We start from the raw sequence: 57505 nt of genomic DNA on the forward strand, positions 1-57505 counted from the left end.
CCGCACACCCCGGCGGTGACGGCGCCGGGGCCGTCGGGCGGGGAGGGGCGGGCGGTGCGGGGAGGTGCTGCTGCGTGCTGCTGCGTGCGGTGTGCGGCCGTGTGCAGAGGAAGACGGAAGGGGCCCGGCCTGTGCGGGAACAAGGCCGGGCCCCTTCGTGGCCGGTGACCGGCCCCCGGCTAGAGCGACGGGTAGAGCGGGAACTTCGCGGCGAGCGCGGAGACGCGCGCCTTCAGGGCCTCGCTGTCGTACGCGGGCTTCAGGGCCTGCGCGATGATCTCGGCGACCTCGGTGAAGGCCTCGGCGTCGAAACCGCGGGTGGCCAGGGCCGGCGTACCGATCCGCAGACCCGAGGTGACCATCGGCGGCCGCGGGTCGTTCGGGATGGCGTTGCGGTTGACCGTGATGCCGACCTCGTGGAGGCGGTCCTCGGCCTGCTGACCGTCCAGCTCGGAGTTGCGCAGGTCGACCAGGACCAGGTGCACGTCGGTGCCACCGGTGAGGACGTCCACGCCCACGGCCTTGACGTCGTCCTGGACCAGGCGGGCGGCGAGGATCTTCGCACCCTCCAGGGTGCGCTCCTGGCGCTCCTTGAACTCGGGCGAGGCCGCGACCAGGAAGGAGACGGCCTTGGCCGCGATCACGTGCTCCAGCGGGCCGCCCTGCTGACCCGGGAAGACCGCGGAGTTGATCTTCTTGGCCAGCTCCTGCGTCGACAGGATGACACCGCCGCGCGGACCGCCGAGGGTCTTGTGCGTGGTGGTGGTGACGACGTGGGCGTGCGGCACCGGGTTCGGGTGCAGACCCGCGGCGACCAGGCCGGCGAAGTGCGCCATGTCGACCATCAGGTACGCGCCGACCTCGTCCGCGATGCGGCGGAAGGCGGCGAAGTCCAGCTGGCGCGGGTAGGCGGACCAGCCGGCGACGATCAGCTGCGGCTTGGACTCCTTGGCGAGGCGCTCGACCTCGGCCATGTCCACCTCACCGGTCTCGTCGACGTGGTACGGGACCACGTTGTAGAGCTTGCCGGAGAAGTTGATCTTCATGCCGTGGGTCAGGTGACCGCCGTGGGCCAGGTTCAGGCCCATGATCGTGTCGCCCGGCTTCAGCAGCGCGAACATCGCGGCGGCGTTGGCCTGCGCACCGGAGTGCGGCTGGACGTTCGCGGCCTCGGCGCCGAACAGCGCCTTGATGCGGTCGATCGCGATCTGCTCGACCACGTCGACGTGCTCGCAGCCGCCGTAGTAACGGCGGCCCGGGTAGCCCTCGGCGTACTTGTTGGTCAGGACCGAACCCTGGGCCTCCATGACGGCGACCGGAGCGAAGTTCTCCGACGCGATCATTTCCAGGGTGGACTGCTGGCGTACGAGCTCGGCGTCGACGGCGGCGGCGACGTCCGGGTCGAGCTCGTGGAGCGGGGTGTTCAGTACAGACATCAGGATCCCCTGGGGTGTCAGTTACCGGCGGTGAGCTTGGCGTACTCCTCGAAGGAGAGCGTGTCCTTCGGCTCCTCCGAGAGGCGGACCTTGAAGAGCCAGCCACCCTCGAACGGGGCGGTGTTCACGAGCGCCGGGTCTTCCACGACGTCCTGGTTGGCCTCGACGATCTCACCGGTGACCGGGGAGTACAGGTCGCTGACCGACTTCGTCGACTCCAGCTCGCCGCAGGTCTCGCCCTCGGTCACGGTGTCGCCGACCTCGGGGAGCTGGGCGTAGACGACGTCACCGAGCGCGTTGGCCGCGAACTCCGTGATGCCGACCGTCGCGACGCCGTCCACGGCGTCCGACAGCCACTCGTGCTCCTTGGTGTAACGCAGCTTCTCGGGGTTGCTCATGACCTGATTCTCCTGGATGCGGGGGAGTGGATACGAACTGTGGTCTTGGGTACTGAGACGGCGCCGTACGGGTTCCCGTACGGCGGACGTGGTGCGTGGGGTTACTTCTGCCGCTTGTAGAACGGCAGCGCCACGACCTCGTACGGCTCATGCGTACCGCGAATGTCGACGCCTACGCCGGAGGTACCGGGCGCGGCGTGCGCCGCGTCCACGTACGCCATCGCGATCGGCTTGCCCAGCGTCGGGGACGGGGCGCCGGAGGTGACCTCGCCGATGACCTGACCGTCGGCGACGACCGGGAACCCGGCGCGCGGAACGCGGCGGCCCTCGGCGATCAGACCGACCAGCTTGCGCGGCGGGTTGGTGGCGGCACGCTCGGCGGCGGCCTCCAGCGCGGCGCGGCCGACGAAGTCCCCCTCCTTCTCGAACTTCACGACCCGGCCCAGGCCCGCGTCGAACGGGGTGAGGGAGGTGGTCAGCTCGTGCCCGTACAGCGGCATGCCCGCTTCCAGGCGCAGGGTGTCGCGGCAGGACAGGCCGGCCGGCACCAGGCCGACGCCCTCGCCGGCCTTGGTCAGCGCCTGCCACAGCTCGACGGCGTGCTCGGGGGAGACGAACAGCTCGAAGCCGTCCTCGCCCGTGTAGCCCGTACGCGCGATCAGCGCGGGCACGCCCGCGACGGTGCCCGGCAGGCCGGCGTAGTACTTGAGGCCGTCCAGGTCGGCGTCGGTCAGGGAGGCCAGAATCCCGGGGGACTCCGGACCCTGCACCGCGAGCAGCGCGTACGCGTCGCGGTCGTCTCGGACCTCGGTGTCGAAGCCGGCGGCACGCTCGGTCAGGGCGTCCAGGACGACCTGGGCGTTGGAGGCGTTGGCGACGACCATGTACTCGGTCTCGCCGAGGCGGTAGACGATCAGGTCGTCGACGATCCCGCCGTCCTCCTGACAGATGTGCGTGTAGCGGGCGCGGCCGACACCGACGGTGGAGATGTTGCCGACCAGCGCGTGGTCCAGGGCCTTGACGGCCTCCGGGCCGGTCAGCGTGATCTCGCCCATGTGGGACAGGTCGAAGAGACCGGCCTTCGTACGGACGGCGTTGTGCTCGTCGCGCTCGCTGGCGTACCGCAGCGGCATGTCCCAGCCCGCGAAGTCGGTCATGGTCGCACCGAGCGAGCGGTGCAGCGCATCGAGGGCGGTCAGGCGGGGGGCAGTGCTCATGGGTGTGGCTCCCGGGTCCCAGGGCATCGACATGACATGACGAGGACGTTCCTCCCCATCTGTCATCGGAACCTGAGAGGTTCGCCGAGAGTTCCGCCGATCAGCAGATCGCCGGGTCTCCTCGACTTGCACCTTGGGTGGAGCTGCGCAGCAGCTCGCTTTTCAGATCTGCCTCATCCACGCGGTACGGGGCCTGAGAGATTCAAGGGAGGTTCTTGCTCCTTCGGCGCCCGCGCACGGCCTTGCGGCGTGCCGGGACTCTCCCGCGCGGATTCAAGCGGCCTGTATGCAGTTGGTCCAGATGGCGCACATCATTGCACGCCGTGCCCGGCATCGGGCGGCGGGGGCCGAAAGTTCGTACGGCTCTCCGAAGGGTCCGACCGGAACCGGGGCCGCCGGATTACCGTCTCTTTACACTCAGTGGGCAAGGGTCCTGGTGACCCGATTCGGGGGAGGCGAACACTGTGCGGAGATTCGGAGTGGTGACGACGACGGGAACCGTGGAAGCGGTGCCGGCGCAGCGGGGCGCGCAGGGCCGCAGGAGGGCGGCCGACGCCGGCCTCGGCCTCGTGCGCGACCTGCGCGGCCCCGCCGTGCGCACCCCCCAGCCGCTCGGCTTCGCGGCCGGGGACATCGTCGTGGTGTCCGGCCTGCCCGGCGGCGGGAAGAGCACCCTGATCAAGCGGGCGGCCGCCGAGGGCGGGGCCGTCGACTCCCAGGACACCCGCGAGCGCTGGGAGCAGAGCATGCCCGCCGCGCTCCCGTACGCGGTGTACCGGCCGCTGGTGCGCGCCGCGCACTACTGGGGGCTCTGGCGGATCCTGCGGTCCGGGGCCTCCGTGGTCGTCCACGACTGCGGTACGCAGAGCTGGGTACGGGGGCTGCTCGCGGCCGCCGCGCGGCGCCGGGGCCGGGCGCTGCACCTGCTCCTGCTGGACAGCAGCCCCGAGGAGGCCCTCTCCGGGCAGGCCGCGCGCGGCCGCCGGGTGTCCGCGTACGCCTTCGCCCGCCACCGCGGTGCGGTGGGCCGCCTGCTCCGCGAGGCCGAAGCGGGGCGCCCGCCCGCGGGCTGCGCATCGGCGACCCTGCTGGACCGCCGCTCGGCCGCCGCCGTGACCGGGATCCACTTCCACGGCTGAGCCGCCGGCGGGCCCCCGGCAACGCTGCGGCACACGGGCCGGTACCCTGCGGGGCGACACGCGGCGGGATCACGGAGGCACGGGACATGCAGGGCAGCGGCTGGCCGGGGAATGAGCTGGAGCAGGTGCTCGGGGCGGCGCTCGGGCAGCCGGACGCCGGCGGGCGGATCCTCGAGGTCCTCGGGCGCAGCCAGGTGTGGGTGCCCCTGCCGGGCGGCGTCACGCAGCCGACGGGCGGTCTCGACCTGCCCACCATGGACATCGGCGGGGCGGCGTACGTGCCCGTCTACAGCTCCGAGGCCCAGTTCCTGGCCTGCGTCGGCCCCGGCATGGACTTCGCGGTGGCGCCGGCCGTCGAGTTCGCCCGCGGCCTGCCCCCGCAGCTCGGCATCGCCCTCAACCCCGAGGGCGCCGTCGGCGTACCGCTCCCGCCGCCCGCCGTCGCCGAGCTCTGCCGCACCGGGCGGACCCCGCTCGACGGCCCCGCCACCGGCGGCCGCGTCCGGCTCTACGAGCCCGACTGGCAGGACGATCCGGTGGACTTCCTGGCCGCCGCCACCGAGGAGTTCCGCGCCACCGGGGTGGTCGCCGCCGCGCACCGCTGCCTCGCCAGCGTCGAGGGCGGGGCGCCCCAGCTGTTCATCGGTGTCCGCCTGGTGGGATGGGAACCGGAGATGCAGGAGGCGCCGATGGAGGCCCTCGGGCGGGCCCTGACGCGCGTCCCGCCGCCGTGGCCCGTGCAGTTGATTCTGCTGGACGCCGTCCAGGACCCGGTCACGGACTGGATTCGTGAGCGCGTACGCCCCTTCTACCTCCCATAGGGCCGCTTAAGCTGGTTACATCTCCTGGCCGCACGCGTGATGCCGGTTCGGAGGGCACGCGTGGAGCGACGGGCGGACGAAGAGGGGTTCCGGGTGAGTGCGTCAGGCACGGCCGCGGCCGGGCAGGTCGAGCACATGATGCGCCAGGTGACTCCCGGGCGCTACGAGAGTTACGAGTCACTCCTGCATGCCCTCTCGGAGGGCCGGCTGTGGATGCTGCTCTGGCAGGGGCAGCCGGGCTCCCCGGACGCCCAGTACGGCGGCATGGAGGTCGAGAGCCTCGGCTACGCGCCCTGCGTCACCTCCCCCCAGGAATTGGCCGCCAGCGGCTGGAACCGGGGCTACGAGGTGGTCACCGGGCGGGACATCGCCCGCGCGCTGTACCCGGACCGCTGGGGCCTGTGGCTCAACCCGCACGCCCAGGGGGGCGGCCTCGGCGTGCCCTGGGCCGACCTGCGCCGGATCGCCACCGGCCTGGACCGGATGCCGGCCGGCCCGCTGCGCCTCTCCGAGCCCGCGATCGAGCTGCCGCAGTTCTACGGGCTGCTGACCCAGCACGCGCACCGCACCCCGGCCGTCCGGTCGCTGCGCCGCGCCTGGGTGCAGCCCGCGCTGGGCTCCCCGTACCTCGCGGTCGGGCTCGACCTGTACGACGCCTCCGCGCCCGCGCTGGAATCCGTACGGGAGATGATGCGCCAGTCCGTCGGGGTGGTCCCCGAGGGGGTCCCGGTGTGCACGGTCGCGCTCGCGGACGAGCACGACCCCGTGGCCATGTGGCTGCGCGCGCAGACCCGACCCTTCTACGACCGCGAGGGCCAGGCGCCGGCGTACTGACCCGGCATTGCGCGATATCCGCATATTGAGACATCTGTCTCGAAGGCCGCACCGGTCCCACTGGTGCGGCCTTCGGCATATCCGGTGAATCCGCACAAGATCCATGCCTGAAGAGGCAGTTGGGCCGAATGTCCGTTCCGTGCCGAACGGGCGGTGTTTCACCGCTCAACAGATCCCGGGGTTCGGATAACGGAAGGTGTAGGCGTAGATCACGGTTGCGCATCACATCCCCGGCAGGTCTGGCGGGCGCTCGAGAGGGCGTTGAAGACTCCACCCCACCGAAGGCCGGTCCATCTCGCAAGCGCCAGCTCTTCACGTGCACTTCAGGCACATTTCTCGCCAATCGCACCACCAGCGACGCCGATTGAACCAAGCCGCCACAGCGGCGGGCATGGGCCGGCCACCGTCGGCCGAGAGGGGTCCCCACCACGATGACGGCACCACTGCACGACACCAGCGCGGCCGAGCCCGCGGCCGTGGCCACCCCCGAGGTTCCGCAGAAGGCGATCGAGGGCCGCTCCCCGTGGCAGATCGCCTGGCTGCGACTGAAGCGCGACAAGGTCGCGCTGGCCGGCGGCGTCATCGTGCTGCTGCTGATCCTCGTCGCGATCTTCGCGCCGCTGATCGTCAAGGCCTTCGGGCACCCGCCGGAGGAGCTGCACGAGGACCTCCTCGACCCGCTGCTCGGCCTGCCGGTCGGCGACTGGGGCGGCATGAGCGGCGACTTCCTGCTCGGCATCGAGCCGGTCAACGGCCGCGACGTCTTCAGCCGGATCGTCTACGGCGCGCGGATCTCGCTGCTCGTGGCCTTCCTGTCCGCCTTCGTGGCGGTTTCGCTGGGAACCTTCTTCGGCATCGTCGCCGGCTACTTCGGCGGCTGGGTCGATGCGGCCATCAGCCGGGTCATGGACCTGCTGCTGGCCTTCCCGCAGCTGCTCTTCATCATCGCGCTGATCTCCGTCATCCCCAACAAGCTGTGGGGCTTCGAGGGATCGGGCCTGCGCATCGCCGTGCTGGTGCTGGTCATCGGGTTCTTCGGCTGGCCCTACATCGGCCGGATCGTCCGCGGCCAGACCCTGTCGCTGCGTGAGCGCGAGTACGTCGAGGCCGCCCGCAGCCTCGGCGCCGGCCGCTTCTACATCCTCTTCCGCGAACTGCTCCCGAACCTGGTGGCACCCATCACCGTCTACGCGACGCTGATGATCCCCACCAACGTGCTGACCGAGGCGGCCCTCAGCTTCCTCGGAGTCGGCGTCAAGCCGCCCACGCCGTCCTGGGGAGAAACCCTCTCCACGGCCGTGCGTACCTACGAGGACGATCCGCTCTTCATGATCTTCCCCGGCGTGGCGATCTTCATCACCGTGCTGGCCTTCAACCTCTTCGGCGACGGCGTCCGTGACGCCCTCGACCCGAAGGGCTCCCGCTAGCCGACGCAGGGCCAACCAGGAACCGGCCTCGTGCCGTACGTACACCGGAACTACAACGGAGGGTTGCGAGCATCGTGACTACCCATCGCACGTCGAAGCGCAGACTTGCTGCCGGCACGGCCGTCGTGCTCGCGGTCATGCTGACCGCGACCGCCTGTGGCGGAGACGGCAAGAAGGACGAGAAGGCGGCTGCCGGCGGCGGCGCCTTCAACGCCGGCATCGACAAGGTCTCCAACGCCTCGGACAAGAAGGGCGGCGAACTCAAGTTCGTCGGTACCCAGGACGCCGACTCGTGGGACCCGCAGCGCGGCTACTACGGCTTCATGTGGGACTTCTCCCGCTACTACACGCGCCAGCTGGTCAGCTTCAAGCCCGCCCCCGGTCAGCAGAGCACCGAGCTCGTCCCGGACCTCGCCACCGCCAAGGCCGAGATCAGCGACGGCGGCAAGACCTACAAGTACACCCTCAAGGACAACGTGACCTGGGAGGACGGCTCGCCCGTCACCGCCCAGGAGATCAAGTACGGCATCGAGCGCACCTGGGCGCAGGACGTCATCTCCGGCGGCCCGGTCTACATCCAGCAGGTCCTGGACCCGAAGGCCGAGTACCCCGGCCCGTACAAGGACACCGCTCCTGACAAGCTCGGCCTGAAGGCGATCGAGACCCCGGACGCGAAGACCATCATCTTCAAGCTCCCCATCCCCAACGGTGACTTCGAGCAGATGCTGGCCATGCCGGCGGCGAGCCCGGTCAAGCCGGACAAGGACACCGCGGCCAAGTACGGCCTGAAGCCCTTCTCCAACGGCCCGTACAAGATCGACTCGTACGAGCCCAACAAGGGCATGAAGCTCTCGCGCAACGAGAACTTCAAGGCCGAGTCGGACACCATCCGCAAGGCGCTCCCGGACACCATCTCGGTCACGTTCATGGCGAACGCGGACGACATGGACAAGCGCCTGATCAACGGCGAGTTCGACGTCGACATCAACGCGACCGGCATCGGCCAGGCGGCCCGCGCCACCGCGCTGAAGGAGCACAAGGGCAACCTCGACAACGGTCAGACGGGCTTCATCCGGTACGCGGTGATGCCGCAGACCGTCGCCCCGTTCGACAACATCGAGTGCCGCAAGGCCGTCATCTACGCGGCCGACAAGAAGTCCCTGCAGACCGCCCGCGGCGGCCCGCAGGCCGGTGGCGACATCGCCCCCAACATGCTCCCGCTGGGCATCAAGGGCTCCGACGCCAAGTACGACCCGTTCGAGGTCCTGCAGAACGACGGCAAGCCGAACCTGGAGAAGGCCAAGGCCGCGCTGAAGGCCTGCGGCAAGGAGACCGGCTTCAAGACGACCATCGCGGTCCGCAACAACAAGCCGGTCGAGGTCGCGACCGCCGTCTCGCTGCAGAACGCCCTCAAGCAGGTCGGCATCGAGGCCGACGTCGACCAGTTCGACGGCGCCCAGCACTCCGGGATCATCGGTTCGCCGAAGGTCGTCAAGGAGAAGAACTACGGCATCATCATCATGGGCTGGGGCGCCGACTTCCCGACCGGTCAGGGCTTCTCCCAGCCGCTGGTCGACGGTCGCTTCATCCTGCAGAGCGGCAACAACAACTACTCCGAGCTCAACGACCCGGCGATCAACAAGCTGTTCGACGACGCCATCGCGGAGACCGACCCGACCAAGGCCGGCGAGATCTACAAGCAGATGAACCAGAAGGTCTCCGAGGCCGCGGTCTACCTGCCCTTCGTCTTCGACAAGACGATCACCTGGCGCAGCACCCGGCTGACGAACGCCTACACCACCGACGCCTACAACGGCCGCTACGACTACGCCTCGCTCGGTGTCGTGAAGTAACCGTCCGTCCGTCCAGTTCAGTGTTCCAGTGCCACACCCGCTAGGCACGAAGGGCAGGTGATGGCCGCGGTTACGGCTTGGGGGCGCTCTCCGGAAGGGGGCGCCCCCGGGCCGCAGCCAGGCCGAGCGCAGTGCTTGCATATTTCATCCGACGGATCTTCTCCGTCATCGTCATGCTGCTGGTCATCTCGTTGGTGACCTTCGGAATCTTCTTCCTCTTCCCGAAGATGATCGGGACGGATCCGGCGCTCTACTTCGTCGGTAAGCAGTCCGACCCCATCGCCATCGAGGGCATCCGGCAGAAGATGGGTCTCGACGACCCGATCCTCGTCCAGTTCGGCAAGTTCGTCGTCGGGCTGGTGGCGGGTCGCACGTACGCCAACGGCCCCGATGTCACGCAATGCGCCGCGCCCTGCTTCGGCTACTCCTTCAAGACCGAGCAGGAGGTCTGGCCGCTGCTGCTGGACTGGCTCCCGGTCACCCTGTCCCTCGCCCTCGGAGCCGTCGTCCTCTGGGTGATCGGCGGTGTCGCCACCGGCGTCATCTCCGCCCTCAAGCGCGGCACCGTACTGGACCGCTCGGCCATGGGCATCGCCCTCGCCGGCGTCTCCCTCCCCATCTACTTCACGGGCATGCTCGTCATCGCCGTCTTCTCCGACCAGCTCGGCTGGTTCGGCCGGCCCGACGCGACCTTCGCGGAGGACCCGGGCAGATGGTTCAACGGCATGATCCTGCCGTGGGTCTCGCTCGCCTTCCTCTACGCGGCGATGTACGCGCGGCTCACCCGGGCGACGATGCTCGAAGTCCTCAACGAGGACTACATCCGCACCGCCCGCGCCAAGGGCCTGACGGAACCCGTGGTCATCGGCAAGCACGCCATGCGCTCGACGATGACGCCGATCCTGACCGTCCTGGGTCTGGACCTCGGAGCCCTGATGGGCGGCGCGGTCCTGACCGAGTACACCTTCTCGCTGCACGGCCTCGGCTACAGCGCCGTACGCGCCATCAGCGAGCACGACCTCCCGGTCATCCTGGGCATCACCCTGATCTCCGCCTTCTTCGTCGTCGCGGCGAACCTCATCGTTGACCTCATGTACGCGGTGATCGACCCCCGAGTGAGGCTGTCATGACCGAATCGACCAAGACCGGAGCGCTCAACCAGCCCTTCACCGGCACCTCCTCCGCGCCCTCCACGGCCTTCCTCGAGGTCCGCGACCTCAAGGTGCACTTCCCGACCGAGGACGGTCTGGTCAAGTCGGTCGACGGACTCTCCTTCACGCTGGAGAAGGGCAAGACCCTCGGCATCGTGGGCGAGTCCGGATCCGGCAAGTCGGTCACCTCGCTCGGCATCATGGGCCTGCACCGCGTGGGCCAGTACGGCCGCCAGCGGGCCCGGCTCTCCGGCGAGATCTGGCTGGACGGCAAGGAGCTGCTCTCCGCGGACGAGGACGAGGTGCGCAGGCTGCGCGGCCGGGAGATCGCGATGATCTTCCAGGACCCGCTGTCCGCGATGCACCCGTACTTCACCGTCGGCAAGCAGATCGCCGAGGCGTACCGGGTCCACAACAAGGTCGACAAGAAGACCGCCCGCAAGCGGGCCGTCGAGCTCCTCGACCGCGTGGGCATCCCCGAGCCGCACAAGCGGGTCGACAGCTACCCGCACGAGTTCTCCGGCGGCATGCGCCAGCGCGCGATGATCGCGATGGCGCTGGTCAACAACCCCGAACTGCTCATCGCGGACGAGCCGACCACGGCCCTGGACGTCACCGTCCAGGCCCAGATCCTCGACCTGATCCGGGACCTGCAGAAGGAGTTCGGCTCCGCGGTCATCATGATCACGCACGACCTCGGCGTGGTCGCCGAGATGGCCGACGAACTCCTCGTGATGTACGGCGGCCGGTGTGTGGAGCGGGGCACCGCGGAGAAGGTCTTCTACGAGCCCCGGCACCCCTACACCTGGGGGCTGCTCGGCTCGATGCCGCGCATCGACCGCGAGCAGACCGAGCGACTGATCCCGGTCAAGGGCTCGCCGCCCAGCCTCATCAACATCCCCAGCGGCTGTGCCTTCAACCCGCGCTGCCCGTACGCCGACGTACCCAAGGGCAACGTGACCCGCACGGTACGGCCCGAGCTCACGGCGCCGGACGACGCGGGGCAGGACGGCAGCCGACACTGGTCCGCCTGCCACATGTCGCAGGAGGAGCGGACCCGGATCTGGACCGAAGAGATTGCGCCGAAGCTGTGACCGACATCAAGAAGACGGATACGGCCGCCGGCATTCCGGCGCAGGCCACGGACTCTCCCGAGCCGCTGCTCAAGGTCACCGGCCTGACCAAGCACTTCCCCATCACCAAGGGGCTGCTGCGGCGTCAGGTGGGCGCGGTCAAGGCCGTCGACGGCATCGACTTCGACGTCCGGCGCGGTGAGACCCTCGGCATCGTCGGCGAGTCCGGCTGCGGGAAGTCGACCATGGGCCGGCTGATCACGCGGCTGCTGGAGCCGACCGGCGGCACCATCGAGTTCGAGGGCAAGGACATCACGCGCCTGGGGGTGGCGGGCATGCGCCCGCTGCGCCGCGATGTGCAGATGATCTTCCAGGACCCGTACGGCTCGCTGAACCCCCGCCACACCGTGGGCACCATCGTCAGCGCACCCTTCAAGCTCCAGGACGTCACCCCGGAGGGCGGGCTCAAGGCGGAGGTCCAGCGGCTGCTGTCGCTCGTGGGCCTCAACCCCGAGCACTACAACCGCTACCCGCACGAGTTCTCGGGCGGCCAGCGCCAGCGCATCGGCATCGCGCGGGCCCTGGCGCTCAAGCCGAAGCTGGTGGTCGCGGACGAGCCCGTCTCGGCGCTGGACGTGTCGATCCAGGCCCAGGTGGTCAACCTGATGGACGACCTCCAGGAGGAGCTCGGCCTCACCTACGTGATCATCGCGCACGACCTGTCGGTCATCCGGCACGTCTCGGACCGCATCGCGGTGATGTACCTCGGCAAGATCGTCGAGCTGGCCGACAACAAGTCGCTGTACGGGGAGCCCATGCACCCGTACACCACGGCCCTGATGTCGGCCGTGCCGGTGCCCGACCCGAGGCGGCGCGGTGCCAAGAGCGGCCGCATCCTGCTCAAGGGCGACGTGCCGTCGCCGATCTCGCCGCCGAGCGGCTGCCGCTTCCACACCCGGTGCTGGAAGGCCACGCAGATCTGCGCGACGCAGGAGCCGCCGCTGCTGGCCCTGAAGCCGGGCCACCAGGTGGCCTGCCACCACCCGGAGAACGCCCCCGACCAGGCCCCGGGCGACACGCCCCTGCCGGGTGCGGCGGACGCGGTGGTCACGGTCACGGAGTAGCGCGAACGCCGGCGGGGCACCATCCCGGCCCCGCCGGCACCCACTCCGGCCCCGCCGGCGTTCGAGGCGAACCTCCAGCCCCGCCGGCGATTGAGGCGCGGGGTCCGGGGAGACACCGCCGCAGGAACCCCGCACCCTGCGGCGGGAGCGGTCCGGCAGCCCGCGGCGGGAGCCGACCGTCACCCCGGCGGGAGCCGAGGGGCGACAATGGCCCGGTGTTCCACGATCTCTTCCCGCCCGGGATCCAGCATGCCCTGGACCTCGCCGGCATCTTCGTCTTCGCCACCGCGGGCGCCCTGCTCGCCGTCCGCAAGAACTTCGACGTCTTCGGCATCGTCGTCCTCGCCCTGGTCACGGCCCTGGGCGGCGGTCTCTTCCGCGACCTCGTCATCGGCGCCGTGCCGCCCGCGGCCTTCGGGGAGCTCAGCTTCTTCGTCACTCCGCTGGTCGCCGCCGGGATCGTCTACTTCCTGCACCCCGAGGTCCAGCGGATCAACCGCGCCATCAACGTCTTCGACGCGGCCGGCCTCGGGCTGTTCTGCGTGACCGGCACGACCAAGGCCTACGAGTACGGCCTCGGCCTCACCGCCTCCGCCGCGCTCGGCGTCGCCACTGCGGTCGGCGGCGGCGTCCTGCGCGACGTGCTCGTGAACGAGGTGCCGTCGCTGCTGCGCGACCGCGAGATGTACGCCGTCCCCGCCCTGGTCGGCGCCACCATGGTGGCCGTCTTCATCAGCATGCACAGCCTCAACGCCATCACCACCGGCCTCGCGATCGTCACCACCTTCGTTCTGCGCCTGCTCGCCATGCGCTACCACTGGCGGGCTCCGCTGGCCTGGAACCGGCGGTCCTCGGTGGCCGAAGAGCCGTAACCCAAGAAAGCTACCGCTTAGTAGCAAGCCGGTGTACCGTCGTTTACATGTCACACGCAGCTGCCAAGGCCTCCATCGGCGACAGTGAGTTCGACCGCGACACCGCCATCACCGCGCGCGCGGACGAGCCCGGGGTGTACGACGCGGAACTCTCCGCCGGTTGGACGATCATCGCCGCCGTGAACGGCGGCTACCTGCTGGCCCTCGTCGGCCGGGCCCTGTCGGCGGCCCTGCCGCACCCGGACCCGTTCACGGTCTCCGCGCACTACCTGACCTCCTCCGTGCCCGGCCCCGCCGTGATCCGCACCCAGGTCGTCCGCGTCGGCCGCACCCTCTCCACCGGCCAGGCCTCGCTGTTCCAGTACGACGAGAGCGGCGCCGAGATCGAGCGCATCCGCGTCCTCGCCTCCTACGGCGACCTCGCGGCCCTGCCGGACGACGTGCGCACCGTCGCCGTGCCGCCCGCCATCCCCGCCTACGAGGACTGCATCGGCCCCGAGGCCGGCCCGGCCCCGATCCCCGGCAGCTCCGCCATCGTGGACCGGCTCCGGCTCCGCCTGGACCCGGCGACCGCCGGATGGGCCGTCGGAGCCCCCTCCGGCAAGGGCGAGATGCGGGCCTGGTTCGAGCTGGCCGACGGCCGCGACGCCGACCCGCTCTCCATGCTCCTGGCCGTGGACGCGCTGCCGCCGACCGCCTTCGACCTCGGCCTGGTGGCCTGGACCCCGACGGTGGAACTCACCACCCACGTCCGCCGCCGCCCGGCCCCCGGCCCGCTCCGGGTCTCCATCACCACCCGCAACCTGGCCGGCGGCTTCCTGGAGGAGGACGCCGAGGTCTGGGACTCCTCGGACCACCTGGTCGCCCAGTCCCGCCAACTGGCCCGCGCGCTGCGCCCGTCCTGACGCTCCGGCCGGCCGGAGCGTCAGGCGGTCCGGCGGTTCCGACCGTGTTCGGGGCGCTCGGGGGTGCCCCGCGGGCCCTCGCGGGGTCCCGCGGCGCAAGGGGCCACCGGTGGACTCGTAGAATCGGGGGATCATGGCCTACCTCGACCACGCCGCCACCACCCCGATGCTGCCGGAGGCCGCCGCGGCGATGACCGCGCAGTTCGCCGCCACGGGGAACGCCTCCTCCCTGCACGCCGCCGGCCGCCGGGCCCGCCGTACCGTGGAGGAGGCCCGCGAGGCCTTCGCCGAGGCGATCGGTGCCCGTCCCAGCGAGGTGGTCTTCACCGCCGGCGGCACCGAGGCGGACAACCTCGCCGTCAAGGGCCTCTACTGGGCCCGGCGCGACGCCGACCCCGCCCGGACCCGGGTCATCGCCAGTCCCGTGGAGCACCACGCCGTGCTCGACGCCGTCCACTGGCTCGCCGAGCACGAGGGCGCACAGGTCGAGTACCTGCCCGTGGACCGCTACGGGCGGGTGCACGCGGAGGCCTTCCGCGAGGCCGTCGAGCGCAACCCCGACGACGTGGCCCTGGCCACCGTGATGTGGGCCAACAACGAGATCGGGACCGTCATGCCGGTCCGCGAACTGGCCGCCATCGCTCGCGAGTACGGGATCCCGCTGCACTCCGACGCCGTCCAGGCCTTCGGACAGCTCGACGTCCGCTTCGGCGACAGCGGACTCGCCGCCATGACCGTCAGCGGCCACAAGATCGGCGGCCCGTACGGCATCGGCGCGCTGCTGCTCGGCCGCGACCAGAGCCCCGTACCCGTCCTGCACGGCGGCGGCCAGGAGCGGCACGTCCGCTCCGGCACCCTCGACGTGCCGGCCGTCGCCGCCTTCGCCGTGGCCGCCGTCCTCGCCGCCGAACGGCGCGAGCAGTTCGCCACGGAGATCGGCGCCCTGCGCGACGAACTGATCGCCGCCGTCCGCGGGGCCGTGCCCGACGCCGTCCTCGGGGGAGACCCCGACGAGCGGCTCCCGGCCAATGCGCACTTCAGCTTCCCCGGCTGCGAGGGCGACTCCCTGCTGCTCCTGCTCGACGCCCAGGGCATCGAATGCTCCACCGGATCCGCCTGCACCGCGGGTGTCGCCCAGCCCAGCCATGTCCTGCTGGCCGCCGGTACCGACCCGCAGCTGGCCCGCGGCACCCTGCGCTTCTCCCTCGGCCACACCTCCACCAAGGAGGACGTCGCGGCACTGGCCGCGGCCATCGGCCCGGCGGTGGAACGCGCCCGCACGGCGGGCCTCAGCTAGGGCCCGCCGCCAGGGCCTCCCGGACCAGGCGTATGTAGCGGTCCCAGTCCCAGTGGGGGCCGGGATCCGTGTGGTCGGCGCCCGGGACCTCGGAGTGCCCGACGAGGTGGGTGCGGTCCACCGGGATGTCGTACCGGCGGCAGACGTCCGCCGCCAGCCGCGCCGAAGCCGCGTACATCGCGTCCGTGAAGTCCTGCGGGCGGTCCACGAAGCCGACGTGCTCGATGCCGATGCTGCGCTCGTTCATCGAGCGGTTCGCCGCGTGGAAGGCCACGTCCATCTCGCGCACCAGCTGCTCCACATGGCCGTCGCCGCGCACCATGTAATGCGCCGAGGCCCTGTGGAAGGGGTTCTGGAAGGCCTTCACCGACCCCTCGAAGCTGCCCTGTGTGACATGGACGACGATCCGGTCCACCCGGTAGTCGTCGGGCCGGTCCGCCATCCGCCAGTTCGCCGGCGAGGCCGAGGTCCAGCTCGCGCCCGCGTGGTCGAGCTCGCCCTCCTTGCGCGGCTTGGCCACTCCCGGTATCAGCCACCAGGCCCGGCCGATCTCGTCCCGGCCGGCGACCGCCCCCGCCGCGACGACCCCGAGCCCGCCGAAGAGCACCGCCCTACGGGTCCGGCTCCGCGGTTTCGATCTTTTGTTCCCGAGCTCGGTCATGTGATCCACCCCCCGTACCCGACAACGCGCTGTGACCCCGCTCGGTTCCCCCGTACTCTGGACGGTGCTATGACTGAGAACCTGCCGCGCGCACACCGCCCGCTCCGCGTCCTGGCCGCCATGTCCGGCGGAGTGGATTCGGCCGTCGCCGCCGCCCGCGCCGTCGAGGCCGGGCACGACGTGACCGGCGTACACCTGGCGCTGTCCGCGAACCCGCAGTCCTTCCGGACCGGCGCCCGCGGCTGCTGCACCATCGAGGACTCCCGCGACGCCCGACGGGCCGCCGACGTCATCGGCATCCCGTTCTACGTCTGGGACCTGGCCGAGCGCTTCCGCGAGGACGTGGTCGAGGACTTCATCTCCGAGTACGAGGCCGGGCGCACCCCGAACCCCTGCCTGCGCTGCAACGAGAAGATCAAGTTCGCGGCGCTGCTCGACAAGGCCCTCGCGCTCGGCTTCGACGCCGTCTGCACCGGCCACTACGCGACCGTCGTACTGAACGAGGACGGCTCCCGCGAGCTGCACCGCGCCTCCGACATGGCCAAGGACCAGTCGTACGTCCTCGGCGTCCTCGACGAGAAGCAGCTCGCCCACGCCCTCTTCCCGCTCGGTGACACCCTCACCACCAAGGACGAGATCCGCGCCGAGGCCGAGCGCCGGGGCCTCGCCGTCGCGAAGAAGCCCGACAGCCACGACATCTGCTTCATCGCCGACGGCGACACCCAGGGCTTCCTCGCTAACCGCCTCGGCAAGGCCGAGGGCGACATCGTCGACGAGGCGACCGGCGAGAAGGTCGGCACCCACGAGGGTGCCTTCGGCTTCACCATCGGCCAGCGCAAGGGCCTGCGCATCGGCCACCCCGCCCCCGACGGCAAGCCGCGCTACGTCCTCGACATCTCGCCGGTGAACAACACCGTCACCGTCGGCCCCGTCGAGGCCCTGGACGTCACCGCCCTCACCGCGATCCGTCCCCGCTGGTGCGGAGCCGTGGCAGCCGCCCCGGGCACCTACACCGCGCAGCTGCGCGCCCACGGCGGCGAGACCGAGGTCTTCGCCGAGGTCGTCGACGGCGAGTTGCGGGTCTCCTTCGGCGAGCCGGTCCGGGGCGTCGCCCCCGGCCAGGCGATCGTGCTCTACGACGGCACCCGCGTGGTCGGCTCGGCCACCATCGCGACCACGACGCGGGCCACCGCCGCCGTCTGACCGGCGCCCCTCACGACACGACGCCGCGGCCCCCCCCGTGCGGGCCGCGGCGTCGCGCTGTCCGGACTCAGGCCGCCGGGTACCAGACGGTGCCGCTGCCGCCGTGCTGCGTGAGGGTGGTGGCGATGATCTCGCCCTCCCGGAAGTAGCGCGGGTGCTGCTGCAGGAAGCCGGGGAAGGAGTCCAGGGACGTCGCGTCACAGACCCCGTCGGTCCTGATGCAGTGGCGCTGGACGGGGACGCCCGGGAAGTCCTCGGGCCCGGTGCCGGGGGAGTAGGCCACGAACGGGATGAGGACCCCCCGCGGGACCAGGCGCCAGAAGCCGGTTCCGGGCTGCATCGGGTCGGAGTAGAGCATCCCGTCGACCCGGTCGCGGGGCACCTCGGTGCCGTTGTCGGAGATGGTCTGGAGCAGCAGGTCGGCCACCCAGGCGCCCTGGGAGTAGCCGGCGATCGTGAAGCGTGCCGTCGGGTCCGCGCGGTACGCGTTCTCCAGGGCGGCCTTCGCGTTCCAGTAGCCCTGGTTCACGCTGTCGCCGAAGCTCGGCGCGAAGGGGGCCGGCTGCTCGTTGTGGCTCCCGACGAAGGGGCCGCCGCTGGCCACGTAGCAGACCGGAATCGCGATGCCCCCGTTCAGATTCCTGTTCGCGGCGTCGAAGCTCGTGGTGCATCCGGGCGCGTCCGCGGCCGCGCCGGTGCCGCCGATCTCGATGTAGTAGTGGTTCGCCGGGGCGGCGTGCGCGCCGGTCGGTGCGACGACGGCGCCGGCGAGCAATAAGACCGTCGACGCGACGACGGACTTGAGGCGGCGGGTGAGCCTGTTCGGCTTCGTGGTGGACATACGGGTCAACTCCCCTGGTCGAGGCGGCGCCGCGTCGGGTGCGGCGACCGGCACTCATCGTGGTGTTCGTGCTGGTCGGCGGACCATGCCCGCAACCGGCCATATGTGGCCGGTCGGCAGTGCCCCGTGGTTTGACCGGGTTCCGGGGGGACATCGGACACACGTGGCAGGAGCGTCGTCGGGGGAAGGGCGGACAAGTGAGCAGCCGGTTCGGTGCGTTGCTCCGCGGGTTGCGGCACGAGGCGGGGATGACTCAGGAGCAGTTGGCCGAGCGGTCCCGGCTCGGGGTCCGCACCATCCACCGGCTGGAGACCGGCAAACCCACCGACGCCCGGATGGGAACGGTGAAGCAGGTCGCGCACGCGCTGGCCGATGCGCTGCGGCGCGACCGGGACGAGCTCTGGACGGATCTGCTGGCCGCCCACCGGGGCAACGGGACCGCCGCAGGCCAGGCCGCGGAGGAAGGCGTACGTGGGTCTTCCGAGCCCCTCGCGGCCCAGGCCCAGGCCCAGGCTCCGACCCAGGCCCAGGCCCAGGCCCAGGCCCAGGCTCCGGCTCCGGTCCCCGCACCCGTCCCCGTACCGGCCCGGACGGTGCGCACCGGCACGCCGGCGACCTCCCGGGGCGCCCTGGCCGCAGTCGCCGAGGCGCTCGCCCACGACGTCTACGGCCGCTGCATCCGCGAGGAGGAGCAGCGCCGCCTCCACGACCCCTTCCCGCTGCCCGTGCGCTGGCGCTCCGCGCCCGCCGAGTTGCTCGACCACCGGGACAACATCAGCGGGACTCCGCCCGGCGCCCCCACGGCCCCCGGCGCACCCGGATCCGCCGACGGGCCGCCGTCCCTGGACGGCGGCCTCTGCGACATCGCCGACGTCTACCGGCGCGTTCGGTCCGGCCGGCTGGTGGTGCTCGGCCGGGCCGGCTCCGGCAAGACCGTCCTCGTCCTGCGGTTCGTCCTCGACCATCTGGGCGCCCGCACCCCCGACGAGCCCGTACCCGTCATCTTCAGCATCGGATCGTGGGACCCGACCGGCACCACCCTGCGCGACTGGCTGATCGCCCGCCTGCTGCGCGACCACCCGAACCTCGCCGCGAACGCACCCGGCGGCACCACCCTCGCCGCCGCCCTGGTGGACGCCGGATGGATCCTGCCGGTGCTGGACGGGTTCGACGAGATGGCCACCGGCCTGCTCGGCGTCGCCCTGCGCGAACTGAACACCAGCGCACTGCCGCTGCTCCTGACCAGCCGCACCGAGCAGTTCGCCGAGGCAGTCGGGGTCGAGGTGCTCCGCCGCACCGCGGGCATCGAGCTGCTGGACCTGGACGTCGACGACCTGGTCCACTACCTGCCCCGCACCGCGCGCCCCACCGCACCGGCCGACCGCGACGGCCGGGCCGCCACCGGCTGGGATCCCGTGCTGGAGCGGCTGCGCACGGATCCGGACGGCGCTCCCGGCGCCCGCCTCGCGGCCGTCCTGCGTACCCCGCTGATGGTCCTGCTCGCCCGGACCGTCTACAGCGACACCCCGGCCCGGGACCCGGCCTTCCTGCTGGACGCCGCCCGCTTCCCCACCCCGGGGGCCATCGAGGAGCACCTGCTGGCCGGGTTCGTGCCGAGCGTCTACGGGGCGCCCCCCCACAGCCGTCCCGGGCGCCCGCCGCGCGCGCGGGCCCCGTACCTGGGACCCGCAGCGCGCCCGGCACTACCTGGGCCACCTCGCCGGGCACCTGGATCGGCCCGAGCGGCCCGAGGGCCAGGACCTGGCCTGGTGGCAGCTGCGCGAGTCACTGCCGCTGACCTCGCGCATCCTGGCCGTCGTCCTCGCCTGCTCGCTGGTCACCGCGGTCGCCGACTGGCTGGTCTTCCCCGCCAAGAACCTGGCCGCGGGCCACGGCGCCGCCTTCGCGCTCGGCACCGGCCTGCTGGACGCGCTGCTCTTCGGTCCCGCGGTCGGCCTCGCCTTCGGACTGGTCCACGGACTGGTGGCCGTGCTCGGGATCCGGGCGTTCGAGCCGTCCCGCGTGCGGATACGGCTGCCGGGCCGCCGCCGGCCGTCCGGCGGACCGGCAGCCCGCCGCGTCGCCACCCTCGTACCGGCCGGACTGCTGGGCGGCTTCGTGATGGGCCTCGGATGCGGGCTCGCCTACACCGTCGGTGCGCAGCTGACGTACGGCGGGGTGCTGGTCAACCCGGCGGTGATCGAGGCGACGGCCGTCAACTGCCTGATGTACGGGCTCACGTTCGCCCTGGCGGGAGGGCTCGTACTCGGGCTCGCGGCCACCCTGGAGACCCCCATCGACCTCGGCCGCGCCGCCACCCCGACGGACCTGCTGGCCGTCAACCGGAGCATCGTGGTGCGCCAGGCCCTCTTCCTCGCGCCGATGCTCACCCTGGTGATCGCCTTCGGCGGTCGGCTCATGACCGAGCTGCTCCAGGGCGTGGTGGGCCCCCTGACCTGGCCGATGGCCGACGGACTCGCGCTCGGCGCCGTGGGCGGGGTGGCCGGCGCGCTCTCCTACGCCCTGGCGTTCACCGCCTGGGGCCAGTGGGCGCTCCTGACCCGCGTCTGGCTGCCGCTGACCGGCCGGCTCCCCTGGGCGACCGTCGCCTTCCTGGAGGACGCCTACCGGCGCGGCGTGCTGCGCCAGGTCGGCGCCGTCTACCAGTTCCGCCACGCCCGGCTCCAGCGCCACCTGCGCGGACGGCCCACGGAATAGGGCCTGTCCCGCGGATCGGGCCCGGGCCGTCCCGCGGCGGACCGCGCCGCTCAGGCGACGGTCAGGACGATCTTGCCGGTGGTGCGGCCCTGCTCGCCGATCTCGTGGGCCTTCGCGGCCTGCTCCAGCGGCAGCACCGTGTCGACCAGCGGCTTCAGCAGGCCCTGCTCGACGAGGGCCGCGATCTCCCGCAGGCCGCCCAGGTCCGGCTCCACCAGGACCCAGGAGGCGTGCACGCCCTGCGGGTCCGCCGGGAGGGAGTCGGGGCCGGGCAGGGTCACCAGGTGGCCGCCGGCCTTGAGGACCTTCAGCGAGCGCTGCGTGTAGTCCCCGCCGATGGCGTCGATCACGACGTCCACGTCGGCGACGGCGTCCTCGAAGTCCGTGGTGCGGTAGTCGATCACCTCGTCGGCGCCGAGCTCGCGCAGCAGCGTGTGCTTGCCCGCGCTCGCGGTGCCGATCACGTACGCGCCGCGGGCCTTGGCGATCTGCACCGCCAGGTGGCCCACGCCGCCGGCCGCTGCATGCACCAGCACCCGCTGCCCGGCGCTCACCCCGGCCGTGTCCACCAGGGCCTGCCAGGCGGTCAGCGCCGCCAGCGGCAGAGCCGCCGCCTGCACGTGGTCCAGCGCGGCCGGCTTGGGGGCGAAGTGCCGGGCGGGGGCGGTCACGTACTCGGCGTACGCGCCGGCCTGCTGCGGGAAGCGCGGCATCCCGTACACCTCGTCGCCCACCCGGTACAGGGTCACGCCCGGTCCCACGGCCTCGACCGTGCCGGACACGTCCCAGCCGACCGCCGGCACCGGGCCCCAGGGGATCAGGGCGCCGCTCTCGCGCGTCTTCCAGTCCACCGGGTTGACCCCGGCGGCGTGGACCCGGACCAGGACCTCGCCCATACCGGGCTCCGGACGCTCGGCCTCGGTCTCGACGAGGACCTCGGGTCCGCCCCACTTGCTGATGACGACGGCGCGCATGACATGTCTCCTTGCTGGGTTCTCCGGTGCCGGTGTCCCGGCCGATGACCTCACTTTCTCCGCTCGCCGGCCCTCGCAGTGTTGGCCGTACGGCCACCATGTGTCAGGATCTGGCCATGCACCGAATCGCCGTACTCGCCCTCGAAGGGGTCCCTCCGTTCGAGCTCGGCATCCCCTCCCGCGTCTTCGGCAACGCCCACGACGAGGCCGGGGACCCGCTCTACGAGGTGACCGTCTGCACCGCCGACGGCCTGCCCGTGGCCAGCGATGCGGGCTTCACCGTCGGCGTCTCGGCGGGCCCCGAGGCCCTCGCCGCCGCCGACACCGTGATCGTCACGCCCACCCACGCGATGGACGAGCTCGCCCACGGCGCCCCCCTGCCGCAGCCGCTGACCGACGCCCTCGCCGCGATCCGGCCCGGCACCCGGCTGGTCTCCCTGTGCACCGGCTCGTACGTCCTGGCCGCCGCCGGGCTGCTCGACGGCCGGCCCGCCACCACGCACTGGCTGCACGCGCCCGAGTTCCAGCGCGGCTTCCCGCGCGTCCGGCTCGACGAGGAGGTCCTCTTCGTCGACGACGGCGACATCCTCACCTCGGCCGGCGTGGCCGCCGGCATCGACCTGTGCCTCTACCTGATCCGCCAGGACCACGGCACGGGCGTGGCCAACCGGGCCGCGCGGCTGTGCGTGGTCCCGCCCTGGCGCGACGGCGGCCAGGTCCAGTACATCGACCGCCCCGTGCCCGAGCCCACCGTCGCCACCACCACCGCCACCCGCGCCTGGGCCCTGGAACGCCTCGCCGAACCGGTCACCCTCGCCGAACTGGCCGCGCACGCCCGGATGAGCCTGCGCACCTTCACCCGCCGGTTCCGCGACGAGGTCGGCATGACCCCGGTGCAGTGGCTCACCGCCCAACGGCTCGAACTGGCCCGCCACCTGCTGGAGTCCAGCGACCTGCCGGTCGACCTGGTCGCCCACCGGGCCGGCTTCGGCTCCGCCAACTCCCTGCGCCAGCACATGCGCTCCACACTCGGCGTCTCCCCGATCGCCTACCGGCGCACCTTCCAGCCCGCGTCGGCGTGACCTCGCAGGTAATCGCCGCCGCGGCCGCGCCCTGACAGGATCGGACCAACGGCCCGCAGCGGCGGGCCGGTCCCCAGGGGAGCAGGCCATGACCGCGTACGCCATCGCCCACATACGTCCCGAGACCATGAACGAGGACATCCTCCGGTACATCGAGACGATGCAGTCGACCATGGACCCCTTCGGCGGCCGCTTCCTCGTCCACGGCAAGGAGGTCGAGGTCATGGAGGGCCCCTTCCCCGGCACCATCGTCATGGTCGGTTTCCCGGACATCGAAAGCGCCCGCGCCTGGTACGCCTCCGACGCCTACCAGGAGATCCGGCCGCTGCGCACCGACCACATCGCCGGCGAGGTCGTCCTGGTCGAGGGCGTGCCGGCCGACTACGACGCCACGGGGACGGCCGCCGCCCTGCGCACGGTCGCGGGGCTCTGACGATGGGCAACCGGGCCGTCTTCGTGACCGCGGGCGCCGAAGGGCACGAGCGCCGAAGCTCCTCCTTCGGCGCCGTCGGCCTCGATCTCGACCTGCTCGGCGGCCCGGAGGCGGTTCTGCCCTTCGTCCTGGGCCACCGGCTCGAGGAAGGCCCCTGGTACGACGACGACATGTGCGAAGCGGGCGCCCTGATCGACCCCGCCCGCAAACTGCTCCTGGTCTTCGCCCAGGAGGGCCCGTCGGTGGCCATGCGCACCCGCGCGGCCTGGTGGCGGCTGCTCGGGCTCGCCTGGCCAGGATGGGAGCTCCGCTGGGCGTACGACGGCCAGAGCGGCCTGCGCACCCACCTCGGCCTGGACCCGGCGGACGAACGCGGCACCCCGTACCCCGGCCCGCCACTGGAGGCCGACGACGAGGAGCTGGCCGATCCCGACCCGATGGTCGCCGTCGTCACGGTCGGATCCGGCCGCTGCCACGTCCTCGCCCACATCGACGACCATCCCGTGGCCGAGGGCCCGGCACTCCTCGACCGGCTCTCGGACGCCCCCGGCCACGCCGGGTACCCGGGTCGCGCCGAAGCCGGCATCCACGTCGACCCCGGGGCCCGCAGGGTCGGCTGGTGGCTGACCGGAATCGTGCCCCACGCCGGGCGGATGGCCGCGCGCTGGCCCGGCTGGACCGTGGACTTCTGGGCCGACCGCTGGAGCGAGCACGCCCGGTCGGCCCCCGGTCTGTTCACCCCGCCGGCCTGCGGGGTGGCGGCCGCGCTGGACGCCGTACGCGACGAGGCGCTGGAGCGCTGGGCCGGGCCGCGTGCCGACCGGAGGGCGCAGCTCGTCGCCGCGCACCCGCGGATCGTCATCGGCAGCGGCTTCCCGCCCGCCGTCACCGCGCAGCGGGCGGCCCTGGCACGGGAAGTCGTCGAGCGGTCCGGGCGGGCCGCCGCAGCCGGCTGAGCGCCCGGCGCGCGGAGGTCCCGTCCGAGCGGGACGACCCGCCGGGACCGGGAGCCCGGGGCGGCCGGCGGCACCGGGGCTTCGCCCTCCCCGGCCCGCGGGACCTGCGAGCATGGGCGGTATGGCTACTCACTTGATCACCGGTGCCGGCTCCGGCATCGGCGCCGCTGTCGCGGCCCGTCTGCACGCCCGCGGCGACGACCTCGTCCTCCTCGCCCGGGACGCCGGCCGCGCCCGCGAGCTCGTCGACCGCTACCCCGGCGCCACGTCCCTCGTCGGAGACCTCGCCGACCCCGACCGGCTGTCGTGGGCGTTCTCCAAGCAGGCCGTGCCGGAGCGGATCGACTCCCTGCTGCACATCGCCGGGATCGTCGACCTCGGACCGGTGGGCGAGCTCCGGCCCAAGACCTGGCACCAGCAGCTCAACGTGAACCTGATCGCCCCCGCCGAGGTCACCCGGCTGCTGCTGCCCACCCTGCGGGCGTCCAAGGCCACCGTCGTCTTCGTGAACTCGGGCGCCGGTCTGACCGCCCACGCCGACTGGAGCGCGTACGCCGCCTCCAAGCACGGCCTGAGGGCCCTGGCCGACTCGCTGCGCGGCGAGGAGCGGGCCAACGGCATCCGCGTCACCTCCGTCTACCCGGGCCGCACCGCCAGCCCCATGCAGGCCAAGGTGCACTCCCAGGAGGGCAAGGAGTACGACCCGGCCGCCTGGATCGATCCCGAGTCCGTCGCGACCACGATCGTCATGGCCATCGACCTGCCCCGTGACGCCGAGGTCAACGACCTGAGCGTCCGGCCGGGCCGATGAGCGCGGGCGCCACCGGCGTCGGATCGCTGCCCGGCGGCGACGCCCGCGAGGCCGCGAAGACCGTCACCGGGTCCTTCGAGGAGTTCCCCTACCTCGCCGAGCTGCCCGCCCGGGGGCCCGGCGCGGACATGATCGGCCGTTCCCTCGGCCTGCTCGTCGACATGTACGCCCACGTCGAACCCAGCGGCTGGCGGATCAGCGACCGCCCGGGACGGGACTCGAAGCGGTCCCGGTCCTGGCTCGGGGAGGACCTCGACGCGCTGGAGGAGTTCACCCAGGGGTACACGGGCAAGCTCAAGGTCCAGGCCGTCGGGCCGTGGACGCTGGCCTCCGCCCTGGAACTGCACGGCGGCGAGGCCCTGCTCCAGGACGCGGGAGCCTGCCGGGACCTGGCCGGATCGCTGGCCGAGGGCCTGCGCGAGCACCTGGCCGACGTACGCAAGCGGATCCCGGGCGCCGACGTCGTGCTCCAGCTCGACGAGCCGTCCCTGACGGCCGTGCTGCTCGGCCGGGTCCGCTCGGCGAGCGGCTACCGCACCTACCGCGCCGTCGACCGGCAGGTGGTCGAGGGCGCGCTGCGCGACGTGTTCGCCGTCCACGACGGGGACGTCGTCGTGCACTCCTGCGCGCCGGAGGTGCCCTTCGCGCTGCTCCGCAGGGCCGGTGCCACGGGGGTCTCGTTCGATTTCTCGCTGCTCACCGAGCGCGAGGACGACGCCATCGGGGAAGCGGTCGAGGGCGGCACGAAACTCTTCGCCGGAGTGGTGCCGGGCACCGACGCCCCGTTGTCGGACCCGGGCGGTAGCGTCATGGGTGTCAGGAAGCTTTGGCGCAGGTTGGGGCTGGCCCCGGGGACTCTGGCGGAGTCCGTCGTGGTCACCCCGTCGTGCGGTCTGGCGGGTGCTTCACCCGCCTACGCCCGCGCGGTGCAGGCGCATTGCGTCAGGGCGGCGAGGTCGCTCGCCGACAACCCTGAGTGACGGTCGAGACGGGCCACGGGAGGACACGGCATGGCAGCCGAACAGCAGGACACGGCAGTACCGGCGGCGGTGCGTGAGCAGCACGCACTGCTGGCCGAGCAGATCGAGGAGCACCGCTTCCGGTACTACGTGAACGACCAGCCGGTCGTCAGCGACGCCGAGTTCGACAAGCTGCTGCGCTCGCTGGAGGCGCTGGAGGAGCAGTACCCGGAGCTGCGCACGCCCGACTCGCCCACCCAGAAGGTGGCCGGGGCGTACGAGACGGACTTCGCCTCCGTCGTGCACCGGGAGCGGATGCTCTCCCTCGACAACGCCTTCGACGACGAGGAACTGGCGGCCTGGGCCGAGCGGGTCGCCCGGGACGTCAACACCTCGGACTACCACTACCTGTGCGAGCTCAAGGTGGACGGCCTCGCCGTCAACCTCACCTACGAGAACGGCCGTCTCACCCGGGCGGCCACCCGCGGCGACGGCCGCACCGGTGAGGACATCACGCCCAACGTCCGCACCATCGCCGAGATCCCGGACCGGCTGAAGGGCGACCGGATCCCGGCCCTGGTCGAGATCCGCGGCGAGGTCTACTTCCCGATGGAGAAGTTCCAGGAGCTCAACGCGCGTCTGGTGGAGGCGGAGGGCAAGCCCTTCGCCAACCCGCGCAACGCGGCGGCCGGTTCGCTGCGGCAGAAGGACCCCAAGGTCACCGCCAGCCGCCCGCTGCACATGGTCGTCCACGGCATCGGCGCCCGCGAGGGCTTCGAGATCGAGCGCCAGTCGCAGGCGTACGAGCTGCTGCACGAGTGGGGCCTGCCGACCGCGCAGCACAACAAGGTGGTCTCCACCCTCGCCGAGGTCCGGGACTTCATCGCGGACTTCGGGGTGAACCGGCACTCGGTGGAGCACGAGATCGACGGCGTGGTCGTCAAGCTCGACGAGATCTCCCTCCAGGGCCGGCTCGGTTCCACCGCGCGCGCCCCGCGCTGGGCGATCGCCTGGAAGTACGCGCCCGAAGAGGTCAACACCAAGCTGATCGACATCAAGGTCGGCGTCGGCCGCACCGGCCGGGTGACCCCGTACGCGCAGGTGGAGCCGGTGAAGGTGGCCGGCTCCGAGGTGGAGTTCGCGACCCTGCACAACCAGGAGGTCGTCAAGGCCAAGGGCGTCCTCATCGGCGACACCGTGGTCCTGCGCAAGGCGGGCGACGTCATCCCCGAGATCCTCGGCCCGGTGGTGGACCTGCGCGACGGCAGCGAGCGGGAGTTCGTGATGCCGGCCATCTGCCCCGCGTGCGGGACGGAGCTGCGGCCGATGAAGGAGGGGGACATCGACGTCCGGTGCCCCAACGCCCAGACCTGCCCCGCCCAGTTGCGCGAGCGGCTCTTCTACCTGGCCGGGCGGCAGTCCCTGGACATCGAGAACTTCGGCATGGTGGCGGCGGCCGCGCTGACCGACCCGCTGGAGCCGGACCGGCCGCCGCTGCTGGACGAGGGCGACCTCTTCGACCTGACCATCGAGCAGTTGCTGCCCATCAAGGCGCACGTCCTGGACCCGGACAGCGGGCTGCCCAAGCGGGACCCGAAGACGGGCGAGGAGAAGATCGTCACGGTCTTCGCCAACCAGAAGGGCGAGCCGAAGAAGAACGCCCTGGCCATGCTGGAGCACATCGCCGCCGCCAAGGAGCGCCCGCTCGCCCGCATCATCAACGGCCTGTCGATCCGTCACGTGGGACCTGTCGCGGCCGAGGCCCTCGCCCGCGAGTTCCGGTCGATCGAGCGCATCGAGCAGGCCACCGAGGAGGAGCTGACCGCCACCGAGGGGGTCGGCGCGATCATCGCCGCCTCCCTCAAGGAGTGGTTCGCCGTCGACTGGCACCAGGAGATCCTGCGCAAGTGGCGGGAGGCCGGCGTCCGGATGGAGGAGGAAGGTTCCGCCGAAGAGGAGGGACCGCGGCCGCTGGAGGGGCTGACCGTCGTGGTCACCGGCACCTTGCAGAGCCACACCCGGGACGGCGCGAAGGACGCACTGCAGAGCCGTGGAGCCAAGGTCACCGGGTCCGTGTCCAAGAAGACCTCCTTCGTCGTGGTCGGCGACAACCCCGGCTCGAAGTACGACAAGGCCGTGCAGTTGAAGCTCGCCATCCTCGACGACGCCGGGTTCGCGGTGCTGCTGGAGCAGGGCCCCGACGCGGCACGCGAGGTCGCGCTCCCGGTGGACGGCGGGGCCGAAGGGGAGTAGTACCTGAAGGGGGAATCCCCGAGGGGGAGTAGCGAAGGCGAACGGATGCGTGGCGTGCGGCCGTACGGGCGGGCGCACGCCGGGCGCGGCGAACGGTGGTAAACGGCCGGTACAAGGCTGGTCGCAGGGCGGTGAGCTGTCGGATCATCGGATGGGTGACAAGGGGGGCCCAGTCCAAACTCACCCGTTCGGCGGATACCGTACTGATGAGGATGGCTGGGTCGCATTCGGGCAACCACTGCCGACCGCTGCCCCTGGGAGCCTCGCGCGTCCTACTGTTGAGGGGTGCGCCTGTCGTGCACGGCTGCAGGATGCGATTTCGGCCGTGGTGGCATGACATCGGGGCCATCGCGTGACATCGGCATCGCCGGCTGTGAGAGGTACGGGCATGAAACCCACCGAAAGCGCCGACCCGTCACCTGAATTCGGCGGGGAACTCCCGTCCATGCGGGCGGGCCGGGCGGGCAGACTCGGTGTCCTGGGTACCAGGGCACCGGAGACCCGGCCGATCGACACCGGTGCGGGCGGGCAGGAGCGGCGCGGTGTGCTGCCCTTCCTCGTCGTGGGCCTCGCCGTCGTGGTGCTCACCGCCGGCATCGTCACCGCGCTGAGCGGTCAGCACGCGCTGTTCCCCGGCGGGCCGGTCGGCTGGGCCCTCGCCCTCCTCACCGGCATCATCGTCGGCCACCTCGTCGCCCTCGGCCGCGACCGCTGGTGGGGCGGCACCGGCTCGGGCGCGGCCCTCACCCTCGGCGTGCTCATCCTCTACGGATGGGTCCCCGCCGGACTGGTCTCCCTGGCCGTGGTCTCCCTGGTCGGGGCCGCGCGCCGGCACCGCTGGCGGCAGGGCCTGCTGCACGGCTCCGTGGACATCCTCGGCATCGGCGCGGGGGCCCTCGTACTCGCCGCCTTCGGCGAGGTGCCCTCCGTCGAGACCCCGTGGCTGCCCACCTTCTGGGGGCTGGAGGCGGTCCCCGAGATCGTCCTCGTCGCCGTCGCCTACCTGCTCGCCACCCGCGTCCTGCTCTGGATCGCGCTGGCCCCGCGCGGCGGCGGCCTGCCCACCGTCGCCCGTACCGCCCTGATCCGGCAGGCCTTAGTAGCGGTCGCGCTGCTCGGCATCGCCCCCCTGATCTGCGTCGTCGCCGTCGCCCAGCCGGTCCTGCTGCCGCTGTTCGCCGTACCGCTGATCGCGCTGGACTCCACCCTGTGGATCGCCCGGGCGCGCGCCGAGGAGCAGCTGCGGGACCCGCTGACGGGGCTGCCCAACCGGCAGTGGCTGCTGGAGCGGGCCTGGTCCGCCCTGGACGAGGCCGAACGCTCGGGCACCCGGGCCGCCCTCGTGCTGATCGACCTGGACCGCTTCCGGGCGGTCAACGACACCCTGGGGCACCTCGCGGGCGACCGCCTGCTGCTCCAGATCGCCGAACGGCTGCGCCAGGCCCTGCCCGAGGACGCGGAGGCGGCCCGGCTCGGCGGCGACGAGTTCGCCGTCCTGCTCCCCTTCGCCGACTCCACCACCAGCGCCCAGCGCATCGCCCGCCACCTGGTCGCGGAGCTCAGCTCCCCCCTCGATCTGGACGGCCTCACGCTCGTCCTGGAGGCCAGCGCGGGCCTCGCCGTCTTCCCCGACCACGCGCTCGACGCGGAGGGACTGCTGCGGCGCGCGGACGTCGCGATGTACCAGGCGAAGCGCGACCGCACCGGCGTGGAGGTGTACGAGTCCAAGAGGGACAGCAACACTCCCGACCGCCTGGGCCTCCTCGGCGACCTCCGCCGGGCGCTGGACGCCGGCGAAGTGGAACTCCACTATCAGCCGAAGGTCCGCTTCGACGGCCAGGTGGCCGGACTCGAAGCCCTCGTACGCTGGGTGCACCCGGAACGCGGCCGGGTCTCCCCGGACGAGTTCATCGCGATCGCCGAGACCTCCGGGCTGATGCCGCACCTGACGGAATACGTACTGGAGACCGCCCTCGCCCAGGTGGCGCGGTGGCGGGCCCAGGGCCTCAAGGTCCCGGTGGCCGTCAACGTCTCGCCGCGTGACGTCCACACCCCCGGCTTCGCGGGTGCGGTCGCCGCACGACTGGCCCGCCACGGGGTCCCGGCGAGCGGTCTCCAGCTGGAGATAACGGAGCACGTCCTGCTGGAGGACCCCCAGCGGGCCGCGGACACGATGGCCGGGCTCACCGGGCACGGCGTGAAGATGTCCCTGGACGACTTCGGCACCGGCTACTCCTCGCTCGTCCACCTGCGCCGCCTTCCGGTCAGCGAGCTGAAGATCGACCGGTCGTTCGTCGGCCGGCTGGCGGTCGACGCGCAGGACGCGGAGATCGTCCGCTGCACGGTCGACCTGGCGCACTCCCTGGGCCTGCTGGTCGTGGCGGAGGGCGTGGAGGACGACGAGACCTGGGAGCGGCTGCGGGACCTGGGCTGCGACGCGGTCCAGGGCTGGCTGGTCGCCGCCGCCATGCCGCCGCAGGAGGCCACCGCCTGGCTGCTGGCCCGCGGCGAGCGCGGCTGGCGCCGCCCGGCAGACATCACGGCGGAGCTCGCCGCCGCGGAGGCCGACGCGGTCTGACTCCCGTCGGGGGGCGGTCGGGCCTGCGGGTGCCGCGCCGCTGCCGGGCTTCGCCCCGGACCCCGCGCCTCAAACGCAGGCGGGGCTGGACATTTCAGCCCCGCCGGCGTTTGAGGCGCGGGGTCCGGCGGCGCCCGGAAGCACCGCGCAGCGGCCCCGCACCCGCATCCGTACGGGCACGGCCGCAAACCGTTTAGCAGGCCGAGCGCCCGGCCCCATAGGATTGAGCCCGAAACTACACATCCACCCACCCCCAGAGGATCGCTGCATGCCTGGCATTACGCGCGAGGAGGTCGTCCACCTCGCTCGGCTGGCGCGCCTTGAGCTGTCCAGCAACGAGCTGGATCACTTCGCCGGACAGCTCGGCGACATCATCGGCGCGGTCGCCCGTGTTTCCGAGGTCGCCGACCAAGACGTCCCGCCGACCTCCCACCCGCTGCCGCTGACGAACGTCATGCGCGCGGACGAGGTCCGTCCGTCGCTCACCCCCGAGCAGGCGCTCTCCGGTGCTCCCGCCCAGGAGCAGCAGCGTTTCAAGGTGCCGCAGATCCTGGGGGAGGACTAACAACCATGGTCGACATCATCAAGCTCACGGCCGCACAGACCGCCGAGAAGATCGCCTCCGGCGAGCTCACGGCCGTCGAGGTGACCGAGGCCCACCTGGCCCGCATCGACGCCACCGACGAGAAGGTCAACGCCTTCCTGCACGTGGACCGCGAGGGCGCGCTCGCCCAGGCCCGCGCCGTCGACGCCAAGCGCGAGGCCGGCGAGAAGCTCGGCCCGCTGGCCGGTGTGCCCCTGGCCCTCAAGGACATCTTCACCACCGTCGGGGTTCCGACGACCGTCGGTTCGAAGATCCTCGAAGGCTGGATCCCGCCCTACGACGCCACCCTGACGCGCAAGCTCAAGGAAGCCGACGTCGTCATCCTCGGCAAGACCAACATGGACGAGTTCGCCATGGGGTCCTCCACCGAGAACAGCGCCTACGGCCCCACCGGCAACCCGTGGGACCTCACCCGGATCCCCGGCGGCTCCGGCGGCGGCTCCGCCGCGGCCCTCGCCGCCTTCCAGGCCCCGCTGGCCATCGGCACGGACACCGGCGGCTCCATCCGCCAGCCCGCCGCCGTCACCGGCACGGTCGGCGTGAAGCCCACGTACGGCGGTGTCTCCCGCTACGGCATGGTCGCGTTCTCCTCCTCCCTCGACCAGGGCGGGCCCTGCGCGCGCACGGTCCTGGACGCCGCGCTCCTGCACGAGGTGATCGCCGGGCACGACCCGCTCGACTCCACCTCCATCGACGCCCCGGTCCCGCCGGTCGTCGAGGCCGCCCGCAACGGCTCGGTCGCCGGCATGCGCGTCGGTGTGGTCAAGCAGTTCGCCGGTGAGGGCTACCAGGCCGGAGTCGTCCAGCGCTTCAACGAGTCGGTGGAGCTCCTCAAGGAGCTCGGCGCCGAGATCGTCGAGCTGGACTGCCCGTCCTTCGACCTCGCGATGGCCGCGTACTACCTGATCGCGCCGTCCGAGTGCTCCTCGAACCTCGCCCGCTTCGACGCCATGCGCTACGGCCTGCGCGTCGGCGACGACGGCACCAAGTCCGCCGAGGACGTCACGGCCCTGACCCGCGAAGCCGGCTTCGGCGACGAGGTCAAGCGCCGCATCATCCTCGGCACGTACGCGCTCAGCTCCGGCTACTACGACGCGTACTACGGCTCCGCCCAGAAGGTCCGCACGCTCATCACCCAGGACTTCGAGAAGTCCTTCGAGCAGGTCGACGTGATCGTCTCCCCGACGACTCCGACCACCGCCTTCCCGATCGGTGAGCGCACCGACGACCCGCTGGCGATGTACCTCGCGGACCTGTGCACCATCCCGACCAACCTGGCCGGCAACTCCGCCATGTCGCTCCCCTGCGGCCTGGCTCCGGAGGACGGTCTCCCGGTCGGGCTGCAGATCATCGCCCCGGCGATGAAGGACGACCGGCTCTACAAGGTCGGTGCCGCCGTGGAGGCGGCCTTCGTCGCACGCTGGGGTCACCCGCTGCTTGAGGAGGCACCGTCCCTGTGAGCACCAGTGCACTGACCAAGGCCAAGGGCTTCAAGAAGTCCAAGACCGGCACCTACCTGTCGATCGGCACCACCGCCTTCGGCGCGATCAGCGTGATCAAGCAGGTCAAGAAGGCCCGCAGCGAGCACGACGTGCTGAAGCTGGTCGACGCCGCCGTGTCCGCCGCCGCCATCGTCACCGGCCTCGCGATCCTGTACCGCGAGCTGAAGCGCCTGGGCGACGACGACGTCCTGCTGGGCTGAGAGGGAAAGTTTCACCGTGACCACCTTCACCGAACTGCTCTCGTACGAGGACGCTCTCGCCTCGTTCGACCCCGTCATGGGCCTTGAGGTCCATGTCGAGCTCGGCACCAAGACCAAGATGTTCTGCGGCTGTTCCACCGAGCTGGGCGCCGAGCCCAACTCGCAGACCTGCCCGACCTGCCTCGGTCTGCCCGGCTCCCTGCCGGTCGTCAACGCGATCGGCATCGAGTCGGCCATCAAGATCGGTCTCGCGCTGAACTGCGAGATCGCCGAGTGGTGCCGCTTCGCCCGGAAGAACTACTTCTATCCGGACATGCCGAAGAACTTCCAGACCTCCCAGTACGACGAGCCCATCGCCTTCAACGGCTTCCTGGACGTCCAGCTGGAGGACGGCGAGATCTTCCGCGTGGAGATCGAGCGCGCCCACATGGAGGAGGACACCGGCAAGTCGCTGCACGTCGGCGGCGCCACCGGACGTATCCACGGCGCGTCCCACTCGCTGCTGGACTACAACCGCGCCGGCATCCCGCTCATCGAGATCGTCACCAAGCCCATCGAGGGCGCGGGCGAGCGGGCCCCCGAGGTCGCCAAGGCGTACGTCGCCGAGCTGCGCGAGGTCATCAAGGCGCTCGGCGTCTCCGAGGCCCGCATGGACAAGGGCCAGATGCGCTGCGACGTGAACCTGTCGCTGCGCCCGACCCCCGAGTCCGAGTTCGGCACCCGCTCGGAGACCAAGAACGTCAACTCCCTGCGTTCCGTCGAGCGCGCGGCGCGCTTCGAGATCCAGCGCCACGCGGCGGTGCTCTCGTCGGGCGGCTCGATCGTGCAGGAGACCCGGCACTTCCACGAGGAGGACGGCTCCACCACGGCCGGCCGCATCAAGGACAACGCCGAGGACTACCGGTACTTCCCGGAGCCCGACCTGGTCCCCGTCGCCCCGGCCCGCGACTGGGTCGAGGAGCTGCGCGCCGGTCTGCCCGAGATGCCGCGCGTACGCCGCAACCGGCTCCGCGAGGAGTGGGACGTCACCGAGCACGACATGCAGTCGATCCTCAACGCGGGCGCGGTGGACTCCATCGTCGCCACCATCGAGGCCGGTGCCGACTCGGCCGCCGCACGCAAGTGGTGGATGGGCGAGCTGGCCCGCAACGCCAACGAGCAGGGCGTCGTCGTCGACGAGCTGCCGATCACCCCGGTGCAGGTGGCCCGGGTCGCGGCGCTGGTCGCGGACGGCTCGCTCAACGACAAGCTGGCCCGCAAGGTCCTCGAGGGCGTCCTCGCCGGCGAGGGCACCCCGGACGAGGTCGTCGAGAAGCGCGGCCTGAAGGTCGTCTCGGACGAGGGCGCGCTCGGCGCGGCCGTGGACGAGGCCATCGCGGGCAACGCGGCCATCGCGGACAAGATCCGCGGCGGCAAGATCGCCGCCGTCGGCGCGCTGGTCGGAGCGGTCATGAAGACCACCCGCGGCCAGGCCGACGCCGCACGCGTCAAGGAGCTCATCCTGGAGCGCCTGGGCGTCTCCGAGTAACGCTCCCCACAGAACGACGGCCCCGCACCGGCCCACCCGGTGCGGGGCCGTCGCCGCTCCGGGCACACTGTGGTCGGGGTGATCGCCGCGCGCGGGGCGCGGGGTCGGTGGGAGTCGGGGGGTGCGCCGTGGAGATCGGTGCGATGGTCATCGCGGTGGCGGGTGTCGCGGGCACGCTGGGCGGCGCGCTGCTCACGCAGCGGGGTGCCGAGCGCACGAAGCGCCGCGAGATCGAGCTCGTGCGCGCCCACGACGAGAAGCGCGAGAACCAGGCGCTGCGGCGCACCTGCTACGCGGACCTCAACCGGGACGCCCGGCAGTTCACCACCGCACTCAACCGGCATCTGCACACCCTGCGGGAACGCGGGGCCGAGGACGCCGACCGGGCCGCGCTCGACGCCGCGAAGGACGCCTTCCGCGACCGCTACTCCGAGGCGCAGATGATCGTTCCCGATACCGTCCTCGCGCCCGCGACGCTGGTCCACCATGCCCTGACTGCCGTGTACGGGCAGGTGAAGCGCCTGGAGCGGGGCACGCCGGAGGTGGGGGAGTCGATGGAGTCGGCGGTGGAGGCGCAGCAGGCGATCTGGGACCCGCTCCGGGAGATGCGGGCAGCCATGCGCGCAGACCTCGGCGTCGGCTGAGGTCGGCGGGCGGTCAGGAGGCACCACCCGGTTCGGGCGGAACGGCTTCGGGAACCCCGCCACGGCGCTGGGCAGCGGGCCGGGCACGGTCTGTGTGGGGCGGCCCGTGGGCTCGTCGGGAGCGAGCCCGCGGGACGCCCTTCGTCAGCGCTTGAGGACGGGGGCGGCGATGACGGCGCTGCCGGTGTCCTTGCAGCCCTCCTCCACCTTCAGCCGCAGGCGCAGGGCCCCCTTGATGTCCAGGGACTTGGTGACCGGCTTGCCCAGGTGGACGGCCTCGGAGAAGATCGCGGGCTTGTCGTCCACGGAGATGGTCACGCGGGCCGATTCCATGGTCGAGCCGTCGTCGATGCCCGCGGTGAACTCCAGCGTGGACCAGGCGCGATTGACGTCGTACTCGACGGTCGCACCGTAGTAGCAGCTGCCGATGAGGGCGGCCCCGTACTCCTTCGTGTTCAGCTTGGCCGAGCCCACGTCGAAGTGCCGGACCTGTCCCACCGACGACAGCACGGTCAGATCGGCCACGTTGCTGTCCTTCACCGAGCCCGGGCCGCCGGGGCTCGACGAGGCATCGGGAGCGGTGGAGCTCTCGGGAGTCGAACCGGAGGTCGTGGGGTCGGTCGACGCAGTCGCCGAAGCCGACGCGGAGGCCGGAGCCGAAGCCTGCGGCGCGCTCGTCCCGCCGGGCTTCCCGCTCGCCGCGGTGTTCTCCTTGTCCTTGTCGCCCAGGAGCCGTACGCCGACCACCGCGAGGCCGGCCAGCACCAGCACCGCGGCCACCGAGCCGATGACCAGGCCGGTCCGCCGCCGCTTCCCGGGGCGCACCGGGCCGGGGTCGGGGGCCGGGCTCAGGTTGTACGTGGGCCCGTACCCGGCGGGTACCGCCGACGGCTCGGGCTCCGGCTGGGGCTGCGGGGCCGGGTCGGGGACGGGCACAGGTGTGGGCGCGGGGGCCGGGGCGGTGGAGGCCGGTTCCGTCCGCACCTGTTCGACCGGCCGGGCCGCCTCGACCGGCCGGGCCGCCGCGGCCGGCCGGGCCGCCTCGACCGGCGGGGCCGGCTGCGCGGTCGGCGTGTACGCGGGCGGCGGGGTCACCGGCTGCGGCGGGACCGCGGGCGGTGCGACCGCCGGCGGCGGTGGGGCGGCCGGCATGGGCGGAGCCTGCTGGGCGGCCTGCTGCGAGGTCGCGGTGGTCGTGGACACCACCGCGTGGCGGACGTCCTTCATCCAGCCGGCCAGACTCACCGGCCGCTTCCCCGGATCGGCCGAGTAGATCGCGGTGATCCGCGCCCGCTGTTCGGCGTCCAGCACGGCGATCTGCGGCAGCGCGGTCAGCGCCTGCGACAGCTGCTCCGGCGTGGCCGGCGGGGACTGCCCGCTCAGCAGGAAGTAGGCGATCGCTCCGAAGGCGTACCGGTCGGTGCCCGGGGTCCGCTTGCCGTCGAAGACCTCCGGCGCCGCGTAGCCCGGGGTGAACCAGACCTCGGCCGTCTGGTGGTCGGCGGTCAGCTTGCTGAGGCCGAAGTCCACCAGGGTGGCCTGCCCGTGCTCGTCGACCATCACGTTGCCGGGGGAGAGGTCGCCATGGACGACCTGGCGCCCGGACGGGGTGGCCTTCCCCGAGTGCAGCCAGTCCAGTACGTCGGCCAGCTGCTCCAGCGTGCGCATCACCTCACGCCGCTCCGCGGCGGTGGCCAGGGTCCGCTCGGCCCGCCAGTCCCGCAGGTCCAGCCCGTCGACGTGGTTCATGACGAGGACGAGCGCCCGCCCGGTCAGGGTCGAGGACTCCCCGGGGCGGTGGATCGGTGGCCCCTCGAAGTGCTCGCGCACGCCCACGACACCGGGCCGGTGGACGAACCGCAGCAACTCGGCCTGCTCGTTCCACTTCTGGCTGATCCGGTCGAAGATGTCCGGCGTGATGGTCGTCTTGGAGTCGAGCACCTTGACGACCACGGGCTCGGAGCCACCGGCGAGTTCGATCTCGGCGAGATAGAGCACGGCCTCCCCGCCGCGCCCGATCGAGCGCAGCAGGCGGTACCGGTCGGCCGCAGAGTCCGGACCGATGTGCAGGTTCTGACTGGTCAATGTCCCCCACCTCAAGGTGCTTTGAGAGGCCAACAGCTTCCCGGGGGGAGGTGCGCGAGGTCAATCGGAATCGGGAATCCCCGTGGGGGTTCACTCTTTTCGTCCGCGAGCGGCGGGGGAGCCCGCCGCCGGACGCGCCCCGGACATGCCTCCGGGCGCCCGGCTCGGGGAACCGCCGACGGGGCGGGTTCCGTTCGCCGGCCGCCCGGCCGAAGGGGCGGCGCGGGTCAGGCGGTCGCCGACGCGGCCTCCGGGGCGCTGAAGAAGGCCAGCCGGGCCGGCTTCGCGGGGAGGTAGACCTCCGGCAGGTCGATCTCCGGAAGGACGACCTCCGGTCCGAGCACGAAGCCGGTGCGCTCCATGCGGGCGATGGCCTTGGTGTTGCGGGCGTCCGGTTCGACGACCACGCGCCGCGCGGCGCTGTCGGAGAACACGAAGCCGATGAAGGCGGCCATCAGGGCGCCGGTGAAGCCGCGCTCGGTCGCACCCTCGGTCGGGCCGATCAGCAGGTGCACGCCGACGTCCCCGGGCCGGACGTCGTAGCACTCGCTGACGCGGTCCTCGGCGCAGTCGTACGTCTGGAACAGCGCGACCTGCTCACCGTCGCGGCTGACCATGAAGGCGTGGTGGGTGGTGCGGCGGTCGACGTCCTCGTAGATCTCCTGGACCAGTTCGCGGCTGGCCTCGCCCATGCCCCAGAAGCGGGCCCGCTCCTGCGTGACCCAGTTGTGGATCAGCGCGGAGTCGGCGGCCGGGTCGACGGGAGTGATGGTGACGGTACCGAAGCCCTCCACGGCCTGGGTGTGCACGGGCTGTCCGACGGAGGGGGCGGAGGTCATATCGATTCCTTGGTGAGACGGGTCCAGTCGGTGACGACGGGGACGAGTTCGCACTCTGCCCACAGGGGCAGCTGGTCGCGGTGGTGGGGTGCGCCGGTGACGCCGTCCGCGCCCAGCGGGACCGCCCAGAGGCTGTCCTCGCGGCGGGCGAGGTCCCATACGTAGCGGGCCGCCGACGCGCGGGCGGTGAGGTCGGTGAAACCGGGAACGGTGGAAGTGGCGTTCACGCAGTCGTGGTCGCCGCCGAGGCCGGGCCACTGCGTGGCCTCCAGGTCGGGCACGGCCTGCCAGGGGGTCAGCCGGTGCACCTCCGACCAGGGGGTGTCGGGGGTGTCGGCCGCGGCCGTCTCCTCCAGGGCGGCCCGGACGTGCGCCGCACGGTCGAGGCCGGGGACGAGCGAGGTGGTGAGCAGGCCTTCGAGGGCGTAGCCGATCTTCGGGACCAGGTACAGCCACGGGTGGAAGACGGCCGGGCCGGGGGGCGCGCCCCACAGGCCCTCGAAGACGGGGTCGGCGGCGAAGCGGCGTACGGTCGCGCTGCGGAAGGCCGAGAAGACGGTGGCGTCGGTGCTGTCGGCCGCCATGTGCCGGTCCCAGGCCAGCAGCCGGGTGCGCAGGGCCTCGGCCGCAGGAGTCAGGTCCTCGAAGCCGGGCAGCAGGGCGAGCAGGGGCGCGGCCGAGGCCAGGTGCGTGTCCCGGTGTACGTCGGCCATCGCCTTCGGGGACCAGTGCGCGGAGCCGCTGAGCAGCTCGCGGATGCGGTTGGCGCGGTGCGGGGGAGCGAACTCCACGCCGAGCGGGGAGGCGATCCCGCGCGCGTTGGCCATGACGGCGAAGCCCTGCACCGGCTCGGCGGGGGTCGGGGCCCAGCCCTGCCAGGCGTGCTGGGGGTCCCAGGCGGGCACGGGACGCAGCCGGTTGGCCCGGTGGCGCAGCGGCACGGCGCCCGCGACGCGGTGCAGCAGCCCGCCCTCGGTGTCGGCGGCGTGGACGACGTTGACCGGCTCGGCCCAGTCGTCGAAGGCGCGGTCGATGTCGGCCACGGTGCGGGCGCGCAGGAGCGCGGGGAGGGCGGCGAAGCCGAGGTCCCGGCGGACCCGGGGCGGGTAGCGCAGGGAAAGGGTCTGGGCGCTGCCGTCGGCGGGGGCCACGGCGTCGGCGTCGGCATCGGCCCCGAGGTCGCCGTCCGCGTGGATGATCACGGGGCCGCGGGCGGTCTCCAGGATCTCCACCTCGACATCCTCGCCGCCGGAGACGGTGATGGTCTCGGTGTGGCGGGTGACGGGCTCCCAGGCGCCCTCCACGCCGAGGGCCTCGACGACGCCGTCGGCACTGCGGCGCAACTGCTCGATGTACAGGTCCTGGTAGTCGGACATCGCGTTGGTGATCGCCCAGGCGGCGGTGCCCGTGTGCCCGAAGTGGCCGAGGCCGGGGACGCCGGGGACGGCGAGGCCGAGGACGTCGTAGTCCGGGCAGGAGAGACGTATCTGCTGGTAGACGCCCGGGTCCTCGATGAACCGGTGCGGGTCGCCCGCGATGATCGCCGAGCCGGAGGTGGTGCGGTCGCCCGGGACCAGCCAGCCGTTGCTTCCGGCGGTGCCGGGGCCGTCGGTGGCGAAGAGGGTGACCGCCTCGTCGCCGAGGGCCCGGGCGACGCGCTCGCGCCAGAGTTTGGTGGCGAAGCCGGCGAAGAGGATGTGCGTGGCGATCCAGATGGCGAGCGGCACCCACGGTTGCCAGGGGGAGGGGGTGAGGCCGGTGCGCGCGAAGCGTTCGTCGCGGGCGGCGCCGGCGGCGAGCCCGTCGTTGACGCCGTCCACGTATGCGCGGACCCAGGCGGCGGTGGCCGGGTCGTCGGCCTCCATGGCCTCGTAGCAGCGGCGGGCCGTGTCGGCCAGCCGGGACTGGCGGGCGAAGCGGTCCCAGGTGACGGCGTCCGCGCCGAGGAAGGAGGCGCTGGAACCCTCGGCCCGATGCCGTTCGACCTCCAGCTGCCAGGCGCGGTCGAAGGCGGTCACGCGGCCCTGGGCGTGGACGAGGCCGAGTTCGTCGGCGGCGCGGAGGTGGGGGATCCCCCACTGGTCGCGGTGGACACCGTAGGATTCCGGGGTCTCCACGGAGGGCTCGCTCCGGTTCGTCCCGTACGACTGGGCGTCGCCGCTCTCGCTGCTGGCACTGCTCACGCTGCTCACACTCTTCCCCGACGTGCGTTTAGGTTAGGCTGACCTAACTATAGGGGTGTCAGGGGAGGGGTTGGACATGGCTGTCAGCAAGGGCTGGGAGGGCGTGGTCCTCAAGCTCATGCGGGGCAAGGACTTCACGTTCACGGTCACGGGAGCGGAAGACCTTACGGAGGACTACCGCCGGGTGAGCTTCACGGACGGTGGGCTGCTGGCGGCCGCCGGTGAGTCGCTGCATCCGACGATGTGGGTGCGCGTCTGGTTCCAGGGCGCGGGCAAGCCGCACCAGCGGGCCTACACGCTCGTGGACCCGGATCCGCAAGCGGGCACGTTCAGCTTCGAGTTCGCCCTGCACGACGGTGTCGCCAGTGCCTGGGCGCGCGGCGCCGAGCCGGGCGACACGGTCGACGCGACCGTCCAGGGCACCGGCTTCACCGCTCCGGAGCCGGCGCCGGAGCGGCTGCTCGTCATCGGGGACGCCGCGTCCCTCCCTGCGATCAACTCGCTGCTGGACGCGTACCCGCAGACGCCGGCAACGATCTGGTTCGAGACGCAGCACGACTCGGACGAGAAGCTGCCGATGCGCGTGGAGCAGGGCCGGCACGACATCCGCCGGGTGCGGCGGGACGGCACGGCCCTGGCCGACCGGGTGCGGTCCGAACTCCCCGAACTGGTCGGGGACCCGGAGTCGGCGTACGTCTGGCTGGCGTGCGACACGGTGACGACGCGCGCCCTGACGGGGTACCTGCGCAAGGACCTCGCGCTGCCCAAGCACCGGGTGAACGCGCTGGGCTACTGGCGGCCGGGAGCCTGAGGCGCGCCCCCGGCCGGTGGGCCTGAGGCACGCCCCCGGCCCACCGGCCGGTGGTACTGCTTGCCGGTCGGGCCGCCTACTGGATGGACACCTTGCAGGCGCTCACCGCGGTCCCGTTGGTCACGCCGCTCTTGGTCAGCCCGCTCACACACTGCTCGTGCTGACCTGAGTAGCCGGCGGAACACGCCGTCCGCACGGACTCCGGGGCCTCGCCGCCCTGTAGCTCCCGTTCGACCTGGTTGATGCAGGCCGAGACGTCCGCATGGGCGGCGGGGCCGCGAAGGCCGCGCCACACCCGCTGGGACCGTTCGCCCCGGTCAGAGCTCTGCCTAGGCGCCGGTGGCGCCGTCGATCCCCTCGCGGAGGAAGTCGGCGTGGCCGTTGTGGCGGGCGTACTCGTGGATGAGGTGGAGCATCACCAGGCGCAGTGAGGCTTCCTCCTTCCAGCTCGGCACGTACGCCTTCACGTCCAGGGACTCGGCGGCGGCCTCGATACGGCGGGCGTGCGCGACCTCGCCCTCCCAGGCGGCGAAGGCCTCGGCGCGGGTGCAGTCGGTGGCGTCGTAGGCCGCCTGGAAGTCGTGGGTGTCCGACCACAGGTGCGGGAGGTCCTCACCGTCGACGACGCGGCGGAACCAGTGCCTCTCGACCTCGGCCATGTGCCGGACCAGTCCCAGCAGGGACAGGGTGGACGGGGGCATCGAGGCACGGCGCAGTTCCTCGTCGCCGAGACCCTCGCACTTCAGGGCGAGAGTGGCCCGGTGGTAGTCGAGGAAGGTCCGGAGGGTCTCGCGTTCGTCGCCGGTCAGGGGCGGGCTGATGCGTTCCATGGGTCCGATCCTGCCGGTTGCTCCCGGGCGGGGGAACCCGGCGGCGTCCGGGGTGCGGGGTCCGGCGCCGAGCCCCGGCACGGTGCGGAGGGACGCCCTACGAGGCGGCGGCGGTCCACATGTACGGCACCGTCACGCCCAGCACCCCGAAGCCCAGCCGCTCCAGAATCGGACGGCTGTCGTCCGACGCGTCGACCTGGAGGTACGGGATGCCGAGCTCCGCCGCCAGGCGGGCGCGATGGGCCACCAGCAGCCGGTAGATGCCGCGGCCGCGCCACTGCGGGACGGTGCCGCCGCCCCAGAGGCCCGCGAAGGCCTTGCCCCGCCGCATCTCCATCCGTGCCGCGCTCACCGGGGTGTCGCCTGCCATCGCGAGCACCGCGGCGATGGTCTCCGGCTCCTCGCGCAGCCTGCTCAGCAGCTGCTCCCGGATGCGCGGCCGCTCCGTCCCGAAGGCACCCGCGTGGACCTCCATCATCAGGTCGACGCCCGCCTCGTCCGTCACCACCCGCAGCGTGATGCCCTCCGGCGGTTCCACCGGCAGCTTCGCGAGCTCGGACGTCAGGCCCACCATCAGCGTCTCGGGCGGCTCCGGCACGAAGCCCGCCGCGCGCAGCCGGTCGCCGAGGTCCGCCGGCCGGTCGTGGTCGTAGAGCTTCCACTCGAACTCCGGACAGCCGCGCCCCTCGAAGAAGGCCACTTGCGCCGCGATCTCCGCGTCCGCAGTCTCCTCGTCGAGGTCCGACCAGAGCACGCCGTTCCACCCGAGCCCGGACACCGTGTGCCGTACGACGGCTCCCGCACGCTCCACGCTCGCCTGCGGGGCGTCCGCCTGAGCACCTTCGCGCACCTCGGCGTCGAAGTGGGCCCGCACCTTCATCAGTTCATCAAGATCGATCGTCATACCCCCAGCTCACCAGTGTCCGGACGGTTGCGACAACTGCATTAGCCTCACCTGCGTGAATCACGACTCCACCATCTACACCGGTAAGGCCACCCCCGACGCCGCCGCCGACCGCGGCTGGCTCCTCGGCCACTTCAAGGACCCCTCCGATCCGCGCCACAGCGAGGACGTGGAGATCAAATGGGGCGTTCACCCCAAGGGCGACGAGCGGGAGCGGTGGGCGACCGCCGAGAAGCGCACCGCACTGCTGGTGCTGATCAGCGGCCGCTTCCGGCTGGAGTTCCCCGGGCGCACCGTCGTCCTCGCCGAGCAGGGGGACTACGTGCTGTGGGGGCGCGGCGTCGACCACTCCTGGTACGCGGAGGAGGACGCCGTGGTCCTCACCGTCCGCTGGCCCTCGATCCCCGGCTACCGGGTGGACGAGCCCGACGATCAGGACGCGTCCCAAGAGCAGTGGGAGACCGGCCACTCGGGCCGCCCGGCGCTGTGACGATGCCCACGAAAGGGGCCAACGATCACGAAACGCTGAGATCGTGGAGGGTGTGAGCCATCTGTGCCGAACCCTCCCGGGGTGATCCCCCGGGCCCCTCGGCCGGGCCTTCACGCGTTCATGCGTTCTTTGCGACGGGCCGACTCCCGGTAAAGATCCGAACCACCAGGGAGCACGTCCGTTGGCTGTAATCGCACGCTGGTGCATGCGCCACCGTCTCTTCGCCGTGCTCATCTGGCTGCTCGCCCTGAGCGGGACCACGGCGGCCGCAGTGACCGCCGGATCCGCGTTCTCCAACAACTACGAGGTCCCCGGCACCGAGTCCGGCAGGGCCAACGCGCTCCTGCGCGAGGGCTTCCACGGCCAGGGCGGCGACACCGACACCATCGTGTGGCGGGCCCCGGACCGGCAGAGCGTGCGCACCCCGGACATCGAGGAGCGCATGACCCGGGCCCTCGACGCCGTCGCCGGACTCCCCGGCGTCGGATCGGTGGCCGGCCCCTACGGCCCGGGCCCCGAGAACGCCGCACGGATCAGCCCCGACGGGCGCACCGCCTACGCCGTGGTGACCTTCGACCAGCAGGCGGACGCCGTACCCAAGGCCCAGGCCAGGGCGGTGGTCGACGCGGCGAAGAACGCCACCACCGAGGCCGGCGGCCTCCAGGTCGAACTGGGCGGCCGGGCCATCCAGCTCACCGAGGCACCCACCGCGCACCTCGCCGAGGTCATCGGCGTCGCCGTCGCGGCCCTGGTGCTCTTCCTCGCCTTCGGCTCGCTCGCCGCGAGCCTGCTGCCCATCGCGACCGCCCTGGTCAGCGTGGGCACCGCCTATTTCGGCATCACCCTCCTCGGGCACGCGATGCCGGTCGCCGACTTCGCCCCGATGCTCGGCACCCTCGTCGGCCTCGGCGTGGGCATCGACTACGCGCTGTTCATCGTCACCCGGCACCGCAAGGCCCTGGTGCGGGGTGCCACCGTGGAGGAGGCGGCCACGAACGCCGTCGCGACCACCGGCCGCGCCGTCGTCTTCGCCGGCGCCACCGTCTGCATCGCGCTCCTCGGCATGCTGGTGCTGCGGCTCGACTTCCTGAACGGCGTGGCGATAGCGGCCTGCGTGACCGTGATCCTGACGGTCGCCGCTTCGGTCACCCTGCTGCCCGCCCTCCTCTCGTACATAGGCGTGCGCGCCCTCTCGCGCCGCGAGCGCCGCAGGCTCGCCGTCGAGGGACCGCGGCCCGAGCAGACCTCCGGATTCGCCGCCCGCTGGTCCTCCTTCGTCGAGCGGCACCCCAAGGTGCTGGGCGTGGTCGCCACCGCGGTCATGGTGGTGCTGGCCCTGCCCACCCTCTCCCTCCACCTCGGCACTTCCGACCAGGGAAACAATCCGGCCACCTCCACCACCCGGCAGGCCTACGACCTGCTGGCGGAGGGATTCGGCCCCGGCACCAACGGCCCGCTCACCGTCGTGGCCCGGCTGGACGGCGCCGGCGACCGGCTCGCCGTGGACCGGCTCGCGCAGGCGCTGCGTACCACCGAGGGCGTCGCCTCCACCGGCCCGGCGGTCCTCAACCGCAGCGGCGACACCGCCGTCCTGACCGTCGTACCGGACTCCGCGCCGCAGTCCCGGGCCACGAGCGACCTCGTCGACACCCTCCGCCGGGACGTCATCCCCGGCGCCGGGCAGGGCAACTCCATGGAGATCCACGTCGGTGGTGTGACGGCCGCCTACGACGACTTCGCCGAGGTCATCATCGGGAAGCTGCCGCTCTTCGTCGGCGTGGTCATCGCGCTCGGTTGCGTGCTCCTGCTGCTGGCCTTCCGGTCCATAGGCATCCCCCTCAAGGCGGCCGCCATGAACATCGCCGCCGTGGCCTCCTCCTTCGGCGTCGTGGTCGCGGTCTTCCAGTGGGGCTGGGGCAGCGAGCTGCTGGGCCTGGGCAGCGCCGGCCCCATCGAACCCTTCCTGCCCGTGATCATGGTGTCCGTCCTGTTCGGACTGTCGATGGACTACCAGGTCTTCCTCGTCAGCCGGATGTACGAGGAATGGCTGGCGACCGGTGACAACAGACGGGCCGTGCGCGTGGGCCTCACCGAGACCAGCCGTGTCATCAACTCGGCCGCTGTCATCATGATCTCCGTCTTCCTGGCCTTCGTCCTGAGCGGCGACCGGATCATCGCGATGTTCGGCATCGCGCTCGCAGCGGCCGTGGCCCTCGACGCCTTCGTGCTGCGCACCCTCCTCGTCCCGGCCCTGATGCACATGCTCGGCGGGGCCAACTGGTGGCTGCCGGCCTGGCTCGACCGGCGCCTGCCCCGGATCAGCATCGAGCCTCCCGAACGCCGCCCGCACGTGGAACTTCCGAGGCAGCGGCATACCCCGGACCCTGCCCCGAACGAGGACGGCGCCGAACCCGCCACCGCCTCCCGCTGATCCGGCCACGGCCTGGCGGATTCTCAGAAAACTCTCAGACAGGGCGCCTACGGTGCCCCGCATGGACACCACGAAGACCCCCGCCCCGAACGCCGCCGAGGCGGACACCACCCCGGCCGACCTCGTAAAGGCCGAGACCCCCCAGCCGGCCGAGGCCGAGGCCGAAGCCGACTCCGCGGTCACCGGCGAGGCCACCGACACGGACCTGGACGACGACGAAGCCTTCGCCGACGACCAGGCCGACGACGCGGAGCCGAGCCATGTCGGGTCCGCCGCCTTCGCGATCGTCGCCGCGGGTCTCGGCGTCGTCGCCCTCAGCGGCAGCTGGGTCGCGGGCATCGTGTCCGAGCGTGCCAGCGTCGCCGCCCGGCTGGAGCTCACCCAGGCCGCCGACGCCAACGCGCAGATCGCCGCCCAGTTCGTCGACCCGTGGCACAGCACCGCGATGGTGAACGGCATCTTCTCCGCCCTGGCCCTGATCGTCGCCACCTTCGTGCTGGCCCTGCCCGCCTTCAGCAGCCCCGAGCGCACCCTTCCCACCTGGGTGCGGTCCGTCTCCTGGGCGGGCATCGGACTTGGCGCCGTCGGCGTCCTGCTCTTCGTCCTCATGTACTTCGACCTCCTCCTCGCCATTCCCAAGGCAGCGGGCGCGGGCGCCTAGGCAGCGCCTTAGGTCCTCACGGACCGGTCCGGGGCTCCACGGCCCCGGACTAAGGCCCCCTGCCCCGGGCAGATGCGGCATGCGACCGATGTGCCGGTACCCCCTGGGACGCGAATCTTGGATCACACCGAACGAGGTGCCCGAGAAACGCGACCAGGGAGTACGAGATGTTCGAGTACGAGATCGTCACCGCCGTCCGCAGCGCCGACCTCATCCGCGAGGCGGCCGAGTACCGCACGGCCCGGGCGGCCCGGAAGGCGCACCGCGCCTCCTTGCCGAGCCAGGAACCCCGAAGGCCGGTGAGACCGCTCCGGGACCGGTTCACCCGCACCGCGTGCTCCGCGCCGCACACCGCGTGAACTGACGCGTGAGGGGAAGCGCACCGGCGGGGAGTGCCGCCGGACAGGACGTCTGTGCGATGCTCGGCGGCGTGGAGACCAGATCTGTCAGCCCGGTGTTCGTCGGCCGAGCCGACGAACTGGCCGTACTCACCGACGCACTGACCCGCGCAGCAGGTCAGGAACCTCAGGCGATGCTCATCGGGGGAGAGGCCGGAGTCGGCAAGACCCGCCTCACCGAGGAGTTCCTCTGCGAGGCGGACCGCCGCGGCGCCGTCGTCGCGGTCGGAGGTTGTGTGGAGATCGGGGCGGAGGGCCTTCCCTTCGCCCCGTTCTCGACGGCCCTGCGCACCCTGCACCGGCTGCTGCCCGAGGAGTTGGCCACCGCTGCGGCCGGGCAGGAGGACGAACTCGCCCGCATCCTCCCCGAACTCGGCGACACCCCGCGCGGCCCGCACGACGAGGAGAGCACGGCCCGCCTCTTCGAACTGACGGCCCGGATGCTGGAGCGCCTCGCCGCCGAACGCACCGTCGTCCTCGTCCTGGAGGACCTGCACTGGGCGGACACCTCCACCCGGCACCTGCTCTCCTACCTCTTCCGCACCCTCGCCAGCGGCCGGCTCGTCATCGTCGCCACCTACCGTGCAGACGACGTGCACCGGCGCCACCCGCTGCGTCCGCTCCTCGCCGAACTCGACCGGCTCCGCACCGTCCAGCGCATCGAACTGTCCCGCTTCAACCGGGCCGAGGTGCGCCGCCAGCTCGCCGGCATCCTCGCGGCGCAGCCCGACGAGGACTTCGTCGACTCCGTCTTCGACCGGTCGGACGGCAACGCCTTCTTCGTCGAGGAACTCGTCGCCTCCAGGGAGAGCGGCTGCCGCACCGGACTCACCGAATCCCTGCGCGACCTGCTGCTCGTCCGTGTCGAGGTGCTCCCCGACGAGACCCAGAGCCTGGTGCGCATCGTCGCGGAGGGCGGCTCCACCGTGGAGTACCCGCTGCTGCGCGCCGTCGCCGGACTCACCGAGGACGAGCTGATCGAGGCGCTGCGGGCCGCCGTCGGGGCCAACATCCTGCTCGCCACCCCCGACGGCGACGGCTACCGCTTCCGGCACTCGCTGGTCCGCGAGGCCGTCAGCGACGACCTGCTGCCCGGCGAACGGGCCCGCGTCAACCGCCGCTACGCCGAGGCCATGGAGGCCGACGGGTCGCTGATCCGCGCAGAGGAGCACGCCATTCGGCTGGCCAGCTACTGGTACCAGGCGAACGATCCCGCCAAGGCGCTGCCCGCCGTACTCGCCGCCTCCGTCGCGGCGCGCCGCCGGCACGCCTACTCCGAGCAGCTGCGCCTGCTGGAGCGGGCCATGGACCTCTGGGACAGTGCCCCCGGGGAGGTCCGCGAGGCGCTTCGCCCGGCGGACTACACCGAGGTCTATCCGCCGTGCGGCTGCGACCCCGCCACCACCGCGCTCCAACGTCTCGACCTGCTGGCCGAGGCGACCGTCGCGGCGCGCTACGGCGGCGAGCGCGATCGCGCCCTGAAGATCACGAAGACGGCGCTGCGTCTGCTGGAGGACGACCGGGACCCCCTGCGGGCCGCCTGGTTCTGGACCGAGCGCTCCCGGCTGACCGCCGGCCTCGGGCGAGGCGACGGCTGGGAGGAGATCGCCCGGGCGCAGGACCTCGTCAAGGGGCTGCCCCCGTCGCAGGTGCACGCCGAGGTCCTGGTCCGGGCCGCGAGCTGGGGCATGCTCCACAAGCCGGGCCCCGGCAACCTCGCCGCCGCCGAACGCGCCGTCGAGTACGCGCGCATGGTCGGCGCGGAGGAGACCGAGCTCAATGCCCGGATCACGGTGGGCGCCCTGCTCACCGACTCCGGCGACGCCCCGGGCGGTCTCGCCGAGATGCGGGCGGTCGGGGAACGGGCCGCTGCACTCGGACTCACCATGCTGGCCGGTCGTGCGCATATCAATCTCACCTCTCAGTTGGAAAGCCTGGGCCGGTCCCGCGAGGCTGTGGAACTGGCCGAACAAGGGGTCGAACTGGTCCGCAGGTCCCGGCTCCTGGACAGCGAGGCCTGGGTCTGCGGAAACATGGCCGAGAGTCTCTACAGCCTCGGCCGCTGGGACGAGGCCGCCGAGGCGGCCCGGCGCACCCTGCTCGTCGGCCAGAGCGCCGCCCCGCGCGGCTCCGCCTCCGCACGGCTGGCCTACCTGGCCCTGGCTCGAGGCGAGTTGACCGAGGCGGCCCACCGGCTCGCCGCGGCCCACACCCACTTCGGCACCCACGAGACCCAGCCCCAGCACCGGATACCGCTGTACCGCCTCGCGGTCGGCATGGCCGCGAGCGAGGGTCGGATCGCGGACGTCCGCACCGAGATGTCCGCGGCCGCCGCCTACGGATTCCCGCTCGGGCAGCACCGCTACGCCTGGCCGCTGCTGCTCGCCGCAGCCTCCGCCGAAGCGGACGCCCGGGGGCTCCCCGCCGCCGAGGCCGGCCGGGACGCCGCCCTGGACGTGCTGCGCACCGCCGCCCGCTCCCTCGCCACCCCGGTCCCGGTGTGGACCGCCCATGCCGAGTACGTCCGGGCCGAACTGCTGCGGGCCGAGGCCCGGGACACCCTTGCCGACTGGGTCGCCGTCGAGAAGGCCGTTCGGCCGCTGGAGCGCCCGTACCTGCTGGCCAGGGCCTGCCACCGGCTCGCGGAGGCCATGCTGGCCGCCGGTGACCGGGATCCCGCGGCCGCCCTGCTCCGCGAGGCCTACGCCACCGCCGAGCGGATCGGCGCGCGCAGGCTGCGCGAGGACCTGGCCCTACTGGCCCGGCGTGCCCGGCTCCCGCTGACCGCCGCCGACCCGGACGCCGGCCCGTCCGTACCGGAGAGCGACCCGGTCGAGGCGCTCGGGCTGACCAGCCGCGAGCGGGACGTGCTGCGCCTGGTGGCGGCCGGCAGCACCAACCGGAAGATCGCCGAGGAGCTCTTCATCTCCCCGAAGACGGCGAGCGTGCACGTCTCGAACATCCTGGCGAAGCTGGGTGTCGCCGGCCGGGGCGAGGCCGCCGCCCTCGCCCACCGGCTGCGCCTCTTTGCCGCGCCCTCCCCGGTCAGTTCCCGTCCGGAGGCTGCTCGTCAAGGCGTATGAGGACCTTGCCGGAGTCGAGGTCTATCGGACCCCGTCCCGGATCGTTGTCATTGACGTCGGTCCGGGACAGCTCCAGCCGCTTCTTCTCCTCGTCCGTGTGCCCCCGCCCCGGGTTGAACAGTTCCTCGATCATGTTGAACACCGCGCCCACCACACCCTTCGCCCCCTGCCGGGGACCTGCTGGTCACCGCACCGTCAGGGTCAGGATCCGGTCGTCGCCCGCTTCCGGTGACCCGCGTCCGTCCGTCTCGCTCGTGACGAGCAGCATGCGGTCCCCGCCGAGGGGCACCACCGTCCGCAGCCGGCCGTACTCACCCGTCAGGAAGGCCTCCGGCTCCGCCGCCAACTGCGCGCCGGCCAACGGGATCCGCCACAGCCGCTGGCCCTTCAGGCCGGCCATCCAGATGGAACCCTCGGCCCAGGCGATGCCGCTCGGCGAGGCCTCGTCCGTCTTCCACACGGCGACCGGATCCCGGAAGCCGGGCCTGCCCGCCTTGCCCTCGGCCTCGGGCCAGCCGTAGTTGGCGCCCGGCTCGATCAGATTCAGCTCGTCCCAGGTGTTCTGGCCGAACTCGGCCGCCCACAGCCGTTTGTCCTTGTCCCACGCGAGACCCTGCACATTGCGGTGCCCGTAGGAGTAGACGACGGAATCCGCCTCCGGATTGCCGTGCACCGGATCCCCGTCCGGGGTCATCCGCAGGATCTTGCCGCCCAGCGACTTCTTGTCCTGCGCGAGCCCCTTGTCCCCGGTCTCGCCCGTTCCGGCGTAGAGCATCTTGTCCGGGCCGAAGGCGATCCGGCCGCCGTTGTGGACGAGGCCCTTGGGAATGCCCCGGAACACCGTGTCCGGCGCCCCCAGTTGCTGTCCGGGAGGTCTCTGCTCGTCATAGCGCAGCCGGGCGATGCGGTTGTCGGACTCGGTCGTGAAGTACACGTACACCAGCCGGTCCGACGCGAAGCCGGGCGACAGCGCGAGCCCCATCAGCCCGCCCTCCCCGCCCGGAGCCACCCCCGGTACCTCACCGATCTGCGTCACCTCGCCCGATCCCGCGGCCACCCTGCTGATCGTCCCCTTGTCCCGCGAGGCGACGAGCAGGTCCCCGCCCGGCAGAGGGGCCACGCCCCACGGCGACTCCAGACCCTTGGTGACCTCGCCGGTCACCGTCACCGTCCCCTTCGCCGGCGGACCCGTGGCCTCCGGCGAGGCGGACGGTCCGCCCGACGGAACCGGTGACCCCGATCCGGCCGCGGCCGTGCCCGGTGGAGAGCCGCCCGGCCCCGAGCCCCGGGCGCCCTCCGGCGTGCATCCCGCCGCCAGCAGGGCGCCGCAGCCGGCCAGCGCGAGCGCCGCCAGCACTCCCCGGCGCCGACCGCCCGCGCCCCCCGACCCCGCCCGCCCGGGAGAATGTCCGTATCGCATCGCCCTGCTCCCTTCCGGTCCTCCGATCCTGCCTTCCATCTGTCTCAACAGCTCCGGCAGTTCGCGAAGTTCCACCACTCGTACACTCGATCGAGTGGTTGCGGGCCGAGCCCCGCCGAGCCCCGCCGAGCCCCGCCGAGCCCCGCCACGCCCCGCCCGGCCCCGCCCTTCAGGGCGTGGACCCCCGGGTCAGTCCCAGGCTCCCACCTCGACCGGGAGGCCCGCGATCTCGGCCAGGTCCCCGGCCGACAGCCGCACCTCCGCCGCCCGCGCGTTCTCCGCCGCCCACGGCGCCCGGTCGGCCCCCGGCACCGGCACCACGTGCGGCCCCTGCGCCAGCACCCAGGACAGCGCCACCTGCGCGACCGTGACCTCCGGGCCGTGCCGCCGCGCCACCCGCCGCAGCCCCGCCAGCAGCACCTGGTTCGACGCCATCGCCTCCGCCGTGAACCGCGGATGCCGGGCCCGCACGTCCTGCGGCTCGAAGCCCTCGCCCGGCGTGAGGGTCCCCGTGAGGAACCCGCTGCCCAGCGGCATCGCCGCCAGGAACCCGACCCCCCGCGCCGCGCACCAGGGCAGCAGCTGCCAGGCGGCCTCCGGCGACCACACGGACAGCTCCGCCTGCACCGCGCTCACCGGGAAGACCTGCTGCAGTCGCTCCAGGTGTCGCAGCGTCGTGCGGTAACCCCGGTCCCCGCTGCGCCCCGCCCCCGGCCCGGCCCCGGCACCGAGCGCGCAGAAGCCGAGCGCCCGCACCTTGCCCGCGCCCACCAGCTCCGCCATGGCGCCCCAGGTCTCCTCCACGGGCACGTCCGGATCCACCCGGTGCAGTTGGTAGAGGTCTATGACGTCGGTCCGCAGCCGCCGCAGCGAAGCGTCGCAGGCCCGCCGCAGATAACCGGGCCGCCCGTCGGCGACCACGTGCTGGTCACCCGCCCGCAGTCCCACCTTGGCCGAGACGAAGGCCTCGGACCGCCGTTCCCGCAGCACCCGCCCGAGGAGCAGCTCATTGGTGAACGGCCCGTACACATCGGCCGTGTCCAGCAGGTTCGACCCCAGGTCCAGCGCCGTGTGCACGGCGGCCAGCGACTCGTGCCCCCGCCGCCGCGAAGGCGCGTACGCCCAGCTCATCGGCATACAGCCGAGGCCGACGGCGCCCACCGTCAGCGCCCCCGCCCCGATCGACCTGCGCTCCACCCCTGCGTCCCCCTCCGGCTCCGGCCCTCAAACTAACGGCTTGATCCGGATGGCTTGGCATAGCCTCGTGATCATGACTGCAATGACCCCGGATGTCTGGCTCCCGTTCCCCGCCGAGGAGATCGCGGGCCTCCCCGACTGCTTCCGGTACCGCCTCTGGGACGGCGAGGACGCCTTCCCGGCCGATCCGGCCGACTGCGTCTTCTACGTGACCCCGTACATGAAGTCCCCCGAGGTCACCGTGCGCCCGCTGGCGGCGATGCCGGCCGTCCGGGTCGTGCAGACCCTGACCGCCGGAATCGACCACGTGCTGGGCGGTCTCGGCGACCTGCGCCCCGGCGTTCGGCTGTGCAACGCCGCGGGGGTCCACTCGGCCAGCACCGCCGAGCTCGCTCTCGCGCTGACCCTCGCCTCCCTGCGCGGCATTCCCGGCATGGTCCGCGGCCAGGACCGCGAGGAATGGCGCTCCGGGTTCTACGACGCACTCGCCGACAAGTCGGTTCTGATCATCGGCTACGGATCGATCGGCTCGGCCATCGAGGACCGGCTCGTGGCCTTCGAGTGCGGGCCGGTCGCCCGGGTGGCGCGTACGGCGCGGTCCGGCGCCCGCGGGCCCGTGCACGCCCTGGCCGACCTGCCCGGGCTCCTGCCGTCGGCCGATGTGGTGATCCTCGTGACCCCGCTGACCGAGGCCACCCGGGGCCTGGTGGGCGCGGACTTCCTCGGCCGGATGAAGGACGGCGCCCTGCTGGTGAACGTGTCGCGCGGTCCCGTGGTCGACACCAAATCCCTGCTGGCGGAAGTGGAGTCGGGCCGGCTGCGCGCGGCGCTCGACGTCACCGACCCGGAACCGCTGCCCGCCGGCCATCCGCTCTGGCATGCTCCGAATGTCCTGATCACGCCTCATGTCGGCGGCAGCAGTTCGGCGTTCGAGCCGAGGGCGAAGCGACTGCTTGCCCGCCAGCTCACCCGGTTCGCCGCGGGAGAGCCGGTGGAACACACGGTGTTGATCACCGAGTGACGAGCGGCTGCGCACGCTCCGGAGTCACCCGAACGCGTGGAGTGTGCACAACTCCCTGCATGGTGACGGAGAGTAGAGGGAGTATGTCCCTGAGTGACGAAAGTGGTGTATCGTCCGGAAGAAGGGGCTGCGCCACGAACGTCTGGCGCTGGGGAGTGATCGGACACTTTGGGGGGCGACGGGCGATGTACGGCCAATGGACGAAGGATCCGACGCGGCACGGCCGCCGGAGGCGACGCTGTCGAGACTGGGCTGCACCGGAACCAGCCGGCGAGGGGGACCGGTGAGCACCCAGGGGGCGGCGCTCCTGAACCGGCCCTCCGTCTCCGGCGGAGGCAAGGGCCTGGCGATGCAGCTGCTCCTCGCGGTGGTCAGCGGCGGCTATGCCGTCGGCGCCGCCCTCAACTGGGGCTCGGAGGAAGTCGCTGAGATCATGGGCGACTTCGGGCTCAGTGCGGCCGGCTTACTCGCCGCGGTCTCCTGCTACTCCTACGCGAGGGCGATCGACAGCCGCGAACGCCCCGCCTGGTTGCTCTTCGCCTTCTCCTCGCTCATGGGCGCCGGCGGCAACGCGGTCTGGGGCTGGTACGAGGTGATCCTGGGCCAGGAGGTGCCGAAGCCCTCGCTCGCCGACTTCGCCTTCCTCTGCTTCGCCCCGCCCGCCATCGTGGGCCTGCTCGTCCTCGCCAAACGCCCGGTCACCCGCGCCGGCTGGGTGTGCCTCGGACTCGACTCCTGGCTCATCGGCGGCTCCCTGCTCACCCTCTCCTGGAGCCTGGCCCTGGCCCATGCGGCGCGGACCGCCCAGTCCGGCGCCCCCGGCAGCGTCCCGCGCGCCGCCCTCTCCCTCGCCTATCCGCTCCTGGACATCGCCCTGGTCTCGATGGTCCTGGTCCTGCACTTCCGGCGCAGCGAGACCAACCGCTCCGCCGTCAACACCGCCATCGCGGCGCTGGCCCTGACCGTGCTCAGCGACGCGCTGTTCACCTCGCCCCTGCTCAGCGCCGAGTACCAGTCCGGACAACTGCTCGACGCGGGCTGGTTCGCGGGCTCGCTGCTGCTCGCGTACGCGCCCTGGGGCGCCCGGCGCATCCACCCGGGCCCGGAACCGGTCGGCCGTCCGCGCGTCGACCGGCCGCACAGCCGCCCGATCACCGGTTCGCTGCCCGCCCTCACCCCGTACCTCGCGGCCGCCGTGTGCACCCTCGGCATCCTGTACAACGTCGTGGACGGCCGGAAGGTGGACCGGATGGTCGTCTTCACCGGTTGCACGGTCGTGCTCGCCCTCGTCATCCGCCAGGGCATCATGCTCCTCGACAACATCGCCCTCACCCAGGAGCTGGCCCAGAAGGAGAACCACTTCCGTTCCCTGGTCCAGGGCTCCAGCGACGTCATCATGATCGCCGCCCCCACCGGGACCCTGCGCTACGTCAGCCCCGCCGCCGCCGGGGTCTACGGCCGTGAGGCGGAGGAGCTGGTCGGCACCGAGCTCGCCACCCTGATCCACCCCGACGACCTCGGCCGGGTGGTGCACGAGGTGCGCCGCTTCCTCGCCGCACCGCCCACCGAGGAGCCCACCACCCGCATCGAGTGCCGCTTCAAGTCCGGCGGCGGCGAATGGCTCAATGTGGAGTCCACCGTCAACCGCCACCAGGGCGGGCTCATCCTCAACAGCCGGGACGTCACCGAACGGGTCCGGCTCCAGGCCCAGCTCCAGCACAGCGCGGAGCACGATCCGCTGACCGACCTGCCGAACCGGGCCCTGTTCACCCGGCGCGTGCGGCAGGCCCTGACCGGCAGGCGGGCGGGCGACCACAGCACCGCCGTGCTCTTCATCGACCTCGACGGCTTCAAAGCGGTCAACGACACCATCGGCCACCAGGCCGGTGACGAGCTGCTCGTCGAGGCCGCGCGCAGGCTCCAGGACTCGGTCCGGGCCGGGGACACCGCGGCCCGCCTCGGCGGCGACGAGTTCGCCGCGCTGATCCTGGGCGACGGCAACCGCGACCCGGGCGCCCGCGAGTACCAGGTGCGCGAGATCGCCGACCGGCTGCGCACCACCCTCTCCCAGCCGTACCGGATCGGCGGCAGCGAGGTACGGGTCGCCGCGAGCATCGGCGTGGCCTTCGCCGACCCCGGCATCACCCCTTCGGACCTGATGCGCAACGCGGACCTCGCGATGTACCGGGCCAAGGCGGGCGGCAAGGACCGCGTCGAGATGTACGCCCCGCAGATGCAGGCCGAGGTGGTGCGCAAGGCGGAGCTGGCGGGCCGGCTGCGGACCGCGCTGCACGAGGGAGAGTTCGCCCTGCTCCACCAGCCCGTGGTCTCGCTGACCACCGGCGAGGTGTCGGCCGTCGCCGCACAGGCCCGCTGGCGCTCCGCCCAGGGCATCCTCTTCACCCCGGCGGAGTTCCTGCGGGTCGCCGAGTACAGCGAGGGCGGAGCGGGCGGTCAGGGATCCGCCCCAGGCCCGGGCCAGGACGCCGCGCGCACCGCCGAGCTGGGGCGCTGGCTGCTGCAGGAGGCCGTGGAGCAGGCCGCCGACCGGCACCGGGCCGGGCACGACGTACCCGTGGCCGTACGGATGACCGCGCACCGGCTCCTGGACCGGTCGATGCCCCTCGGCTCCGTGGAGGCCCTGCTGACCCGGCACGGACTGCCCTCCGGGGCCCTCGTGCTGGAGCTCGCCGTATCCGACCCCAGAGTGCCCTTCGACGACCTGGAGCGCCGCCTGACGGCCCTGCACCGGCTCGGGGTGGGTATCTCCCTGGACGGCTTCGGCAGCGGCTACGCGGCCATCAGTGCCCTGCGCCGCCTCCCCGTGGACATGCTCAAGCTGGACCGGGGCCTGGTGGAGGGGGTGGTCGAGTCCGCCCGCCTGCACAAGATCACCGCGGGTCTCTTGCGGATCGCAAACGACCTGGGCATGCGGTCGGTCGCCGACGGGGTGGACCTGCCCGAGCAGGTCCTGGCGCTGCGCGCGATGGGGTGCACACACGGCCAGGGAATGGCCTTTTCCGGACCGCTCGACGAGTACAGGCTGCGCCGTGCGCTGGTGCGCGGTACGTTCCCAGTACCGGGTGGAGCGGCCCAACCAGCACTGGCCGGCGGCTCCCCCGGGGGTTCGATGGCGATGCGTAGAGGCTCACATAATGAGACGCCCGTCCCACCTACTTGACATCACCCTCCCGCCAGAGGGAGGGTCAGTGCCATGCGCACCCGAATTCTCGTACTTGGAAAGCGCGTCGGCTGAAGCTGGGACCTGCATGTCCCCGCTCAACACCCCCGACGCGCTCCCCTCGCTTGCCTCCTGGCACGAGGGGTTTTTTGTTGCACTGGCACAGAGTCGAATCCGCGTAAAACCCTCAGCTTCGAGAAGAGAATGCCGATGACCGAGCAGGCCACCGGGGCCCACCATCCGCAGCCGCGGCCCCGTTCCGGCGGACAGCAGTCCGCCGCAGTTGAGCACGTCACGGGTGCGCAGTCCCTCATCCGCTCTCTCGAAGAGGTGGGGTGCGACACCGTTTTCGGTATTCCGGGCGGCGCCATCCTTCCCGCGTACGACCCGATGATGGACTCCAAGAAGGTCCGTCACATCCTGGTCCGCCACGAGCAGGGGGCCGGCCACGCCGCCACCGGCTACGCGCAGGCCACC

The 57505-nt window shown here is 72.2% G+C and carries 50 protein-coding genes, 1 pseudogene and 1 riboswitch (1 of these 52 only partly in view); of the genes and pseudogenes, 35 read left to right on the forward strand and 16 right to left on the reverse strand.

All coding sequences use genetic code 11. The features are described 5' to 3' along the window. Positions 1–179: 179 nt before the first annotated feature. The 3 genes from glyA to gcvT all read right to left on the reverse strand — a co-directional run bounded on the left by glyA (position 180) and on the right by gcvT (position 3051). Positions 180–1436, reverse strand: coding sequence for a serine hydroxymethyltransferase (gene glyA, locus IE257_RS29825; RefSeq protein WP_189972981.1), 1257 nt, complete (start codon positions 1434–1436; stop codon positions 180–182). A 17-nt stretch (positions 1437–1453) separates the two neighbouring features. Continuing rightward, positions 1454–1834, reverse strand: coding sequence for a glycine cleavage system protein GcvH (gene gcvH / locus IE257_RS29830; protein ID WP_189972982.1), 381 nt, complete (start codon positions 1832–1834; stop codon positions 1454–1456). Positions 1835–1935: 101 nt separating this feature from the next. Continuing rightward, the gene (gene gcvT, locus IE257_RS29835) at positions 1936–3051 is read right to left on the reverse strand and encodes a glycine cleavage system aminomethyltransferase GcvT (RefSeq protein ID WP_189972983.1); all 1116 of its coding nucleotides are present in this window, start codon (positions 3049–3051) and stop codon (positions 1936–1938) included. 172 nt (positions 3052–3223) lie between these two features. Further along, a riboswitch (glycine riboswitch) is annotated at positions 3224–3327 on the reverse strand. A gap of 206 nt (positions 3328–3533) precedes the next feature. Here gcvT and IE257_RS29840 point away from each other — a divergent pair. The 11 genes from IE257_RS29840 to IE257_RS29890 all read left to right on the forward strand — a co-directional run bounded on the left by IE257_RS29840 (position 3534) and on the right by IE257_RS29890 (position 15547). Continuing rightward, positions 3534–4190: an AAA family ATPase gene (locus IE257_RS29840; RefSeq protein WP_189972984.1), complete on the forward strand. Its 657-nt coding sequence runs from the start codon at positions 3534–3536 to the stop codon at positions 4188–4190. A gap of 86 nt (positions 4191–4276) precedes the next feature. Further along, positions 4277–5011, forward strand: a complete 735-nt coding sequence (locus IE257_RS29845; RefSeq protein ID WP_189972985.1) for an enhanced serine sensitivity protein SseB — start codon at positions 4277–4279, stop codon at positions 5009–5011. 93 nt (positions 5012–5104) lie between these two features. Then, entirely contained in the window at positions 5105–5845 is a 741-nt protein-coding gene (locus tag IE257_RS29850) for an enhanced serine sensitivity protein SseB C-terminal domain-containing protein (protein WP_030386846.1), read from the forward strand. A 431-nt stretch (positions 5846–6276) separates the two neighbouring features. Further along, positions 6277–7272, forward strand: a complete 996-nt coding sequence (locus tag IE257_RS29855; protein WP_189972986.1) for an ABC transporter permease — start codon at positions 6277–6279, stop codon at positions 7270–7272. Between the two features lie 74 nt (positions 7273–7346). Then, on the forward strand, positions 7347–9125 hold the full coding sequence (locus IE257_RS29860; RefSeq protein ID WP_189972987.1) for an ABC transporter substrate-binding protein: 1779 nt from the start codon (positions 7347–7349) through the stop codon (positions 9123–9125). Between the two features lie 131 nt (positions 9126–9256). Further along, positions 9257–10255, forward strand: a complete 999-nt coding sequence (locus IE257_RS29865; RefSeq protein WP_030386843.1) for an ABC transporter permease — start codon at positions 9257–9259, stop codon at positions 10253–10255. Beyond that, positions 10252–11370, forward strand: a complete 1119-nt coding sequence (locus tag IE257_RS29870) for an ABC transporter ATP-binding protein (protein ID WP_189972988.1) — start codon at positions 10252–10254, stop codon at positions 11368–11370. Before IE257_RS29865 ends, IE257_RS29870 begins: the two co-directional genes overlap by 4 nt. Next, on the forward strand, positions 11367–12473 hold the full coding sequence (locus tag IE257_RS29875) for an ABC transporter ATP-binding protein (protein WP_189972989.1): 1107 nt from the start codon (positions 11367–11369) through the stop codon (positions 12471–12473). Before IE257_RS29870 ends, IE257_RS29875 begins: the two co-directional genes overlap by 4 nt. Before the next feature lie 215 nt (positions 12474–12688). Beyond that, positions 12689–13345 carry a trimeric intracellular cation channel family protein gene (locus IE257_RS29880; protein ID WP_189972990.1) on the forward strand — a complete coding sequence of 219 codons (657 nt, stop codon included), beginning with the start codon at positions 12689–12691 and terminating at the stop codon, positions 13343–13345. Between the two features lie 47 nt (positions 13346–13392). Further along, positions 13393–14250, forward strand: coding sequence for a thioesterase family protein (locus IE257_RS29885; protein ID WP_053173244.1), 858 nt, complete (start codon positions 13393–13395; stop codon positions 14248–14250). Positions 14251–14383: 133 nt separating this feature from the next. Further along, the gene (locus tag IE257_RS29890; protein WP_189972991.1) at positions 14384–15547 is read left to right on the forward strand and encodes a cysteine desulfurase family protein; all 1164 of its coding nucleotides are present in this window, start codon (positions 14384–14386) and stop codon (positions 15545–15547) included. Here IE257_RS29890 and IE257_RS29895 read toward each other — a convergent pair. Further along, positions 15540–16208 (reverse strand): N-acetylmuramoyl-L-alanine amidase, encoded by a 669-nt coding sequence (locus IE257_RS29895; protein ID WP_189972992.1) that lies wholly within the window; start codon positions 16206–16208, stop codon positions 15540–15542. The two genes, IE257_RS29890 and IE257_RS29895, sit on opposite strands and share 8 nt — an antisense overlap. 69 nt (positions 16209–16277) lie before the next feature. On the opposite strand from IE257_RS29895, the gene mnmA reads away from it, so the two are divergent. Continuing rightward, positions 16278–17411 (forward strand): tRNA 2-thiouridine(34) synthase MnmA, encoded by a 1134-nt coding sequence (gene mnmA / locus IE257_RS29900; RefSeq protein WP_189972993.1) that lies wholly within the window; start codon positions 16278–16280, stop codon positions 17409–17411. 67 nt (positions 17412–17478) lie between these two features. Here mnmA and IE257_RS29905 read toward each other — a convergent pair whose 3' ends face one another. Continuing rightward, positions 17479–18252 (reverse strand): PE-PPE domain-containing protein, encoded by a 774-nt coding sequence (locus IE257_RS29905; protein ID WP_189972994.1) that lies wholly within the window; start codon positions 18250–18252, stop codon positions 17479–17481. Positions 18253–18500: 248 nt separating this feature from the next. On the opposite strand from IE257_RS29905, the pseudogene IE257_RS38630 reads away from it, so the two are divergent. Then, positions 18501–19541: pseudogene (locus IE257_RS38630) on the forward strand (helix-turn-helix transcriptional regulator); the annotation flags it as partial. A gap of 496 nt (positions 19542–20037) precedes the next feature. Here the strand turns inward: IE257_RS38630 and IE257_RS38635 are convergent. Then, positions 20038–20229 carry a hypothetical protein gene (locus IE257_RS38635; RefSeq protein ID WP_229920733.1) on the reverse strand — a complete coding sequence of 64 codons (192 nt, stop codon included), beginning with the start codon at positions 20227–20229 and terminating at the stop codon, positions 20038–20040. Between the two features lie 12 nt (positions 20230–20241). Here IE257_RS38635 and IE257_RS38640 point away from each other — a divergent pair, with 12 nt between their 5' ends. Then, positions 20242–20970: a hypothetical protein gene (locus IE257_RS38640; protein WP_229920734.1), complete on the forward strand. Its 729-nt coding sequence runs from the start codon at positions 20242–20244 to the stop codon at positions 20968–20970. 50 nt (positions 20971–21020) lie between these two features. On the opposite strand, the gene IE257_RS29915 is transcribed toward IE257_RS38640, so the two are convergent. Then, positions 21021–21944, reverse strand: coding sequence for an NADP-dependent oxidoreductase (locus IE257_RS29915; RefSeq protein ID WP_189972995.1), 924 nt, complete (start codon positions 21942–21944; stop codon positions 21021–21023). Between the two features lie 116 nt (positions 21945–22060). Here IE257_RS29915 and IE257_RS29920 point away from each other — a divergent pair, with 116 nt between their 5' ends. From IE257_RS29920 to IE257_RS29975, 12 genes are all read left to right on the forward strand, one after another. Next, positions 22061–23026 carry a GlxA family transcriptional regulator gene (locus IE257_RS29920; protein ID WP_189972996.1) on the forward strand — a complete coding sequence of 322 codons (966 nt, stop codon included), beginning with the start codon at positions 22061–22063 and terminating at the stop codon, positions 23024–23026. Between the two features lie 88 nt (positions 23027–23114). Next, complete coding sequence (locus IE257_RS29925) at positions 23115–23459, forward strand: DUF1330 domain-containing protein (RefSeq protein ID WP_189972997.1); 345 nt, start codon at positions 23115–23117, stop codon at positions 23457–23459. 2 nt (positions 23460–23461) lie between these two features. After that, entirely contained in the window at positions 23462–24415 is a 954-nt protein-coding gene (locus IE257_RS29930; protein ID WP_189972998.1) for a hypothetical protein, read from the forward strand. A gap of 121 nt (positions 24416–24536) precedes the next feature. After that, positions 24537–25226, forward strand: a complete 690-nt coding sequence (locus IE257_RS29935) for an SDR family oxidoreductase (RefSeq protein ID WP_189972999.1) — start codon at positions 24537–24539, stop codon at positions 25224–25226. After that, the gene (locus IE257_RS29940) at positions 25223–26206 is read left to right on the forward strand and encodes a methionine synthase (protein WP_189973000.1); all 984 of its coding nucleotides are present in this window, start codon (positions 25223–25225) and stop codon (positions 26204–26206) included. Before IE257_RS29935 ends, IE257_RS29940 begins: the two co-directional genes overlap by 4 nt. Positions 26207–26236: 30 nt before the next feature. Next, entirely contained in the window at positions 26237–28438 is a 2202-nt protein-coding gene (gene ligA / locus IE257_RS29945) for an NAD-dependent DNA ligase LigA (RefSeq protein ID WP_189973001.1), read from the forward strand. A gap of 388 nt (positions 28439–28826) precedes the next feature. Further along, positions 28827–31016, forward strand: coding sequence for a putative bifunctional diguanylate cyclase/phosphodiesterase (locus tag IE257_RS29950; RefSeq protein ID WP_229920735.1), 2190 nt, complete (start codon positions 28827–28829; stop codon positions 31014–31016). Between the two features lie 268 nt (positions 31017–31284). After that, on the forward strand, positions 31285–31581 hold the full coding sequence (gene gatC, locus IE257_RS29955; protein ID WP_030010586.1) for an Asp-tRNA(Asn)/Glu-tRNA(Gln) amidotransferase subunit GatC: 297 nt from the start codon (positions 31285–31287) through the stop codon (positions 31579–31581). A gap of 5 nt (positions 31582–31586) precedes the next feature. Continuing rightward, a complete protein-coding gene (gene gatA / locus IE257_RS29960) occupies positions 31587–33080 on the forward strand; it encodes an Asp-tRNA(Asn)/Glu-tRNA(Gln) amidotransferase subunit GatA (RefSeq protein WP_030010587.1) in 1494 nt (497 codons plus the stop codon). Beyond that, positions 33077–33322: a hypothetical protein gene (locus tag IE257_RS29965; protein ID WP_030010588.1), complete on the forward strand. Its 246-nt coding sequence runs from the start codon at positions 33077–33079 to the stop codon at positions 33320–33322. Before gatA ends, IE257_RS29965 begins: the two co-directional genes overlap by 4 nt. Before the next feature lie 16 nt (positions 33323–33338). Continuing rightward, the gene (gene gatB, locus IE257_RS29970; protein WP_033224568.1) at positions 33339–34850 is read left to right on the forward strand and encodes an Asp-tRNA(Asn)/Glu-tRNA(Gln) amidotransferase subunit GatB; all 1512 of its coding nucleotides are present in this window, start codon (positions 33339–33341) and stop codon (positions 34848–34850) included. 128 nt (positions 34851–34978) lie between these two features. After that, complete coding sequence (locus IE257_RS29975) at positions 34979–35494, forward strand: hypothetical protein (RefSeq protein ID WP_229920736.1); 516 nt, start codon at positions 34979–34981, stop codon at positions 35492–35494. A gap of 144 nt (positions 35495–35638) precedes the next feature. Here the strand turns inward: IE257_RS29975 and IE257_RS29980 are convergent, their stop codons facing one another. The 3 genes from IE257_RS29980 to IE257_RS29990 form a co-directional block, all read right to left on the reverse strand. Beyond that, on the reverse strand, positions 35639–37579 hold the full coding sequence (locus IE257_RS29980; protein ID WP_189973003.1) for a protein kinase domain-containing protein: 1941 nt from the start codon (positions 37577–37579) through the stop codon (positions 35639–35641). A gap of 227 nt (positions 37580–37806) precedes the next feature. Then, the gene (locus IE257_RS29985; protein ID WP_189973004.1) at positions 37807–38418 is read right to left on the reverse strand and encodes a GNAT family N-acetyltransferase; all 612 of its coding nucleotides are present in this window, start codon (positions 38416–38418) and stop codon (positions 37807–37809) included. Then, positions 38415–40535, reverse strand: coding sequence for a penicillin acylase family protein (locus IE257_RS29990; protein ID WP_229920742.1), 2121 nt, complete (start codon positions 40533–40535; stop codon positions 38415–38417). Before IE257_RS29990 ends, IE257_RS29985 begins: the two co-directional genes overlap by 4 nt. 142 nt (positions 40536–40677) lie before the next feature. Between IE257_RS29990 and IE257_RS29995 the strand changes: the two genes are divergently transcribed. Then, positions 40678–41412 carry a siderophore-interacting protein gene (locus IE257_RS29995; RefSeq protein ID WP_189973006.1) on the forward strand — a complete coding sequence of 245 codons (735 nt, stop codon included), beginning with the start codon at positions 40678–40680 and terminating at the stop codon, positions 41410–41412. A 76-nt stretch (positions 41413–41488) separates the two neighbouring features. Here IE257_RS29995 and IE257_RS30000 read toward each other — a convergent pair whose 3' ends face one another. The 3 genes from IE257_RS30000 to IE257_RS30010 form a co-directional block, all read right to left on the reverse strand. After that, positions 41489–41707, reverse strand: a complete 219-nt coding sequence (locus tag IE257_RS30000) for a hypothetical protein (RefSeq protein ID WP_189973007.1) — start codon at positions 41705–41707, stop codon at positions 41489–41491. 34 nt (positions 41708–41741) lie between these two features. Further along, on the reverse strand, positions 41742–42242 hold the full coding sequence (locus IE257_RS30005) for a DinB family protein (RefSeq protein WP_189973008.1): 501 nt from the start codon (positions 42240–42242) through the stop codon (positions 41742–41744). Between the two features lie 97 nt (positions 42243–42339). Then, the gene (locus tag IE257_RS30010; RefSeq protein ID WP_189973009.1) at positions 42340–43146 is read right to left on the reverse strand and encodes a GNAT family N-acetyltransferase; all 807 of its coding nucleotides are present in this window, start codon (positions 43144–43146) and stop codon (positions 42340–42342) included. 55 nt (positions 43147–43201) lie between these two features. On the opposite strand from IE257_RS30010, the gene IE257_RS30015 reads away from it, so the two are divergent. The 5 genes from IE257_RS30015 to IE257_RS39235 all read left to right on the forward strand — a co-directional run bounded on the left by IE257_RS30015 (position 43202) and on the right by IE257_RS39235 (position 50209). Further along, the gene (locus IE257_RS30015; RefSeq protein WP_189973010.1) at positions 43202–43636 is read left to right on the forward strand and encodes a cupin domain-containing protein; all 435 of its coding nucleotides are present in this window, start codon (positions 43202–43204) and stop codon (positions 43634–43636) included. 181 nt (positions 43637–43817) lie between these two features. Beyond that, a complete protein-coding gene (locus tag IE257_RS30020; RefSeq protein WP_189973011.1) occupies positions 43818–46067 on the forward strand; it encodes an MMPL family transporter in 2250 nt (749 codons plus the stop codon). A gap of 61 nt (positions 46068–46128) precedes the next feature. Beyond that, positions 46129–46728, forward strand: coding sequence for a hypothetical protein (locus IE257_RS30025; protein ID WP_189973012.1), 600 nt, complete (start codon positions 46129–46131; stop codon positions 46726–46728). Positions 46729–46895: 167 nt separating this feature from the next. Continuing rightward, complete coding sequence (locus IE257_RS30030; RefSeq protein ID WP_189973013.1) at positions 46896–47087, forward strand: hypothetical protein; 192 nt, start codon at positions 46896–46898, stop codon at positions 47085–47087. A gap of 59 nt (positions 47088–47146) precedes the next feature. After that, a complete protein-coding gene (locus IE257_RS39235) occupies positions 47147–50209 on the forward strand; it encodes a helix-turn-helix transcriptional regulator (RefSeq protein ID WP_189973014.1) in 3063 nt (1020 codons plus the stop codon). Here the strand turns inward: IE257_RS39235 and IE257_RS30040 are convergent. The 3 genes from IE257_RS30040 to IE257_RS30050 all read right to left on the reverse strand — a co-directional run bounded on the left by IE257_RS30040 (position 50172) and on the right by IE257_RS30050 (position 52826). Continuing rightward, positions 50172–50342, reverse strand: coding sequence for a DUF6191 domain-containing protein (locus IE257_RS30040; RefSeq protein ID WP_229920737.1), 171 nt, complete (start codon positions 50340–50342; stop codon positions 50172–50174). The two genes, IE257_RS39235 and IE257_RS30040, sit on opposite strands and share 38 nt — an antisense overlap. Before the next feature lie 51 nt (positions 50343–50393). Then, positions 50394–51629, reverse strand: a complete 1236-nt coding sequence (locus IE257_RS30045; protein WP_189973015.1) for a PQQ-dependent sugar dehydrogenase — start codon at positions 51627–51629, stop codon at positions 50394–50396. A gap of 189 nt (positions 51630–51818) precedes the next feature. After that, entirely contained in the window at positions 51819–52826 is a 1008-nt protein-coding gene (locus IE257_RS30050) for an aldo/keto reductase (protein WP_189973016.1), read from the reverse strand. Positions 52827–52899: 73 nt separating this feature from the next. On the opposite strand from IE257_RS30050, the gene IE257_RS30055 reads away from it, so the two are divergent. The 3 genes from IE257_RS30055 to IE257_RS30065 all read left to right on the forward strand — a co-directional run. After that, positions 52900–53847, forward strand: coding sequence for a 2-hydroxyacid dehydrogenase (locus IE257_RS30055; protein ID WP_189973017.1), 948 nt, complete (start codon positions 52900–52902; stop codon positions 53845–53847). A 283-nt stretch (positions 53848–54130) separates the two neighbouring features. Then, complete coding sequence (locus tag IE257_RS30060) at positions 54131–57028, forward strand: putative bifunctional diguanylate cyclase/phosphodiesterase (RefSeq protein WP_372453066.1); 2898 nt, start codon at positions 54131–54133, stop codon at positions 57026–57028. Positions 57029–57232: 204 nt separating this feature from the next. Next, positions 57233–57505 carry the 5' portion of an acetolactate synthase large subunit gene (locus IE257_RS30065; RefSeq protein WP_189973019.1) on the forward strand. It continues 1614 nt past the right edge of the window, so the window shows 273 of its 1887 coding nt (coding positions 1–273); the start codon lies at positions 57233–57235; the stop codon falls past the right edge of the window.

The organism is Streptomyces avidinii (assembly GCF_014650695.1).
Classification (GTDB): Bacteria; Actinomycetota; Actinomycetes; order Streptomycetales; family Streptomycetaceae; genus Streptomyces; species Streptomyces avidinii.

Coding starts and splice junctions, on each gene's coding strand:
- glyA (WP_189972981.1), bottom strand. CDS start 1,436: ATGTCTGTACTGAACACCCCGCTCCACGAGCTCGACCCGGACGTCGCC.
- gcvH (WP_189972982.1), bottom strand. CDS start 1,834: ATGAGCAACCCCGAGAAGCTGCGTTACACCAAGGAGCACGAGTGGCTG.
- gcvT (WP_189972983.1), bottom strand. CDS start 3,051: ATGAGCACTGCCCCCCGCCTGACCGCCCTCGATGCGCTGCACCGCTCG.
- IE257_RS29845 (WP_189972985.1), top strand. CDS start 4,277: ATGCAGGGCAGCGGCTGGCCGGGGAATGAGCTGGAGCAGGTGCTCGGG.
- IE257_RS29855 (WP_189972986.1), top strand. CDS start 6,277: ATGACGGCACCACTGCACGACACCAGCGCGGCCGAGCCCGCGGCCGTG.
- IE257_RS29870 (WP_189972988.1), top strand. CDS start 10,252: ATGACCGAATCGACCAAGACCGGAGCGCTCAACCAGCCCTTCACCGGC.
- IE257_RS29885 (WP_053173244.1), top strand. CDS start 13,393: ATGTCACACGCAGCTGCCAAGGCCTCCATCGGCGACAGTGAGTTCGAC.
- IE257_RS29890 (WP_189972991.1), top strand. CDS start 14,384: ATGGCCTACCTCGACCACGCCGCCACCACCCCGATGCTGCCGGAGGCC.
- IE257_RS29895 (WP_189972992.1), bottom strand. CDS start 16,208: ATGACCGAGCTCGGGAACAAAAGATCGAAACCGCGGAGCCGGACCCGT.
- mnmA (WP_189972993.1), top strand. CDS start 16,278: ATGACTGAGAACCTGCCGCGCGCACACCGCCCGCTCCGCGTCCTGGCC.
- IE257_RS29905 (WP_189972994.1), bottom strand. CDS start 18,252: ATGTCCACCACGAAGCCGAACAGGCTCACCCGCCGCCTCAAGTCCGTC.
- IE257_RS29915 (WP_189972995.1), bottom strand. CDS start 21,944: ATGCGCGCCGTCGTCATCAGCAAGTGGGGCGGACCCGAGGTCCTCGTC.
- IE257_RS29920 (WP_189972996.1), top strand. CDS start 22,061: ATGCACCGAATCGCCGTACTCGCCCTCGAAGGGGTCCCTCCGTTCGAG.
- IE257_RS29925 (WP_189972997.1), top strand. CDS start 23,115: ATGACCGCGTACGCCATCGCCCACATACGTCCCGAGACCATGAACGAG.
- IE257_RS29930 (WP_189972998.1), top strand. CDS start 23,462: ATGGGCAACCGGGCCGTCTTCGTGACCGCGGGCGCCGAAGGGCACGAG.
- IE257_RS29935 (WP_189972999.1), top strand. CDS start 24,537: ATGGCTACTCACTTGATCACCGGTGCCGGCTCCGGCATCGGCGCCGCT.
- IE257_RS29940 (WP_189973000.1), top strand. CDS start 25,223: ATGAGCGCGGGCGCCACCGGCGTCGGATCGCTGCCCGGCGGCGACGCC.
- ligA (WP_189973001.1), top strand. CDS start 26,237: ATGGCAGCCGAACAGCAGGACACGGCAGTACCGGCGGCGGTGCGTGAG.
- IE257_RS29950 (WP_229920735.1), top strand. CDS start 28,827: ATGAAACCCACCGAAAGCGCCGACCCGTCACCTGAATTCGGCGGGGAA.
- gatC (WP_030010586.1), top strand. CDS start 31,285: ATGCCTGGCATTACGCGCGAGGAGGTCGTCCACCTCGCTCGGCTGGCG.
- gatA (WP_030010587.1), top strand. CDS start 31,587: ATGGTCGACATCATCAAGCTCACGGCCGCACAGACCGCCGAGAAGATC.
- IE257_RS29985 (WP_189973004.1), bottom strand. CDS start 38,418: ATGACCTCCGCCCCCTCCGTCGGACAGCCCGTGCACACCCAGGCCGTG.
- IE257_RS29995 (WP_189973006.1), top strand. CDS start 40,678: ATGGCTGTCAGCAAGGGCTGGGAGGGCGTGGTCCTCAAGCTCATGCGG.
- IE257_RS30005 (WP_189973008.1), bottom strand. CDS start 42,242: ATGGAACGCATCAGCCCGCCCCTGACCGGCGACGAACGCGAGACCCTC.
- IE257_RS30010 (WP_189973009.1), bottom strand. CDS start 43,146: ATGACGATCGATCTTGATGAACTGATGAAGGTGCGGGCCCACTTCGAC.
- IE257_RS30025 (WP_189973012.1), top strand. CDS start 46,129: ATGGACACCACGAAGACCCCCGCCCCGAACGCCGCCGAGGCGGACACC.
- IE257_RS30030 (WP_189973013.1), top strand. CDS start 46,896: ATGTTCGAGTACGAGATCGTCACCGCCGTCCGCAGCGCCGACCTCATC.
- IE257_RS39235 (WP_189973014.1), top strand. CDS start 47,147: ATGCTCGGCGGCGTGGAGACCAGATCTGTCAGCCCGGTGTTCGTCGGC.
- IE257_RS30040 (WP_229920737.1), bottom strand. CDS start 50,342: ATGATCGAGGAACTGTTCAACCCGGGGCGGGGGCACACGGACGAGGAG.
- IE257_RS30045 (WP_189973015.1), bottom strand. CDS start 51,629: ATGCGATACGGACATTCTCCCGGGCGGGCGGGGTCGGGGGGCGCGGGC.
- IE257_RS30055 (WP_189973017.1), top strand. CDS start 52,900: ATGACTGCAATGACCCCGGATGTCTGGCTCCCGTTCCCCGCCGAGGAG.